The 57,671-nt window shown below is 71.1% G+C and carries 44 protein-coding genes, 1 other RNA gene and 1 riboswitch (2 of these 46 only partly in view); of the genes, 32 read left to right on the top strand and 13 right to left on the bottom strand.

Annotated elements, in window-relative coordinates:
• The 6 genes from mtrA to ACH4XV_RS15570 all read left to right on the top strand — a co-directional run.
• Positions 1 to 313, top strand: the final stretch of a protein-coding gene (gene mtrA / locus ACH4XV_RS15595; RefSeq protein ID WP_026219725.1) for an MtrAB system response regulator MtrA. It extends 365 nt beyond the left edge of the window; 313 of the gene's 678 nt are visible here — the last part of the coding sequence; the start codon falls outside the window, past its left edge; its stop codon occupies positions 311 to 313.
• A gap of 97 nt (positions 314 to 410) precedes the next feature.
• Complete coding sequence (mtrB, locus tag ACH4XV_RS15590) at positions 411 to 2,126, top strand: MtrAB system histidine kinase MtrB (protein WP_395790012.1); 1,716 nt, start codon at positions 411 to 413, stop codon at positions 2,124 to 2,126.
• Positions 2,123 to 3,889: an LpqB family beta-propeller domain-containing protein gene (locus ACH4XV_RS15585; RefSeq protein ID WP_395789936.1), complete on the top strand. Its 1,767-nt coding sequence runs from the start codon at positions 2,123 to 2,125 to the stop codon at positions 3,887 to 3,889. The genes mtrB and ACH4XV_RS15585 overlap by 4 nt, the downstream gene beginning before the upstream one ends.
• Before the next feature lie 101 nt (positions 3,890 to 3,990).
• The gene (locus ACH4XV_RS15580) at positions 3,991 to 4,872 is read left to right on the top strand and encodes a ComF family protein (RefSeq protein ID WP_395789934.1); all 882 of its coding nucleotides are present in this window, start codon (positions 3,991 to 3,993) and stop codon (positions 4,870 to 4,872) included.
• Complete coding sequence (gene hpf, locus ACH4XV_RS15575; protein WP_078977011.1) at positions 4,760 to 5,440, top strand: ribosome hibernation-promoting factor, HPF/YfiA family; 681 nt, start codon at positions 4,760 to 4,762, stop codon at positions 5,438 to 5,440. The genes ACH4XV_RS15580 and hpf overlap by 113 nt, the downstream gene beginning before the upstream one ends.
• Before the next feature lie 219 nt (positions 5,441 to 5,659).
• Positions 5,660 to 6,370: a response regulator gene (locus tag ACH4XV_RS15570; RefSeq protein ID WP_395789932.1), complete on the top strand. Its 711-nt coding sequence runs from the start codon at positions 5,660 to 5,662 to the stop codon at positions 6,368 to 6,370.
• Positions 6,371 to 6,440: 70 nt separating this feature from the next.
• Here ACH4XV_RS15570 and ACH4XV_RS15565 read toward each other — a convergent pair whose 3' ends face one another.
• Both ACH4XV_RS15565 and ACH4XV_RS15560 read right to left on the bottom strand, forming a co-directional pair.
• The gene (locus ACH4XV_RS15565) at positions 6,441 to 7,649 is read right to left on the bottom strand and encodes a winged helix-turn-helix domain-containing protein (RefSeq protein WP_395789930.1); all 1,209 of its coding nucleotides are present in this window, start codon (positions 7,647 to 7,649) and stop codon (positions 6,441 to 6,443) included.
• A 28-nt stretch (positions 7,650 to 7,677) separates the two neighbouring features.
• Positions 7,678 to 8,208 (bottom strand): GNAT family N-acetyltransferase, encoded by a 531-nt coding sequence (locus tag ACH4XV_RS15560; RefSeq protein ID WP_395789928.1) that lies wholly within the window; start codon positions 8,206 to 8,208, stop codon positions 7,678 to 7,680.
• 139 nt (positions 8,209 to 8,347) lie between these two features.
• On the opposite strand from ACH4XV_RS15560, the gene secA reads away from it, so the two are divergent.
• Positions 8,348 to 11,116 (top strand): preprotein translocase subunit SecA, encoded by a 2,769-nt coding sequence (secA, locus tag ACH4XV_RS15555; protein WP_395789926.1) that lies wholly within the window; start codon positions 8,348 to 8,350, stop codon positions 11,114 to 11,116.
• A gap of 461 nt (positions 11,117 to 11,577) precedes the next feature.
• On the opposite strand, the gene ACH4XV_RS15550 is transcribed toward secA, so the two are convergent.
• A complete protein-coding gene (locus ACH4XV_RS15550) occupies positions 11,578 to 12,219 on the bottom strand; it encodes an Rv3235 family protein (protein WP_395789924.1) in 642 nt (213 codons plus the stop codon).
• A 241-nt stretch (positions 12,220 to 12,460) separates the two neighbouring features.
• Between ACH4XV_RS15550 and ACH4XV_RS15545 the strand changes: the two genes are divergently transcribed.
• Genes ACH4XV_RS15545 through pruA form a run of 3 tightly spaced genes read left to right on the top strand, consistent with a single transcriptional unit; the run spans position 12,461 to position 15,279 of the window.
• A complete protein-coding gene (locus ACH4XV_RS15545) occupies positions 12,461 to 12,919 on the top strand; it encodes a DUF6912 family protein (protein WP_395789922.1) in 459 nt (152 codons plus the stop codon).
• A 26-nt stretch (positions 12,920 to 12,945) separates the two neighbouring features.
• Entirely contained in the window at positions 12,946 to 13,605 is a 660-nt protein-coding gene (locus ACH4XV_RS15540) for an HAD family hydrolase (protein ID WP_395789920.1), read from the top strand.
• A gap of 45 nt (positions 13,606 to 13,650) precedes the next feature.
• A complete protein-coding gene (pruA, locus tag ACH4XV_RS15535; protein ID WP_395789918.1) occupies positions 13,651 to 15,279 on the top strand; it encodes an L-glutamate gamma-semialdehyde dehydrogenase in 1,629 nt (542 codons plus the stop codon).
• Positions 15,280 to 15,295: 16 nt separating this feature from the next.
• Here pruA and ACH4XV_RS15530 read toward each other — a convergent pair whose 3' ends face one another.
• A complete protein-coding gene (locus tag ACH4XV_RS15530; RefSeq protein ID WP_126643598.1) occupies positions 15,296 to 15,859 on the bottom strand; it encodes a DJ-1/PfpI family protein in 564 nt (187 codons plus the stop codon).
• 401 nt (positions 15,860 to 16,260) lie between these two features.
• Here ACH4XV_RS15530 and ACH4XV_RS15525 point away from each other — a divergent pair, with 401 nt between their 5' ends.
• On the top strand, positions 16,261 to 21,144 hold the full coding sequence (locus tag ACH4XV_RS15525) for an NAD-glutamate dehydrogenase (protein ID WP_395789916.1): 4,884 nt from the start codon (positions 16,261 to 16,263) through the stop codon (positions 21,142 to 21,144).
• 79 nt (positions 21,145 to 21,223) lie between these two features.
• Here the strand turns inward: ACH4XV_RS15525 and ACH4XV_RS15520 are convergent, their stop codons facing one another.
• From ACH4XV_RS15520 to ACH4XV_RS15500, 5 genes are all read right to left on the bottom strand, one after another.
• Positions 21,224 to 21,649, bottom strand: coding sequence for a hypothetical protein (locus ACH4XV_RS15520; RefSeq protein ID WP_395789914.1), 426 nt, complete (start codon positions 21,647 to 21,649; stop codon positions 21,224 to 21,226).
• A gap of 210 nt (positions 21,650 to 21,859) precedes the next feature.
• Complete coding sequence (locus ACH4XV_RS15515; protein WP_395790010.1) at positions 21,860 to 22,720, bottom strand: carbohydrate ABC transporter permease; 861 nt, start codon at positions 22,718 to 22,720, stop codon at positions 21,860 to 21,862.
• 53 nt (positions 22,721 to 22,773) lie between these two features.
• A complete protein-coding gene (locus ACH4XV_RS15510) occupies positions 22,774 to 24,135 on the bottom strand; it encodes an ABC transporter permease subunit (RefSeq protein ID WP_395789912.1) in 1,362 nt (453 codons plus the stop codon).
• A gap of 9 nt (positions 24,136 to 24,144) precedes the next feature.
• A complete protein-coding gene (locus ACH4XV_RS15505) occupies positions 24,145 to 25,488 on the bottom strand; it encodes an ABC transporter substrate-binding protein (protein WP_395789910.1) in 1,344 nt (447 codons plus the stop codon).
• A complete protein-coding gene (locus ACH4XV_RS15500) occupies positions 25,485 to 26,696 on the bottom strand; it encodes an ABC transporter ATP-binding protein (protein ID WP_395789908.1) in 1,212 nt (403 codons plus the stop codon). The genes ACH4XV_RS15505 and ACH4XV_RS15500 overlap by 4 nt, the downstream gene beginning before the upstream one ends.
• Before the next feature lie 159 nt (positions 26,697 to 26,855).
• A riboswitch (ZMP/ZTP riboswitch) is annotated at positions 26,856 to 26,943 on the top strand.
• Positions 26,944 to 26,973: 30 nt separating this feature from the next.
• On the opposite strand from ACH4XV_RS15500, the gene glyA reads away from it, so the two are divergent.
• Positions 26,974 to 28,224 (top strand): serine hydroxymethyltransferase, encoded by a 1,251-nt coding sequence (glyA, locus tag ACH4XV_RS15495; RefSeq protein ID WP_395789906.1) that lies wholly within the window; start codon positions 26,974 to 26,976, stop codon positions 28,222 to 28,224.
• Positions 28,225 to 28,332: 108 nt separating this feature from the next.
• Here the strand turns inward: glyA and ACH4XV_RS15490 are convergent, their stop codons facing one another.
• The gene (locus ACH4XV_RS15490; protein WP_395789904.1) at positions 28,333 to 30,963 is read right to left on the bottom strand and encodes an FHA domain-containing protein; all 2,631 of its coding nucleotides are present in this window, start codon (positions 30,961 to 30,963) and stop codon (positions 28,333 to 28,335) included.
• 314 nt (positions 30,964 to 31,277) lie between these two features.
• Here ACH4XV_RS15490 and ACH4XV_RS15485 point away from each other — a divergent pair, with 314 nt between their 5' ends.
• From ACH4XV_RS15485 to prfB, 3 genes are all read left to right on the top strand, one after another.
• Positions 31,278 to 32,846, top strand: coding sequence for a serine/threonine-protein kinase (locus ACH4XV_RS15485; protein ID WP_395789902.1), 1,569 nt, complete (start codon positions 31,278 to 31,280; stop codon positions 32,844 to 32,846).
• 149 nt (positions 32,847 to 32,995) lie between these two features.
• Positions 32,996 to 35,053, top strand: a complete 2,058-nt coding sequence (locus ACH4XV_RS15480; protein ID WP_395789900.1) for a protein kinase — start codon at positions 32,996 to 32,998, stop codon at positions 35,051 to 35,053.
• 37 nt (positions 35,054 to 35,090) lie between these two features.
• The gene (prfB, locus tag ACH4XV_RS15475; protein ID WP_395789898.1) at positions 35,091 to 36,203 is read left to right on the top strand and encodes a peptide chain release factor 2; all 1,113 of its coding nucleotides are present in this window, start codon (positions 35,091 to 35,093) and stop codon (positions 36,201 to 36,203) included.
• 329 nt (positions 36,204 to 36,532) lie between these two features.
• On the opposite strand, the gene ACH4XV_RS15470 is transcribed toward prfB, so the two are convergent.
• The gene (locus ACH4XV_RS15470; RefSeq protein WP_395789896.1) at positions 36,533 to 37,471 is read right to left on the bottom strand and encodes a hypothetical protein; all 939 of its coding nucleotides are present in this window, start codon (positions 37,469 to 37,471) and stop codon (positions 36,533 to 36,535) included.
• Between the two features lie 458 nt (positions 37,472 to 37,929).
• Positions 37,930 to 38,112, bottom strand: a complete 183-nt coding sequence (locus ACH4XV_RS15465) for a hypothetical protein (protein ID WP_395789894.1) — start codon at positions 38,110 to 38,112, stop codon at positions 37,930 to 37,932.
• Between the two features lie 236 nt (positions 38,113 to 38,348).
• On the opposite strand from ACH4XV_RS15465, the gene ftsE reads away from it, so the two are divergent.
• The 7 genes from ftsE (at position 38,349) to ACH4XV_RS15430 (ending at position 44,863) form a co-directional block, all read left to right on the top strand.
• The gene (gene ftsE / locus ACH4XV_RS15460; RefSeq protein ID WP_078977036.1) at positions 38,349 to 39,038 is read left to right on the top strand and encodes a cell division ATP-binding protein FtsE; all 690 of its coding nucleotides are present in this window, start codon (positions 38,349 to 38,351) and stop codon (positions 39,036 to 39,038) included.
• A gap of 56 nt (positions 39,039 to 39,094) precedes the next feature.
• The gene (ftsX, locus tag ACH4XV_RS15455) at positions 39,095 to 40,000 is read left to right on the top strand and encodes a permease-like cell division protein FtsX (RefSeq protein ID WP_078977037.1); all 906 of its coding nucleotides are present in this window, start codon (positions 39,095 to 39,097) and stop codon (positions 39,998 to 40,000) included.
• A 171-nt stretch (positions 40,001 to 40,171) separates the two neighbouring features.
• Positions 40,172 to 41,431 (top strand): M23 family metallopeptidase, encoded by a 1,260-nt coding sequence (locus tag ACH4XV_RS15450; RefSeq protein WP_395789892.1) that lies wholly within the window; start codon positions 40,172 to 40,174, stop codon positions 41,429 to 41,431.
• Between the two features lie 57 nt (positions 41,432 to 41,488).
• Entirely contained in the window at positions 41,489 to 41,968 is a 480-nt protein-coding gene (gene smpB / locus ACH4XV_RS15445) for an SsrA-binding protein SmpB (protein ID WP_395790008.1), read from the top strand.
• Between the two features lie 144 nt (positions 41,969 to 42,112).
• Positions 42,113 to 42,482: a transfer-messenger RNA gene (gene ssrA, locus ACH4XV_RS15440) on the top strand.
• 457 nt (positions 42,483 to 42,939) lie between these two features.
• Positions 42,940 to 44,346, top strand: a complete 1,407-nt coding sequence (locus ACH4XV_RS15435) for an NAD-dependent malic enzyme (protein ID WP_078977039.1) — start codon at positions 42,940 to 42,942, stop codon at positions 44,344 to 44,346.
• A gap of 235 nt (positions 44,347 to 44,581) precedes the next feature.
• On the top strand, positions 44,582 to 44,863 hold the full coding sequence (locus ACH4XV_RS15430) for an HU family DNA-binding protein (protein WP_020553331.1): 282 nt from the start codon (positions 44,582 to 44,584) through the stop codon (positions 44,861 to 44,863).
• A 168-nt stretch (positions 44,864 to 45,031) separates the two neighbouring features.
• Here ACH4XV_RS15430 and murA read toward each other — a convergent pair whose 3' ends face one another.
• A complete protein-coding gene (gene murA / locus ACH4XV_RS15425) occupies positions 45,032 to 46,375 on the bottom strand; it encodes a UDP-N-acetylglucosamine 1-carboxyvinyltransferase (protein ID WP_126643613.1) in 1,344 nt (447 codons plus the stop codon).
• Between the two features lie 151 nt (positions 46,376 to 46,526).
• On the opposite strand from murA, the gene ACH4XV_RS15420 reads away from it, so the two are divergent.
• The 10 genes from ACH4XV_RS15420 to ACH4XV_RS15375 all read left to right on the top strand — a co-directional run.
• Positions 46,527 to 46,913, top strand: coding sequence for a hypothetical protein (locus tag ACH4XV_RS15420; RefSeq protein WP_395789889.1), 387 nt, complete (start codon positions 46,527 to 46,529; stop codon positions 46,911 to 46,913).
• A 5-nt stretch (positions 46,914 to 46,918) separates the two neighbouring features.
• Positions 46,919 to 47,476, top strand: coding sequence for a YqgE/AlgH family protein (locus tag ACH4XV_RS15415; protein ID WP_078977041.1), 558 nt, complete (start codon positions 46,919 to 46,921; stop codon positions 47,474 to 47,476).
• 122 nt (positions 47,477 to 47,598) lie between these two features.
• Entirely contained in the window at positions 47,599 to 47,913 is a 315-nt protein-coding gene (locus tag ACH4XV_RS15410) for a DUF3039 domain-containing protein (RefSeq protein WP_126643614.1), read from the top strand.
• Positions 47,914 to 48,190: 277 nt separating this feature from the next.
• The gene (locus ACH4XV_RS15405; protein WP_395790006.1) at positions 48,191 to 49,024 is read left to right on the top strand and encodes an FAD binding domain-containing protein; all 834 of its coding nucleotides are present in this window, start codon (positions 48,191 to 48,193) and stop codon (positions 49,022 to 49,024) included.
• On the top strand, positions 49,021 to 49,602 hold the full coding sequence (locus tag ACH4XV_RS15400) for a (2Fe-2S)-binding protein (protein ID WP_395789886.1): 582 nt from the start codon (positions 49,021 to 49,023) through the stop codon (positions 49,600 to 49,602). The genes ACH4XV_RS15405 and ACH4XV_RS15400 overlap by 4 nt, the downstream gene beginning before the upstream one ends.
• Before the next feature lie 13 nt (positions 49,603 to 49,615).
• Complete coding sequence (locus tag ACH4XV_RS15395) at positions 49,616 to 51,787, top strand: xanthine dehydrogenase family protein molybdopterin-binding subunit (protein WP_395789885.1); 2,172 nt, start codon at positions 49,616 to 49,618, stop codon at positions 51,785 to 51,787.
• A gap of 350 nt (positions 51,788 to 52,137) precedes the next feature.
• Entirely contained in the window at positions 52,138 to 53,550 is a 1,413-nt protein-coding gene (locus tag ACH4XV_RS15390) for an MFS transporter (RefSeq protein WP_395789883.1), read from the top strand.
• A 249-nt stretch (positions 53,551 to 53,799) separates the two neighbouring features.
• Positions 53,800 to 56,175, top strand: a complete 2,376-nt coding sequence (locus tag ACH4XV_RS15385; protein ID WP_395789881.1) for a hypothetical protein — start codon at positions 53,800 to 53,802, stop codon at positions 56,173 to 56,175.
• The gene (locus ACH4XV_RS15380) at positions 56,172 to 57,182 is read left to right on the top strand and encodes a phosphotransferase family protein (RefSeq protein WP_395789879.1); all 1,011 of its coding nucleotides are present in this window, start codon (positions 56,172 to 56,174) and stop codon (positions 57,180 to 57,182) included. Before ACH4XV_RS15385 ends, ACH4XV_RS15380 begins: the two co-directional genes overlap by 4 nt.
• A 235-nt stretch (positions 57,183 to 57,417) precedes the next feature.
• Positions 57,418 to 57,671, top strand: the start of a protein-coding gene (locus ACH4XV_RS15375) for a DEAD/DEAH box helicase (protein ID WP_380035823.1). Its footprint extends 1,528 nt past the window's final position; the window shows 254 of its 1,782 coding nt (coding positions 1-254); its start codon is at positions 57,418 to 57,420; the stop codon falls past the right edge of the window.

The raw sequence follows: 57,671 nt of genomic DNA, 5'->3' as shown, positions 1-57,671 counted from the left end.
ACCCACCCCGGAGCAACTGGTGATCGGCGATCTGGTGATCGACGTGGCCGGCCATGCCGTTAAGCGGGACGGGCAGAACATCGCGCTGACCCCGCTGGAGTTCGACCTCCTTGTCGCACTCGCCCGCAAGCCCTGGCAGGTGTTCACCCGCGAGGTACTGCTCGAACAGGTCTGGGGATACCGACACGCGGCCGACACCCGCCTGGTGAACGTCCACGTCCAGCGGCTGCGCTCGAAGATCGAGCGTGACCCCGAGCGTCCGGAGACGGTGGTCACGGTGCGCGGGGTCGGCTACAAGGCGGGACCGGCCTGACCTTGAGATCGTCCCGGTGAGCACCGCACAGCGGTCGCCCTCCCCGTCGGCCTGGTCCCTCGCCCTGCGTCGTGTGCGCGGCGGCGTGGGCCGGGTCATGGCGCTGTGGAACAGATCGATCCAGTTCCGCGTCGTGGCCACCACCCTCGTGCTGTCCGTCGCCGTCACGGTGCTGCTCGGCGTGGTGGTGGTCGGCCAGGTCCGCAACGGCCTGCTCGACGCGAAGGTGGCCTCCGCCCGGTCCCAGGCCCAGGGCGGCTTCGCCGATGCCCGCGCGCAGGCCGACGAGATCGCCACCAGCCCGGGCCGGCACGTCCAGGTCCCCACCGGCATGCCCGCCGGCATGCCCGCCGGCACGCCGGCCGGCGGCAACCGGGTGAACACCGGGGACTGGCTCAACGCGCTGGTCAAGCAGCTCTCCAGCGGCGGCCAGGGGGTGTACGACGTGGCCGCGACCAGTCAGGACACGGTGGACAGCCCGCCCGGGTCCGGCCGCAGCCCCCGCGCGTCCGGCGACGTGGTCCCCGACGACAGCGTGCCGGCCGAACTGCGCCGCGAGGTCGGGCTCAAACACGGGGTGGCGCTGCTCCAGTACACCCAGATCGTGCGCGAGGCCCAGCACGGCGAGGGCCCGGCGGAGACCACCCGCGAGGCCGGCCTGGTGGTCGGCGCCCAGTTGGAGGACCCCGACGGCGGCTCGTACCAGCTGTACTACTTCTTCTCCTTCGGTCCCGAGGAGAAGACCCTGGGCCTGGTGCGCAGCACGCTGGCCACCGCCGGGGTCTTCCTCGTGCTGCTCCTGGTGGCGATCGCGGCGCTGGTGACCCGGTGGGTGGTCACCCCGGTGCGGATGGCGGCCCGGATCGCCGAGCGGTTGGCGGCGGGGCGGCTGGAGGAGCGGATGCGGGTGGTCGGCGCGGACGATCTGGCCCGGCTGGGCTCGTCGTTCAACAAGATGGCGTCCAACCTGCAGAACCAGATCAGACAGCTGGAGGAGTTGTCCCGGGTGCAGCGCCGGTTCGTCTCCGATGTCTCGCACGAACTGCGTACTCCGCTGACCACCGTGCGGATGGCCGCCGACGTGCTGCACGAGGCGCGCGAGGACTTCGACCCGGCCACCCGGCGCTCGGCCGAGCTGCTGCAGAACCAGCTGGACCGGTTCGAGGCGCTGCTGTCGGACCTGTTGGAGATCAGCCGGTTCGACGCGGGCGCGGCGGTGCTCGACGCCGAGCCGGTGGATCTGCGCGACCTGGTGCGTCGGGTGGTCGAGGGTGCCGAGCCGCTGGCCGAGCGGCGCGGCAGCCGGCTCGTGGTGCGCGTGCCGGACAAGCCGTGCGTGGCCGAGGTCGATCCCCGGCGGATCGACCGGGTGCTGCGCAATCTGGTGGTCAACGCGATCGAGCACGGCGAGGGGCACGACGTGGTGGTCACCGTCGCCGCCGGGGAGGACTCGGTCGCGGTGGCCGTGCGCGACTACGGCGTGGGCCTCAAGCCCGGCGAGTCCTCGCTGGTGTTCGCCCGGTTCTGGCGGGCCGACCCGGCCAGGGCGCGGACCACCGGCGGCACCGGCCTGGGCCTGTCCATCGCGCTCGAGGACGCGCATCTGCACGGCGGCTGGCTCCAGGCCTGGGGCGAGCCGGGCGGCGGCTCGCAGTTCCGGCTGAGCCTGCCCAAGAACGCGGGTGGCGAGCTGGTGCGCTCCCCGCTGCCGTTGGAGCCCGAGGACTCGCGGGCCAATCGGGGCCTGGGGCCGGCGGGCTCGCCGTATCGGCGCGGCGTACGTACCGCCGGTTCCGCGGGAGGCAGTCGATGAGACGGATCACCCCGTTCCTGGCCCTGGTGTGCGTGCTGTGCGCGCTCAGTGCGTGTGCGTCGATGCCGCACAGCGGCAGCGTGCGCGAGGCGGCCAAGGGCGGCACCAAGGACCAGGGCCCGGAGCAGCAGGTGCGGGTGTTCGCCGTGCCGCCCAAGCCCGGCGAGCAGCCGTACGGCATGGTGGCCGGCTTCCTGGAGGCGGTCACCAGCGACGAACCCGACTACACCACCGCGCGCGCCTACCTGACCCCGGAGGCCCGGGCCAAGTGGGTGCCCACGCGCGAGATCGTGGTGCTCAACACGATCGCGAAGATCGAACTCGTGGCCGGCGCCGACGAGCGGACCTATCGGGCCGAGGTCTCCGGCACCCGGGTGGGCACCGTCGACAGCCGCAACGCCTATCAGCCCGAACAGCAGGCGGGCGCGCCCTACCTGGCCACCCTGCAACTGCGCCTGGGCACCGACAACCAGTGGCGGATCGCCGACCTGCCCGACGGGTTGATCCTGTCCAACGCCGAGTTCCACCGGATCTACCGGTCGGTCAACACGTACTGGTTCGCCACCTCGATGCCGCTGGGCCAGGACGTCCTGGTGCCCGATCCGGTGTATCTGCGCAGCAGGGTGGGGCTGACCTCGGCGCTGGTGCGGCAACTTGTGAACGGTCCCACCGACTGGCTGCGGCCGGTGGTGGAGACCGCCATCCCGGCCGGCACCGAGCCCGCCGACCGGGTGGTGTCGATCGAGGACAACCGCACCGCCCGGGTCCAGCTCAACCGGCAGGCCAGACTCGCGCAGGGCAAGAGCTGCGAGCGCATGGCCGCGCAACTGCTGTTCACGCTGCGCCAGGTATCGGGGGTGGACTCGGTCTCGATCACCGGCGGCGGTGCGCCGATGTGCCTGCTCTCCGACGACGACGCGGCGCGCTACGACCCCGCGCGGGCGGCCAAGACGCCCGGCCCCACCGGCTACTTCATCGCCAAGGGCGGCATGGTCAACGTGGTGCCCGGCAACCCGCCGGCGCTGCCGGGGCCCTTCGGCGACGGCACCTACAAGGTGGACCAGATCGCCGTCTCGCGGGACCAGTTCCGGCGCCGGATCGCGGGCATCGACACCGGCGGGCGCAAGTTGTGGGTCGGCGACGTGGACGGTCACGGCGAGGTCCAGGAGTGGCTGAACACCTCGCCCGGGTCGTTGTCGAGCCCGACCTGGGACGGCCGCGGCGTGTTGTGGGCGCTGGATCACACCAAGAACGCCGAGCAGGTGTTGGCGCTGTACGAGGACGAGCGGCGCCAGGTCACCAAGGTCGCGGTCGACGTGGAGGGCATCACCGCGGCCCGGATCACCGACCTGCGGTTGTCCTCGGACGGCGTGCGCGCGGCGCTGGTGCTGAACACCGGGCAGGTGATGGTCGGCCGGGTCGAGCGGCGCGTGAGCAACGGGCTGCCGGCCATCACCATCGCCGCGCCGCGCTCGGTGCTGCCCTCGCTGGTCGAGGTCAAGGCGATCTCGTGGAACGGTCCGGATCGGCTGGTGGTGCTCGGCAAGGAGGGCCAGGGCGCGCTGCAGCCGCAGATCGTGGACATCGACGGCGGTATTTCCATCTCGGTCGCCTCGGTCAACGGCATGCTGCACATCGCCGCGCCGGACGGCGCCGACCAGCCGCTGCTCGCCGACTCCGGCGAGCAGAACATCTACCAGCTGTCCCAGGGCAACAACTGGATCAAGGTGCACAGCGGCACGTACCCGGTCTACCCGGGGTAGCGCCCCCACCCGGGCCCGTGCGCCACGGCGCGCCATGACCGGATCGGGTGGTTGCGCGTGCGGCCGGTCCGTTTCGGGGCCGGGCGTGCGAGCTTGGGAGTATGGAACGGCGTCGGGTGCTCGCGACATGGGCCGACCTGGTGCTGCCCGTGTGCTGCGCGGGCTGCGCCGCGCCCGGCGCGCAGTTGTGCGCAGCCTGTCGGGCGGTGTTCGCCCCGGCGCCGCGGCCGGCCGACCCGGTCCCCGTGCCCGAGGGGATGCCGCCCGTACACGCGGTCACCGCCTACCAGGGGCCCGTGCGCTCGGTGCTCGCCGCCTACAAGGAGCACGGCGCGCGCCGCTTGGCCGGCCCCCTGGGGGATGCGCTGGCCCGGGCGGTGGCGGCCGGTCTCGCCGACGCGGCCGGGCCGTGCCTGCTGGTCCCGGTGCCCTCGACCCGCGCCGCGGTGCGTCGACGCGGTCGGGACGCCACCCGGGAGCTGGCACTGCGCGCGGCCGGCCGATTGCGCGCGACCGGGGTCCCCGCGCGGGTGCTCCCGGCACTGCGACATACCCGTCGAATCCTGGATCAGGCGGGCCTTTCGGCACATGAACGGAGGATGAACGTCCGCCGATCAATGATCGTTTCGGACAGGTTGGCGCCCTTGTTTACGGGCATTAGTGTGGTGATCGTCGTCGATGATGTTTGCACCACCGGCGCAACTCTCGCGGAGGCGACCCGTGCGGTCCGAGCCGTGGGAGGGCGAGTCGAGGCGGCGGCCGTGGTGGCCGCGACCGCTCGGCGGCGCGGGACGGAGCAGGGCCGTCGGCGACCTGGTCGGTCGGATGGGTGCCCACCTCTCCGGCATGGCGCAATGGATGGAGTTCTGCGTGGACATTGTCGTCAAGGGCCGCAAGACCGAGGTACCCGAGCGTTTTCGCAAGCACTGCGTCGAGAAGCTGGACAAGATCCGCAAGCTCGACGACAAGGTGATCAGCGTTGACGTGGAGGTGACCAAGGAGCGGAACCCGCGGCTGGCGGAGCGCTCGGACCGGGTGGAGATCACGCTGAACACGCGTGGCCCCGTCATCCGGGGCGAAGCCGCCGCGTCCGACCCCTACGCCGCACTCGACCTGGCGTGCGCGAGACTCGAGGCACAGTTGCGCAAGGCCGCCGACCGGCGGCGCGTGCACCATGGTCACCGCTCCCCCGTCTCGGTGGGCGCGGCCACTGCGGAGATCAATCACGCCGACCGGCTCAATGGGGCCGTGGTGGCGTCCGCGGAAGACATCGAGGCGGTGAAGAACGGCGAATTGAGGCCCCAGCCGCACATGGCGGGCCCGATCGAGGTGGATGGCGAAGGCCCCCTCGTGGTTCGCGAGAAGGTACACGCCGGGCGTCCGATGGCGCTCGACCAGGCGCTGTACGAGATGGAGTTGGTAGGCCACGACTTCTATCTGTTCATCGATTCGAGCACCAAGTGGCCGAGTGTGGTGTACCGCCGGCACGGCTACGACTACGGTGTGATCCACCTCAAGCCCGAGGACCGCGAGGACGGCGGACCGCAGTAGTCGCGGTCGGGCCGTCGCCGCGCGCCCTCTGGTCGTGATTCGACGCCGAAACCCTTCGGGGTTTCGGCGTCGGTTGCGTCTTCGACCCTGGCGTTCCCTGGCGAATGTTCCGCTTCGCAAGTACGTTCCGTACATAACGCCCATCAGGGCCTGGCGTCGTGGCGATCACGTGGGATCATGTCCTGGACACGGATCGTGCCGACCCAGGGGGGAAACACGGTGGGTGAACAGTCTGTTCCGGCCCGCGTGGAGCACGGCTCAGCGAGCGAACCGATTCGCGTGCTGGTGGTCGACGATCACGATCTGTTTCGCCGCGGTCTGGATATCGTGCTCGCGCCGGAGCCCGACATCACCGTGGTCGGCGAGGCCGGGGACGGCGCCGAGGCGCTGGAGGCCGCGCAGGACCTGCTGCCCGACATCGTCCTGATGGACGTGCGCATGCCCAGACGCGGCGGTATCGAGGCGTGCACCGCGATCAAGGAGGTCGCGCCCAGCACTCAGATCATCATGTTGACGATGAGCGAGGAAGAGGCCGACCTCTACGACGCGATCAAGGCCGGCGCCACCGGATATCTGCTCAAGGAGATCTCGCACGGCGAGGTGGCCTCGGCGATCCGCGCGGTGGCCGACGGACAGTCGCAGATCAGCCCGTCGATGGCGGTCAAGCTGCTGACCGAGTTCAAGTCGATGAGCCGGCGCGACGACGAGCGCCGCCTGGTACCGGCGCCGCGGCTGACCGACCGCGAGATCGAGGTGCTGCGCCTGGTGGCCACCGGGCGCAACAACCGCGACATCGCCAAGCAGTTGTTCATCAGCGAGAACACCGTGAAGAACCACGTGCGCAACATCCTCGAGAAATTGCAGCTGCATTCGCGCATGGAGGCCGTGGTCTACGCGATGCGGGAGAAGATCCTGGAGATCGGCGACTGAACCGGGGCGCGTCCCGGGCGCGGGCGGGCCCGGGTCGGCCGGACGCGGACGCCCGGCCGACTCCGGCCGGTCAGCGCGCGAGCAGCGCGGTCAGCCGCGCGCGGGTGCTCTCGTGGTCCAGCGCCTCGATCCGCACGTCGTCGCACCCCACCCATCCGGCGGCCGCGCGCAGCGCCTCGGCCGCGCCGGCCAGCACCCGCTCGCCGACCGCGGCGCCGGCCTCGAAGGACATGCGCCGGGCCACCAGGGTGCGTCCCTCCCGGGCCGGGTCCACCCGGCCGACCAGCCGCCCGCCCGCCAGTATCGGCATCACGAAGTAGCCGTGCACCCGCTTGGCGGCGGGCACGTACGCCTCCAGGCGGTGTGCGAAGCCGCCGAACACCCGGGCGGTGCGCGGGCGATCCCACACCAGCGAGTCGAACGGCGACAACAGCGTGGCGCGATGACGCCCACGCGGCGGCGCGGCGAGCGCGTCGGGGTCCGCCCACGCACCCTCGCGGGCGGCCCGTTCGCCCCAACCCGCGACCGCGACCGGGACCAGGCCGCTGCCGGGCAGGGCGGCGTCGACCTGGGCCCGGGTCAGCCGGTACTGGTCCATCAGGTCGGCCCGGGTGGCCACGCCGAGCTGCCGGCCGGCCAGGCGCACCAGGCGGCGCAGGCACTCCGCGTCGTCGGGCTCCTCGGCGAGCAGGGCCGCCGGGACCACACGTTCCGGCAGGTCGTACACCCGCTTCCAGCCGTCGCGGCGCACGCAGACCACGTCGCCGAAGGCCAGCGCGCGCTCGACGGCGATCTTGGTCTCGCTCCAGTCCCACCACTCGCCCTTGTTCTTGGCTCCGCCCAGCGCGGTCGCGGTCAGCGGGCCCTCGGCGCGCAGGCGCTCCAGGACGGTGTCGAACGACTCCTTCGACACCTGGTGGCCCCACAGGTGGCCGCGGCCTCGGTAGTGCCGGCGGCGGAAGGCGAAGTCCGGCCAGGTCGACATGGGCAGCACGCAGGCCGCGTGCGACCAGTATTCGAACGCGGTCTCGCCGGACCAGTACGCGCTCTCGACGGTGGCGCGGCCGACGGGGCCGAGCCGGGAGTAGGGCACCAGCTCGTGCGAGCGGGCCAGCGTGGAGATGGTGTCGAGTTGTACCGCGCCCAGCGAGTGCAGCACGCCGAGCACGCCCGCCCGGCGATCGGGGGCACCCAGCAGGCCCTGCGCGGCCAGCACGATGCGGCGGGCCTCGTCGGCGGTCAGCTCGGCGTCCGGCGTGAAGGTCGGCTGTGAGGTCATGGCCGCCACCTTAGAACGTGTGTTCGCATCAGGTGTCCGTGGCGAGCCGGGCGTGCAGATGTACGTCGGTGAACTCCTCGCCGAAGCCGGTGAGGCAGCCGCGCAGTACTCCTTCGAGTGCATATCCCGACGCGTTGGCGACGGCGCACGAGGCGGAGTTGGCCACCGCGTGGCGCAGTTCCAGACGATGCAGCTCCAGCGCGCCGAACGCCCAGCGGGTGAGCGCGCCGACCCCGTGCCGGGCGACCCCCCGACCGCGCGAGGACTTCAGCGTCCAGTAGCCGACCTCGGCCGTGCGCCACTGCGGCGACACCTTCCACAGCGCGACATGCCCGTGGACCTCGCCGCTGACCGCGTCCATCACCGCGAACGAGGGCCCCTCGCCGCTTGCCCATCGTTGCTCGCGCGCGGCCAGCCACGCGTGTGGATCCTCGTCCTCGGGCACCGGCGGGCGGTGCACGATCAGCTCGTCGGCGAGCGCGCCGGCGATCACGTCGACGTCGTGTTCGTTCCAGGGGCGGAGCTGAAAGCGTCCTGCCGCGATCTCCACAGGTTCCATGCCGGTCACTGTGCCGGCCCGCGAGGCTCGATCCGGGCTTGCCTCCTCGCATACGATGGCCGTATCGGCGGGACGGGCCCCGCCGTGCCGTCACGTCCGAAAGGCGGGCGGGCGCCGTCGGGCAAGGAGCTCATCCAGCGTGTCTATCTTCGACAAGGTCCTGCGCGCCGGCGAGGGCAAAATCCTGCGCAAGCTCAACCGCATCGCAGATCAGATCGAGTCGATCGAAGACGACTTCAAGGACCTCTCCGACGCCGAGCTGCGCGCGCTGACGGACGAGTACAAGCAGCGCTACGCCGATGGGGAAACCCTCGACGACCTGCTGCCGGAAGCCTTCGCCACGGTGCGCGAGGCCGCGCGCCGCACGCTCGGTCAGCGGCACTACAAGGTGCAGCTGATGGGCGGCGCCGCGCTGCACCTGGGCAACATCGCCGAGATGCGCACCGGCGAGGGCAAGACCCTCGTGTCCACCCTGCCCGCCTACCTCAACGCCATCGCCGGCGAGGGTGTGCACGTGGTCACGGTCAACGACTACCTCGCCGAGCGCGACTCGGAGTGGATGGGTCGTGTGCACCGCTTCCTCGGTCTGACCGTGGGCTGCATCCTGGCCAACATGCCGCCGCACGAGCGGCGGAAGGCGTACGGCTACGACATCACGTACGGCACCAACAACGAGTTCGGCTTCGACTACCTGCGCGACAACATGGCGTGGTCGGCCGACGAGCTGGTGCAGCGCGGCCACTTCTTCGCCGTGGTCGACGAGGTCGACTCGATCCTCGTCGACGAGGCCCGCACCCCGCTGATCATCTCCGGCCCGGCCGACCAGGCCACGAAGTGGTACGCCGACTTCGCGACCATGGTCAAGCGGCTCAAGCGCGGCGAGGCCGCGAACCCGCTCAAGGGCATCGAGGAGACCGGCGACTACGACGTCGACGAGAAGAAGCGCACCGTCGCCATCCACGAGTCCGGCGTCGCCCGGGTCGAGGACTACCTGGGCATCGACAACCTCTACGAGGCGGTCAACACCCCGCTGGTCGGCTACCTGAACAACGCCATCAAGGCGAAGGAGCTGTACAAGCGGGACAAGGAGTACGTCGTCGTGGACGGCGAGGTGCTGATCGTCGACGAGCACACCGGCCGCATCCTCGCCGGTCGCCGCTACAACGAGGGCATGCACCAGGCGATCGAGGCCAAGGAGGGGGTGGACATCAAGGACGAGAACCAGACCCTGGCCACCGTTACCCTCCAGAACTTCTTCCGCCTGTACAAGAAGCTCGGCGGCATGACCGGTACCGCGATGACCGAGGCCGCCGAGTTCCACCAGATCTACAAGCTCGGCGTGGTGCCCATCCCCACCCACCGTTCGGTGCAGCGCGTGGACCAGTCCGACCTCGTGTACAAGACCGAGGAGGCCAAGTTCAACGCGGTGGTCGAGGACATCACGCAAAAGCACGAGAAGGGCCAGCCGGTCCTGGTCGGTACCACCAGCGTGGAGAAGTCCGAGTACCTGTCCGCCCAGCTGCGCAAGCGCGGCGTGCCGCACGAGGTGCTGAACGCCAAGCACCACGAGCGCGAGGCGCAGATCGTCGCGCAGGCCGGCCGCAAGGGCGCGGTCACGGTGGCCACCAACATGGCCGGCCGAGGCACCGACATCATGCTCGGCGGCAACCCGGACCACCTCGCCGCGGCCGAACTCGCGCAGCGTGGGCTGACCCCGACCGAGACGCCGGAGGAGTACGAGGCGGCCTGGCCGGAGGCGCTGGAGAAGGCCAAGAAGGCGGTCAAGGCGGAGCACGAGGAGGTCTCCGACCTCGGCGGGCTGTACGTGCTCGGCACCGAGCGGCACGAGTCCCGCCGGATCGACAACCAGCTGCGCGGTCGTTCCGGGCGCCAGGGCGACCCGGGCGAGTCGCGGTTCTACCTGTCGCTGGGCGACGACCTGATGCGCCTGTTCAAGGCCAACATCGTCGAGCGGGTGCTGACCCTGGCCAACGTGCCCGAGGACCAGCCGATCGAGTCGAAGATGGTCTCGAACGCGATCAAGTCCGCGCAGACCCAGGTCGAGCAGCAGAACTTCGAGATCCGCAAGAACGTGCTCAAGTACGACGAGGTGCTGAACCGGCAGCGCGAGGTGATCTACGGCGAGCGCCGCCGGGTGCTCGCGGGGGAGAACCTGCAGGAGCAGATCGGGCACTTCATCGACGACACCGTCGAGGCGTACGTGCACGGTGCGACCGAGGGCTTCGCGGAGGAGTGGGACCTCGAGAAGTTGTGGGCCAACCTCAAGCGGCTGTACCCGGTCAGCATCACGATCGAGGAGGTCGAGGAGGAGTTCGGCGACCGCTCGGAGCTGGACACCGAGCAGCTGGTCGAACTGCTCCGGGCCGACGCCCAGGCCGCCTACGCGCTGCGTGAGGAGAAGCTGGGCGAGGAGGTCATGCGCGAGCTGGAGCGGCGGGTCATCCTGTCGGTGCTGGACCGCCGGTGGCGCGAGCACCTGTACGAGATGGACTACCTCCAGGAGGGCATCGGCCTGCGTGCGATGGCGCAGCGCGACCCGCTGGTGGAGTACCAGCGCGAGGGCTTCGACATGTTCAACGCCATGATGGAGGGCATCAAGGAGGAGTCGGTCGGCTACCTCTTCAACGTCGAGGTCGAGATCGAGCAGGTGCCGGAGGCGCCGAGCATCTCGATCGACAAGGCCGCGCCGCTGCCGGAGATCCACGCGAAGGGGCTCGACGCGCCCCAGCGGCCGGCGCACCTGCAGTACAGCGCGCCCACGATCGACGGCGAGGGTGGCGTGATCACCTCCGAGGAGAACTTCGACGAGGACGCGGACGAGGTCGAAGAGGGCGCGACGCGGGCCGAGCGGCGGCGGGCGCAGCGGGCGAAGCGGAAGAAGAAGTAGGCGGGGTCCTCATACGCCGGACGGGCTGAGGGGATGCTGGTTGGCCGGTGGCCGTAGGCGGTGTCGTGGGTCGGTTTGGCCGGCGTGCGGCCCGCCGGTCCTCACGCGCCGGACGGGCTGAGAGGGCGCCGTTGGCGGTGGTCGTGGATGGTGGCCTCGGTCGGGCTTTGGCGGCCTGCGGCCTGCTTGTCCTCAAGCGCCGGACGGGCTGAGAGGGCGCCGTTGGCGGTGGTCGTGGATGGTGGCCTCGGTCGGGCTTCGGCGGCCTGCGGCCTGCTTGTCCTCACGCGCCGGACGGGCTGGAGTTTGGTGGCGTAGGGCTTGAGGGCCCGCGCCCCGCGAGCCTCGCCCCGGGCCTCGCGCCCCGTGCTGTGCGAGGCCCGCCTCGTGGCTGGTGGGTCCGGTGGGATGATGGTGTGTGGGTGAGGGCCCGGACCTGTTGGTTCGGGCCCTCTTTGTTTTCAGGCCAGTTCGTCGTGTTCCAGGGCTGTGCAGAGCCAGGTGTTGGTGGGGTGGCGGGTGGGGGCGTCGCGTTCCAGGCGGAAGGCGACGGTGAGGACCCAGGAGGGGGCGCGTAGGCGGGCGTAGCCCTCGGCGATGCCTTCGGCGGGGGCGTGGCCGCCGCAGGACTCCACTCGCAGGTGTCCGACTCGGCGGGCGGCGAGGCGGCGGATCAGGTGTTGTGTGGTGCCGTAGACGGGCGCGGAGGCGTACGGGCGCAGTTGGGTGAGTGCGCGTCGGCCCGAGGCGATCTCGGCCAGTGCGTGGGCCAGCCGTTGGGAGCGCAGCCGGGCCTCGGTCGGGTCCGGTTCGGCCAGGGCGGGGACCAGGCGCAGCGCGGGCCGCGGGTTGGGTTGCGGCGCGGGGCGGAAACCGGGCCGGGAGTCGGATCCGTGTTCGGGGTGGGGCAGCAGGTGGGGCAGCGGGTGCGGGGCGTGGGCCAGGTTGCCGTGGGTCAGGTTGCCGTGGGTCAGGTTGGTGACGCGGCCCGGTGGGCGCAGCGGGATCACCTCGGCGACGGCCGCGGTGTCGAAGGGGGTTTCGCCGGCGGGGGCTCGGACCACGTACAGGCGTGGTGGCGAGCCGGTGTTCGTGTGGACCATGGGTCCTCCCCGTGAAGCGGATGTGACGGTTGTGGCGCACCCGTCCCGCTCGTTCCCCCGACCGGGACGTGTGCAGGCACTTCCTAGCCGGCCCGCGCCGTGCGGTCAACCATTCGTCTGGACGCCGCTGCGATTACGCTGACGCGCGTCGACTCACGCGTGGTGGCGCCGGGTCGGCCCTGGTTTCGGCGCTCTTCGTCCCCGAAGGAGTGTCCGGATTTCACTCGATTGGAGTCGCCCGATGCGCGTGTTCATCCCTACGACGCCCGCCGGCCTGGCCGCGGTGCACGCCGCCGGCGGGATCGAGTCGGCGCCGCTGCCGGCGTACGCGGTCACCGAGGCGTTTCGCGCGTGGTACGGGAGCGACGACGAGGAGGAGCTGGAGTACGGCGCGCTGACCCGCGCCGCCGAGGGCTCGCTGCGGTTGCTCGCGGCCGAGCGGGGCGCGGTGCGTCGGGTCGTGCTCGCGGCGGATGTGCCCGACACGCTGGTGGCCGAGCGGGAGGACGGCCCGGGCGCGGTCCTGGTCGACGCGCGTGTGCCGCGCAAGCGGATCGCGGCGGTGCACATGGACACCGCCGACGCGGAGGAGGCGGTCGCCGCGGCGCTGGCTGGCGGCCTCACCGACGAGCTGATCGAGGCCGCCGAGGAGCACGAGCTGCTGTGGTTCGCGACACAGGAGCTGGCCGACCTGCTGTGACGGCCGGCACGGCACAATCAAGGTCCATGACGTATCGGAATCCGCACCTGGTTTGGGACTGGAACAGCACCCTGTTCCACGACTTGGACGCGATCATCGAGGCCACCAACGCCTCGTTCGCGCTGATCGGACTGCCGCCGATGACGCTGGAGCGCTATCGGGAGCTCTACTGCGTGCCGGTGCCGAAGTTCTACGAGAAGGTCGTCGGCCGGGTCCCGGACGCGGACGAGTGGATCCGCCTCGACCAGGCCTTCCAGGAGGTCTACACCCTGCACAGCGCGCGCTGCGAACTCGCCGTCGGCGCGGACGAGCTGCTGCACGCCTGGCAGCGCGAGGGCGGTACCCAGTCGCTGCTGTCGCTGACCGCGCACGAGGCGCTGATGCCGTTCGTGCGCCGGTTCGGGATCGAGGAGCGGTTCGTGCGGGTGGACGGGCGGGTGGGTCCGCCGGGCGGCGGCAAGGCCGAGCACCTGGTGCGGCACCTGGCGGCGCTGGAGCGGGACCCGGCCGACGTGGTGCTGATCGGCGACGCCGCCGACGACGCGGCGGCCGCGCTGCACGTGGGCGCGCGGGTGGTGCTGTACGCGGGCGGCTCGCACGCGCGGGCCGGCCTGGAGGGCGTCGGGGTGCCCGTGGTGGACTCGCTCGCCGAGGCGGTCGAGCTCGCGCGTACCTACGTGCGCTGACCACCCTCGCGCATCGATTGTCCGGTTCGTGGGCACTGCGCATCCATGGATGCTGTGACCCGGGTGCCCCCGCCGAGCAACGAACCCGTCCACGGCTACGCGCCGGGCAGCCCCGAGCGGGCCCGCCTGCAGGAGCGGTTGGCCGCGTTGTCCGCCACACCCGTGGATCTGCCGCACACCATCGGCGGTGAACACCGGATGGGCGCGGGCAAGCGTGTGCAGTTGGTCCAGCCGCATCGGCGCGCGGGCGAACTGGGCACCCTCGCCAACGCGACCCACGACGACGCGCGGGCCGCGCTGACCGCGGCGAAGGAGGCCGCGCCCGGGTGGCGCGCGCTCGACTTCGACGACCGGGCGGCGATCATCCTCAAGGCGGCCGACCTGCTCGCCGGGCCGTGGCGCGAGACCGTCGCCGCCGCGACGATGCTCGGTCAGGGCAAGACGGTGCAGCAGGCGGAGATCGACGCGCCGTGCGAGCTGATCGACTTCTGGCGGTTCAACGTCGACTTCGCCCGGCGGATCATGGCCGAGCAGCCGAGCAGTTCCCCCGGGGTGTGGAACCGGCTGGACCACCGGCCGCTGGAAGGCTTCGTGTACGCGGTCACCCCGTTCAACTTCACCGCCATCGCCGGCAACCTGCCGACCGCGCCCGCGCTGATGGGCAACGTGGTGTTGTGGAAGCCCTCGCCCACCCAGGCGCTGGCCGCGCACCACGTGATGCGGCTGTTGGAGGCGGCCGGTCTGCCGCCGGGGGTGATCAACCTGCTGCACGGCGACGGCGTGGCGGTGTCCGATGTGGCGCTGGCCGACCCGGACTTCGCGGGGCTGCACTTCACCGGATCCACCGCGACGTTCAAGCGGCTGTGGCGGGGCATCGCCGACAACCTCGACGCCTACCACGGCTATCCCCGGATCGTCGGCGAGACCGGCGGCAAGGACTTCGTGGTCGCACATCCCAGCGCCGACCACGACGTGTTGCGCACCGCGCTGGTGCGCGGCGCGTTCGAGTACCAGGGCCAGAAGTGTTCGGCCGCCTCGCGCGCCTACATCCCGCGCTCGATCTGGGAGAGCGAGTTCCGCGACGCGTTCCTGGCCGAGGTGGACGGGTTGTCGATGGGCGACGTGACCGACCTCAGCCACTTCATGGGCGCGGTGATCGACGAGCGCGCGTTCGCCAAGCTCAAGGCGGCGATCGACCGGGCGCACGCCGCCGACGGCCTGCGGGTGCTCGCGGGCGGGACCTACGACGACGCGGTGGGCTGGTTCGTGCGGCCCACCGTGGTGCTCGCCGAGGATCCGTGGGACGAGGTGTTCACCACCGAGTACTTCGGGCCGTTCCTGGGCGTGCACGTGTACGAGGACCGCGACTGGGACACGATGCTCCGGCAGATGGAGTCGGCCGCACCGTACGCGCTCACCGGCTCGGTGATCGCCCGCGATCGGCGCGCGTTGGCGCGGGGCACCGACTTCCTGCGCTTCGCGGCGGGCAATTTCTACCTCAACGACAAGCCCACCGGTGCGGTGGTGGGGCAGCAGCCGTTCGGCGGCGCGCGGGCGTCCGGCACCAACGACAAGGCCGGCGCGATGCAGAACCTGATGCGCTGGACCAGCACGCGCACGATCAAGGAGACGTTCGACCCGCCGACCGACTACCGCTATCCGCACATGGGCTGAGCGCACGCCCCAGGGCTCAGGCCGGTGCCTTGGCGCGCAGGACCTGGACGAACTCGCGCATCCATGCCGGGTGGTCGACCCAGCCGCGGGCGGAGACCAGGGTGCCGTCGACCACCGCCTCGCCGTCCACCCAGGTGGCGCCCGCCGCCCGTACGTCCGGCGCGATCGCCGGGTAGGCGGCGGTGCGGCGCCCGTTCAGCACCCCCGCGGCGGCGCTGACCAGCGGCCCGTGGCAGATCTGCGCAACCGGCTTCTCCGCCGCGAAGAAGTGCCGCACGATGCGCTGCACCACCGGGTTGTTGCGCAGGTATTCCGGAGCCCGGCCGCCCGGTAGCACCAGGGCCACGTAGTTCTCCGGTCGCACCTCCACGAAGGCGAAGTCGGCCGGCCACGTGTAGCCGGGCTTCTCGGTGAACGTGTCGTAGCCGTCGACGAAGTCGTGCACGACGAAGTTGAGCTTCTTGCGCGAGGGCCCGGCCACGTGCACGTCGTAGCCCTCCTCGCGCAGCCGCTGGTACGGGTAGAGCACCTCGAGCGATTCCGCCGCGTCGCCCGTGATCAACAGCACCTTCTTGGCCATGACGATCGTCTCCCCACCGAGTTCGTCCGCCCGCGTCGTGTCGTTGCTCCCGCACCCACGGTGCCCCGAGCGTCCGCCCCGGGGCAATGGGCAATCGCCGGCCCTTCGGAACCGGGGGGCTCAGGGCAAGGGCGGTACGGGGTGTCCGGGCATAACCGAAAATTACTTACAGGGTGATCCGAGATCCCCTCTCGGCGGCCGAGGACCACGCGAGTAGCCTGACGATGCGGCGACGCCGTGCGGGTCGCGGGCCGAGACGACGGAGTCCCGGAACCACCACCGACGCGCCGACGTCGCCTGAAACAGGTACTCGCGACAAAGCGGGTACCCGCAGTACACGGCCGGGCACGCCCGGGGACGGCAATGGTCACGCAACGGCGCGCGACAGGAGCGGCAGCATCATGCAGAGCAAGCTGGACGAGGCGAAGGCGGAGCTTCTCGCCCGAGCGGCGGACGCGGCACGGGCGGCATCGTCACAGCACGGAGGCGGCGGGCCCGAGGGCCCGAACCGGGTGGACCTCGATGTCCTCCTGTCCCGCTACTACCGGCACACCGCACCCGACGACCTGATCGACCGCGACCCGGTCGACGTATACGGTGCGGCGATCTCGCACTGTCGACTCGCGGCGCAGCGCCCCCAGGGCACCGCGCGGGTCCGGGCGTACACGCCCACGGTGGAGGAGAACGGCTGGGCATCGGGGCACACCGTGGTCGAGGTGGTCACCGACGACATGCCCTTCCTGGTGGACTCGGTCACCAACGAACTCTCCCGCCAGGAACGCAGCATCCACGTGGTGATCCACCCGCAGCTGATCGTCAGGCGCACCATCGCCGGCGAACTGCTGGAGATCGTGGACACCACCGACGCACACGGGGTGCCCGAGGACGCGCTCGTCGAGTCCTGGATGCACATCGAGATCGACCGGGAATCCGACCGCGAGGACCTGCGCGCGGTGGAGAGCGGGTTGCAGCGGATCATCAGCGACGTGCGCGAGGTGGTCGAGGACTGGGCCAAGATGCGCGACACGTCGCTGCGGCTGGCCGACGAACTCGCCAACGACCCGCCGGCGACGCTGCCGGAGGAGGAGATCGGCGAGGCGTGGGAGCTGCTGCGCTGGCTCTCCGAGGATCACTTCACCTTCCTGGGATACCGCGAGTACGACCTGGTCTGCGAGAACGACGAGGACGTGCTGCGCGCGGTGCCCGGCACCGGGCTCGGCATCCTGCGCGCCGACCAGGACCTGTCGGCGTCCTTCAGCCGACTGTCCACCCAGGCCCGGGCCAAGGCCCGGGAGAAACAGCTGCTGATCCTCACCAAGGCCAACTCGCGGGCCACCGTGCACCGCTCGGCCTACCTCGACTACATCGGCGTGAAGAAGTTCGACGCGGCCGGCAACGTGATCGGCGAGCGGCGCTTCCTGGGGCTGTTCAGCTCCGCCGCCTACACCGACAGCGTGCAGCGCATCCCCGTGGTGCGCCGCAAGGTGCACGCGGTCCTCGACAAGGCCGGCTTCCCGCCGGTCAGCCACGACGGCCGGGACCTGCTGCAGATCCTGGAGACCTACCCGCGCGACGACCTGTTCCAGATCGCCGTCGACGAACTGCACGACATCGTGATCAGCGTGCTCTACCTCCAGGAGCGGCGCCGGTTGCGGCTGTTCCTGCGCAAGGACGAGTACGGCCGGTTCTACTCGGCCCTGGTCTACCTGCCGCGCGACCGGTACACCACCGAGATCCGGCTCAAGATGCAGGACATCCTGCTCGCCGAGCTGGCCGGCTCCGTCGTCGACTACACCGCGCGCAACACCGAGTCCGTGCTCGCCCGCCTGCACTTCACCGTGCGCGTGCCCACCGGCGCCGAACTCGGCGACCCGGACGTGGACTACATCGAGCGCCTGCTCTCCGAGGCCACCCGCTCCTGGATCGACGACTTCGGCGAGGCCCTCGTCGCCGAATGCGGCGAGGAGAGCGCGTCCGAACTGTCCCGCCGCTACGCGCACGCGTTCAGCGAGGGGTACAAGTCGGACTTCCCGCCCCGGACCGCGGTCGCCGACCTCAAGCGGGTCGAGGAACTGACCCCCGAGGCGGACTTCACGCTCCACCTGTACGAGCCGATAGGAGCACTGCCGGGCGAGCGGCGCTTCAAGATCTACCGCATCGGCGACTACGTCTCGCTGTCCGAGGTGTTGCCGATCCTGCAGCGGATGGGTCTGGAGGTCGTCGACGAGCGGCCCTACGAGCTGCACCGCGCCGACGGCACCGTGGCGTGGGTGTACGACTTCGGCCTGCGCTACGACGCCTCGGCGATGTACGGGCAGCCCGAGGACGTCAAGGATCTGTTCCAGGACGCGTTCTCGGCGACCTGGACCGGGCGCGCGGAGAACGACGGGTTCAACGCGCTGGTCTTCCGGGCCGGGCTGACCTGGCGCCAGGCGATGGTGCTGCGCGCCTACGCCAAGTACCAGCGGCAGGCCGGGGTCACCTTCGGGCAGGACTACATCGAGGGTGTCCTCGTCTCCAACCCGCACACCACCCGACTCCTGGTGAACCTGTTCGAGGCCCGCTTCTCGCCCGGCCACCAGCAGGCCGGCACCGAGTTGGTGGACGGCATCGTGGAGGCCATCGAGGGCGCGCTCGACCAGGTCGCCAGCCTGGACGAGGACCGCATCCTGCGCTCCTTCCTGGCGATGATCAAGGCCACCCTGCGGACCAACTTCTTCCAGCACCGCGAGGACGGCGAGGCGCACGACTACCTCTCGCTGAAGTTCGACCCGCACGAGATCCCGGACCTGCCGGCGCCGCGGCCCCGGTTCGAGATCTTCGTCTACTCGCCCCGGGTCGAGGGCGTGCACCTGCGCTTCGGCGCGGTCGCGCGAGGCGGGCTGCGCTGGTCCGACCGGCGTGAGGACTTCCGCACCGAGATCCTGGGCCTGGTCAAGGCGCAGATGGTCAAGAACACGGTGATCGTGCCGGTCGGCGCCAAGGGCGGATTCGTCTGCAAACAACTGCCCGACCCGAGCGACCGCGAGGCCTGGCTGGCCGAGGGCGTCGCCTGCTACCGCACCTTCATCGGCGCCCTGCTCGACATCACCGACAACCTCGTCGACGGCGAGGTCGTGCCGCCGGCCGACGTGGTGCGCCACGACGGCGACGACACCTACCTGGTGGTGGCCGCCGACAAGGGCACCGCGACGTTCTCCGACATCGCCAACGCGGTGGCCGAGTCGTACGGGTTCTGGCTCGGCGACGCGTTCGCCTCAGGCGGCTCGGCCGGCTACGACCACAAGGGCATGGGCATCACCGCCCGCGGCGCGTGGGAGTCGGTCAAGCGGCACTTCCGCGAGCTGGGCCACGACACCCAGACCGAGGACTTCACCGTCGTCGGCATCGGCGACATGTCCGGCGACGTGTTCGGCAACGGCATGCTGCTGTCCGAGCACATCCGGCTGATCGCCGCGTTCGACCACCGGCACATCTTCCTGGACCCGAACCCGGAGGCGGCGGTCTCCTTCGCCGAGCGCCGCCGGTTGTTCGACCTGCCGCGCAGCTCGTGGGCGGACTACGACACGAGCCTGATCTCGGCCGGCGGCGGCGTGTACCCGCGCGCCGCGAAGTCGGTGCCGATCAGCGCGCAGGTGCGCGAGGCCCTCGGGCTGCGCGACGGGCTCGTGCGGCTCACCCCGGCCGAGCTGATGAAGGCGATCCTGCAGGCCCCCGCGGACCTGTTCTGGAACGGCGGCATCGGCACCTACATCAAGTCGAGCGGCGAGTCGCACGCCGACGTCGGCGACAAGGCCAACGACGCCATCCGGGTCAACGGCGCCGACCTGCGGGTCAAGGTCGTCGGCGAGGGCGGCAACCTGGGCTGCACCCAGCTGGGCCGGGTCGAGTTCGCGCTCGCGGGCGGCCGGATCAACACCGACGCGATCGACAACTCGGCGGGCGTGGACACCTCCGACCACGAGGTGAACATCAAGATCCTGCTCAACCAGGTCACCGCGGCCGGCGACATGACCGGCAAGCAGCGCAACGAACTGCTCGCGCAGATGACCGACGAGGTCGGCCACCTGGTCCTGGCCGCCAACTACGGCCAGAACTGGGCGCTGGCCAACGCGGTGGCACAGGCGTCCAGCCTGCTGCACGTGCACATGCGGTACATGCGCCGGATGGTCCGCGACGGGCACCTCGACCGGGAGATCGAGTTCCTGCCGACGGATCGTCAGCTCCGCGAGCGGCAGCAGAACGGGCAGGCGATGACCCAGCCCGAACTGGCCGTGCTCCTGGCCTACACGAAGATCGTGATGGCCCAGGACCTGATCGCCTCCGACCTGCCCGACGACCCGTTCCTGGCCCGGGAGTTGTACCGCTACTTCCCGAGCGCGCTGCGGGCGCGATTCGTCGAGCAGATGGACCGGCACCCGCTGCGCCGGGACATCATCACCACGGTCGTGGTGAACGAGGTGGTCAACCTCGCGGGCATCACGTTCATGTTCCGCATGCGCGAGGAGACCGGCGCGTCGGCGGAGGAGGTCGCCCGGGCGCACATCACCGCGCGCGAGATCTTCGGCGCGGACCGGATCATGGGCGCCATCGCGGCACTGGACAACAAGGTCCCGGCCGAGATGCAGACCACCCTGCGGCTGCACAGCCGGCGACTGATCGAGCGGGCCACCCGCTGGTTCCTGGGCAGCCGGCGCGAGATCGACATCGCCGCGCAGGTGGAGCTGTTCCGCGACGGTGTGGCCGAGGTGGTCGCACACCTGCCCAAGGTGCTGCGCGGCTCGGACCTGGCCTGGATGGACGGGCTGTACGAGCAGTTCACCGCGGCGGGCGTGCCCACCGAACTGGCCACCGCGGTGGCCGGGATGTCCTCGGCGTACGCGGCCCTGGACATCGTCGAGGTGGCGACCGAATCCGATCGCGGCGTGGTCGACGTCGCCCAGGTGTACTTCGACATCGCCGACCGGTTGCCGATCGCGCACCTGCTCGACCGGATCATCGAACTGCCGCGCAGCGACCGGTGGAAGTCGATGGCGCGGGCCTCGCTGCGCGAGGACCTGTACGCGGCGCAGGCCGGGCTCACCGCCGACGTGCTTGCCTCCGGTGAGCCGGAGGACACCCCGGAGCTGCGGTTCAAGGCGTGGGAGCACAAGAACGCGCCGGTGCTGGTGCGGGCGCGGTCCACGCTGGAGGAGTTGCAGGAGGCGGAGAGCTACGACCTGGCGACGTTGTCGGTCGCCATGCGGGTGATCCGCACGCTGCTGCGTACGGGCGCCAAGAGCTGACCGAGGCGAACGACCGCCGGCCCGGAACCCCTCGGGGTTTCGGGCCGGCGGCCTGTGATGCGTGTGTTCCGCGAGCCTTCTACGGTTCGAGCATGAGCAGTTCGTGTCGGCTGCGCTCGCGCACGGCCCACCAACACGGCAGATAGACCACCGCCGGCACACCGGCCACCAGGATCGACCACGTCGGACAGGCCATCAGTATCGCCACCAGCGCGACGAACACGTGGATCAGGCCCACCGCGGCCGCACGCCCCAGCGCGCCGGTGCCGCGCCGCAGCGCGTCGCGCACCCCGACCACGCCGAAACCGCACATCACCGCGATGCCCGCGCACAACACCGACGCGACCAGCAGCAGATCGCCGAGCCCCTCCAGGCTCTTGCGGTCGTCGCGCACCGCGAACGACATCACCGCCAGAGTGCCCGCGCCCACGCTCATCAGCAGTGTCTCGACGACCAGCGCGATCAGCAGCGTGCGGAGAAAACCGATCCGACGACTTCCCCTCATTGTTCCCCCGAAATGACGTTTTGCCCCCCGTTTGATGCGCCCCCGAACAGGTTCCGCAACAGGGGTGGCACCCTACGCCTTCGGACGATGCCATACGGAATCGCGTTCCCGACGGCGGTATCCGTAACGAGTCCGGCACGAAACGCCGAGGCCGCGAGGCGGTTGCCCGGAAGTCACCGGACCGCCCCGCGGCCGTCGCCCACCGGTCGACTACTTCACGGCGCCCGCCATCACGCCCTGCACGAAGTAGCGCTGGAAGCCGAAGAACACGAGCACCGGGACGATCAGCGACAGGAACGCGCCGGGGGCCAGCACGTCGATGTTGGCGCCGAACGCCCGGGACTGCGACTGCAGGGCCACCGTCAGCGGCGCCGATTCGGTGTCCGCGTAGATCAGCGCGATCAGCATGTCGTTCCACACCCACAGGAACTGGAAGATGCCGAGCGAGGCGATCGCGGGCAGCCCCAGCGGCAGGATGACCCGGAAGAAGATGGTCAGATCCGTACCGCCGTCCATCCGCGCGGCTTCCAGCAGATCGCGCGGAATACCCGCGAAGTAGTTGCGGAGCAGGAACACCGCGAACGGCAGGCCGAACGCGACGTGGAAGAGCACCACACCGGTGATCGTGCCGAACAGCCCGGTGTCTCCGTACAACTTCGAGATCGGGATCAGCGCCACCTGCACCGGCACCACGAGCAGCCCGACCACGACCAGGAACAGCCAGTCCCGACCGGGGAATTCCAGCCAGGCGAAGGCGTAGGCGGCGAGCGAGCCGATCAGGATCACCAGGAGCGTGCTGGGCACGGTGATCCAGATCGTGTTGAGGAACGCCCGGGTCATGTCCTTGTTGTCGAGCAGCTTGTCGTAGTTCGAGAAGGTCAGGTCGCTCGGCTTGCCGAGCACCTTCCACCACCCGGACTTGCTCATCTCCTGCGGATCGCGCAGCGAGGACACCAGCAGGCCGAACGTGGGCATCAGCCAGAACAGCGCGACCAGCGCCAGCAGGACCGCCGCCAGGCCGCCGCCGGTGCGGCCGACGATCCGCGAGGCGAGGCCGCGCTTGATCCCCATCTCCGGTCGTGGCGGCGGGGCGGGCTTCGTCAGGTCGGGGGCCGCGGGCGCGCTCACCGGTTCTCCCTTCGGAAGCGACGGATGTTGAACAACATCGCCGGCAGCACCAGCAGGAACAGCAGGATGCCGATGGCACTGCCCAGGCCCTGGTTGTTGCCGCCGCCGAAGGAGGCGATGTACATCTGCAGGGCCAGGACGTTGGCCTCCTTCTGCGACGAGCCCAGCGAGATGATGTACACCAGGTCGAAGATCTTCAGCACGTTGATCACCAGGGTGACCATCACCACCACGAGCACCGGCGCGAGCAGAGGGATGGTGACCCGGCGGAAGACCTGCCACTCGGTCGCGCCGTCCACCCGGGCCGCCTCCAGCGCGTCCCGGGGGATCGCGGCCAGGCCCGCGGCGATCAGCACCATCGCGAAGCCGGCCCACATCCAGATGTAGGCGCCGATGATGGCGGCGGTGATCAGGTTCGGCCCGAGCCAGTCGTAGCCGGCGAACGACTTGGCGAAGTTGGACGCGGCCAGGCGCAGTTGCACCGGGCCGTCCTTGGCGGCGGACGCGGGCAGGGTGAACGAGCCGTCCTTGCCGGTGGTCGCGCTCGCGACGGTGTGTCCGCCCCGGACCGCCTCCACCTTCACGCCCGGCAGACCCTTCTCGCCCGGGTCGACCACGCCGGGTTTGCCGGCGTTGCCCTTGCTGAAGTCGACCCAGACCACGCCGCCCAGGCCGCCGGCGGGCGGCACGCCGGGCCGGGCGTTCTGCGCGTCGCCGGGGATCTTGTCCGCGGGCAGCGCCACCAGCGGCAGCAGCGCGGTGCCGTCGGCCGCGGTGCCGGCCTTGGTCACGAAGCCGCCGCCCTGGGGGGTGAGTACGGCGTCGTTGCGCGGGCGGGCGCCGGGATAGGGCGCGCCCTCGCTGAACACGTCGTGCACGCTGGTCAGCACCGCGTTGGCCACGCCCTGGTCCGGGTCGCGGTCGTACACCAGCCGGAAGGTGATGCCTGCGGCCAGCATGGACACCGCCATCGGCATGAACACGATCAGCTTGAACGCGGTGGCGAAGCGCACCCGTTCGGTGAGCACCGCGAAGACCAGGCCGAGCGCGGTGACCGCGGCGGGCACCACCAGGACCCAGATCAGGTTGTTCTTCAGCGCGGTGAACGTGTTGTCGTCGGTGAACAGTTCCTTGTAGTTGTCGATCCCCACGAAGTCCGACCAGCCGTCCGCGCCGAACAGGCTGCGGATCAGCGACCACACGATCGGATAGGCGACCAGGACGGCGAGCATGAGGACGGCCGGCAGCAGGAACAGCCAGCCGAGCAGGGTGCCCGAACCGAGCCCGCGCGTCTCGCGCGCGGGCGTCGGCTTTGTCTTCTCGGGCACCGCGACCTGTGCGGGTGCCTTGTCACTCATGGCCGTCGATCACCCGGCCGAGTAGGCCTTGGCGGCGTCCGCCTCCAGCTTGGCCTGCGCCCCCGCGACATCGGAGGGATTGCGCAGGAAGTCCTGGAGGTCGCGCCACTCCCCCTCGCCCTTGGTGCCGCCGAACGCCGCCGGCGTCTGGTCGGAGAGGTCGAAGCGGAAGTCCTCGCCCGCCGCGATCAGGTTCTTCGCGATCCCGCGCGTGGTGTCGTCGCGGTAGGCCGCGAAGTCCAGGTTCTTGTTCGGCGAGAGGTAACCGCCCTGCTGCGCCCACACCTTGGCCGCGTCCGGCGAGGCCAGGTACTTCAGCAGCGCCTGGGCGCCGGGGGAGTCCTTCATCGCCACCGCCACGTCGCCGCCGGTGACCACCGGCGCCTTGCCGGTGCCGACCGCGGGGAAGCCGAAGAACTTCGCGTCGGCGCCGATCTTGGCCTTGGTGTCCTTGATGATGTTGGTGCCGATGAAGTCGCCGCCCGCGATCATGCCCGCCTTCGGCGGATCGCCGAACGCCTGCGGTACGGACGCGGGGAACTCGGTCTGGAGCACGCCGCCGGAGCCGCCGGGGAACCAGTCGCTCTTGCCGAAGACCTGGGCCAGCGTCTCCAGCGCGGCCTTCACCGAGGGGTCGGTCCACGGGATCTTGTGCTTGGCCAGTTGGTCGTACTTCTCCGGGCCCGCCTGGCTCAGGTAGATGTTCTCGAACCAGTCGGTGAGCACCCAGCCGTCGGCGCCGCCGATCGCGAACGGCGGTGTGCCCGAGTCGGAGATCAGGCCCGCGTTCTTGAGCAGGTCGTCCCAGGTCTTCGCCTCGGTCGCGCCTGCGTTCTCGTAGACCTTGGCGTTGTACCAGATCAGCGACTTGTTGGCGCCCTTGTAGTACACGCCGTAGAGCTTGTCCTGGTAGGAGCCGAGCTTTTGCCACTGGCCGGAGAAGTTGGCCTGCACGCTCTGCTGGACGTCCGGCGCGAGCGGCTTGATCCAGCCCTTTTGCGCGAACTGCTGGAGTACGCCGGGCTGGGCCAGGAACGCCACGTCCGGCGGCGCGTTGCCCTCGACCCGCTGGCCCAGGAACGTGGAGGCGCTGTCGCCGGTGGGGATGAACTCGGTCTTGGCCCCCGTACGTTTCTCGAAGTCGGCGAGCACCTTCTTGAACGCGGCCTGTTCGTCACCGGTCCACACCGCCGCGACGCTCACCGTGGTGCCGTCGAGCCTGGGTACCGGCGCACCGCCGCCGCTCGGCGTCGAGTCGCTCTTCTTGTCCTTGCCGTCGCCGTCGTCGCTGCAGGCCGCGAGACCCATGGCGAGCATCGAGGCGACCGCCAAGGCGCCCACAAGCCGCTTCACGCATCCTCCGTAATGGACAGACCCGTCTCCGGGTCGAAGAAGTGCAGCCGGTCGGTCGCCACCCGCATCACCACGCCCGCGCCCTCACGGGCACGGGTGCGCGGGCCGAAGCGGGCCACGAGTTCGGAGTGCGCCGCGTCCGGATCGGGCACCTGCTCCTCCGCGCCGACGTCGCGCGCCAGTTCCTGTACGTCCTCGGTCACCGCCGGCGGCGCGTCCACGCTCACGTGGACCAGCACCTCGGAACCCATCGCCTCGACCAGGTCGGCCTCGGCCCGCAACACCGCGCCCGGCGCGGGCTCGGCGCCCTCCAGGGCGGCGTCGTGCAGGTCCTCGGGGCGGATGCCGACGATCAGCGACCGCCCGGCGTATCCGGCCAGCGCCGGCCGGGCGGCGAGCACCTCGGCGGGCACGGACAACCGCTGACTGCCCACACCCACCGCGAAGTCGCCCGCCTTGTCGCGGGTCAACTCGCCGGTGAGCAGGTTCATCGCGGGCGAGCCGATGAAGCCCGCCACGAACAGGTTGACCGGGTGGTCGTACAACTCCTGGGGTGGCGCGACCTGCTGGAGCACCCCCTTCTTCATCACCGCGACCCGGTCGCCGAGGGTCATCGCCTCGGTCTGATCGTGCGTCACATATAGCGTGGTGACGCCGAGTTCGCGGGTCAGCCGGGCGATCTGGGCGCGCATCTGCACGCGTAGCTTCGCGTCGAGATTGGACAGCGGTTCGTCCATCAGGAACGCCTGGGGCTCACGCACGATCGCCCGGCCCATCGCCACCCGTTGCCGCTGTCCGCCGGAGAGTTGGCGCGGTTTGCGGCCCAGGTGCTCGGCCAGTCCCAGCGTCCGCGCCGCCCGGTCGACCCGCTCGCGGATCTCCGCCTTGGGCAATTTCCGCAATCTGAGCCCGAATCCGATGTTGTCTCGCACGTTCAGATGCGGATACAGGGCGTAGCTCTGGAACACCATCGCCACGTCCCTATCCCGCGAGGGGATCCGGTTGACCACCCGATCCCCGATGCTGACCGTGCCCTCGCTGATCTCCTCCAGGCCGGCCACCATGCGTAACGCGGTGGTCTTGCCGCATCCGGACGGACCGACCAATACCAGGAACTCCCCGTCCGAAACGGTCAGATCGAGCGAGGTGACCGCTCTCGTGCCGTCGGTGTAAACCTTTCCGACCCCATCCAGAACCACTTCCGCCACGAATTTCCCCCGAGGGTGGACAGATGTCGCCTTCCGATGTCCTGTCGTACGCCTGGTGTGGCGTTCGCCACAAGCCCTGCCCCACGCAACGAGCCTTATTCGTGACTTTCGATCATCAGTGCGTAATGGGGGGACGGATGCCGGTCGCGCTCCGTATGCTGACCGTGCCGCGACTGGCGTACACGTGGAATGACCACGGGGGAGCGGTGGTTCCGCCGACGAGGTGTCGTCCGCCTGGGCACCCGGCTCACATCCCGTTGTGAACCGAGCCGGAGGAATGATGGACCGTCATGTCGAACTCGGCCGTACCGACCCGGAGATCGCGTCGCTCGTGCGGGCCGAGGAGGCCCTGCAGCAGGACACGCTGCGGCTGATCCCGAGTGAGAACTACGTCTCCGCCGCCGTGTTGGAGGCGACCGGGACGGTGCTCACCAACAAGTATTCCGAGGGGTATCCCGGCCGGCGCTACTACGAGGGCCAGCAAAACGTCGACCCGATCGAGAACATCGCGCGCGAGCGGGCCAAGTCGCTGTTCGGCGTGGAGCACGCCAACGTGCAGCCCTACTCGGGCTCGCCGGCCAACCTCGCGGTCTACCTCGCCTTCGCCCGGCCCGGCGACACGGTGCTGGGCATGGCGCTGCCGAGCGGCGGACACCTCACCCACGGCTGGGGCGTGTCCGCGACCGGGACGTGGTTCCGGGGCGTGCGCTACGGGGTGCGCGCCGACACCGGGCGCACCGACCTCGACGAGGTGCGCGACGTGGCCCTGCGGGAGCGGCCGAGGCTGATCTTCTGCGGCGGTACGGCCGTGCCGCGCACGGTGGACTTCGCCGCGTTCGCGGAGATCGCCCGCGAGGTGGACGCGATCCTGGTCGCGGACGTGGCGCACATCGCCGGGCTGATCGCGGCGGGGGTGCACCCCTCGCCGGTCCCGCACGTGGACGTGGTGTCCACCACCACCCACAAGACGCTGCGGGGTCCGCGCGGGGCGATGCTGATGTGTCGCGCCGAGCATGCCAAGGCGATCGACAAGGCGGTCTTCCCGGGCCTGCAAGGGGGGCCGCACAACCACACCACGGCGGCGATCGCGGTCGCGCTGCGCGAGGCGGCGACGGAGGACTTCCGGGCCTACGCGCGGCAGGTGGTGGCGAACGCGAAGCGGCTGGGGGAGGAACTGGCCGCGCGCGGGTTCGAGTTGGTGTCGGGTGGAACGGACACGCACCTGCTCCTGGTGGACCTGACGCGGCGTGGGGTGCCGGGCAAGGTCGCGGCGCGGGCGCTCGATCGGGCGGGGATCGTGGTGAACTACAACACGGTGCCGTTCGATACCCGGTCGCCGTTCGATCCGTCGGGGATTCGGTTGGGGACGCCGGCGCTCACGTCGCGCGGCGTGGGGGCGGAGGACATGGCGTTGGTCGCCGGGTGGATCGATCGGGTGGTCGGGGGGCCGGAGGGCGAGGAGTCTCGCGTGCGGGGTGAGGTGCGGGAGTTTTTGGGGCGGTTTCCGGCGCCTGGGTTGGCTGTGTAGTTGGTGGGCTCGGGTTGGTTTACCCACCCGCTCCAGCCGTGGCGTTTTGGTGTTCGGGCTGCGGGTTACTGCGTTCGGGGCGGCGATTCGGCCTGTGGGGCTTGGTGGCTACCGGGCTTTTTGGGTCAGGTGCAAAGGGGCTCTGGGCCATAGGCGGGATTGCAACGGGGTGCCCAGTTGTTCGGCGGCGCGGCGGACCGCGCCGGTGAGCAGGGCCAGGTCGGTGGGGCCGTTGCCGCCGCCGACCGGGGTGGGGCGGCGGGCCAGGCGGTTGCCCATCTCCTGCCACTCCTGGCGGACGACGGTGGGGCGCAGGGTCGCCGTGCGCGGCATCCGGCCGGTCACCCGGCCGCCCTGGAAGGGGATCACCGCGCCGTCGCGGCCGCGCACGAAACCCCGACCCGGGTAGTCCTCGTCCACGCCCGCCGCGTCCTCGACGTCGATCAGCACGCGGGAGGACTGCGGATCGTCCACGCGCAGGGCGATCCGCAGTTCGGCGCCCGCAGCGGCCTCGATCTCCAGGCTCCGGGCGGGCCGACCCGTGGTCACCAGCAGATGTACGCCGTGCGCGCCGCCGCGGTGGGCCACGTCGGCGAGGCCCTTGACGCACCCCGGGTACGACTCGGCCAACAGGTCTATGTCGTCCACCGCCACCACCAGCCGGGGCAGCGCCCCGCCCGGACCCGCCCGATACGCCTCGAACGGGGTGCCGCGCAGCAGCCCCTCGCGGCGGTCCAACTCGTCGCGCACGGCGGCGATCGCGTCGCCCGTGGCCGAGACGTCGGCGTCGGCGTCGGCCGGCGAGCCCACCACGTGCGGCAGGTCGGACAGCCCCTCGGGGCCCCGGACCAGCGCGATGGCCAACTCGTCGGGCCGGTTCGCCACCGCGAGCGAGCACAACACGGAGGCCAGCAACTCGGAGCGGCCCGAGCGGGCGGCCCCGCCGATCACCACGTGCGGGCCCTCGGCGGACAGGTCGACGGTGATCGCCCCGCGCGCGTCCGAACCGAGCACCGCGCGCGGCGAGTGGCCCGCCTCGCGCCAGCCCGCGAGCAGCTTGGCGGGGGTGAGCAGGTCCAGGTTGAGCAGGTCGAGCAGGCGGACCGACTCGGGCAGCGGCGAGGTGACCCGGCGGGTGGCCTCGCGCAACGGGGCCAGCGCGCGGGCGAAGCGGTCCGCCCACGCCGAGGACACCGCGTCGGCGACCACGTCGGTCAATCGACGCGTGCCCGGTCCGATCAGGTCGATCCGGGTGCCCACCTCGCCGGTGACGTGGGCCACCGCCGAGCACTGCGCCGGCAGGTCCTCGGCCCGCTCGTCCAGGCACAGCGCGTGGACGCCGGCCGCGGGACCCTCGACCAGGAGCCGGACGATCTCCGGCCGGGCGGCCAGTCGGCCGGCGCCGTCGAGCACGACCACGGTGCGTCGGAGCGGCACCCGCTCGGCCGTGTCGATGCGGTCGAGCAGTTCGCCGGCACGGGCCAGCACCTGCTCCGGGCCCAGGCCGACCAGGAGCCGGCAGTCCTGGCCCTCGCCCGGCCGCAGGTGCGGCAACCAGCGGGCCCAGGACCAGTCGGCGGCGGTGGCGCCGTCGGCGCACAGCACGACCAGTTCGACGTCCTGCGGCCCGTGCAGCCCGGCGAGTTGGGCGACCACCGAGCGGGCCAGACCGAGCAGCCGAAGCCGCGGCCCGGCCAGGCCGAGGACGGTGTCCTTGAGCGAGACGGTGACCGGTACGGAGAACGCGGTCAGCCTGCGCTCCGCGCCGTCGCCGGCCGAGGTCGGCGGCTCCACCAGGGTCACCCGCGACGGCAGGTCGCCGACCCCCAGGCGCACGCTCAGCGCCTCCGGGTGACCGGCCGCACGCTCCCACAACCGGCCCACCGGACCCGGCTCGCCGGTGGCCAGCGCGTCGAGCAGCAGCGTGGCCGGGTCGGGCGACTGGTCGCGGCGCCAGCGCACCTCGTCGAGCAGTGCCGAGCGGGCCGCCGCCTCGATCGTCTCGCGCTCGGTCCCGCGGGCCCGGCGGCGCAGCGCGAACGGGCGGCGCCGGCCCGGTGCCTCCTCGGGCAGTTCGAACCGGGCCCGGGCGGGCACCGGCAACTGCGCGCGGGCGACCCGGCGGACCTCGATGTGGCCGGTGCCGTCGGCCCGCGCCGGGGCGCCGGAGGCGTCGTCGGGCGAGCCGTAGGGCTGGGGCAGGAACGTCTGCAGGGTGGACTCGCCGACCCGCAGCAGCGATCCCGGCGGCAGGTCGACCGGCTCGCGCCCGACCGGCATGCCGTCCACGGTGGTGCCGTTGGTCGAGTCGAGGTCGGCGACCCGGATGCGACCGGGCTCTATCCACAGTTCGGCGTGCAGCCGGGACAGGTCGGGATCGCCCAGCCGCACCTCGGCCTCGGGCGCGCGGCCGATCCGTACCCCGCCCTGGTGCAGCAGGTGCACGCCGCCCGCGTCCGGCCCGCCGACCACCCGCAGTTGCGCGGACCCGGCGGAGGGGGAGGGGGAGCCGAGCGCGTCGACGGTGATCAGGGCGCCGTCCACCAGGGGCGGCCGGCCCACGGGGGTGTCGTCGCGCAGCCGCACGTCGCCCACCCAAAAACGTTGGCCGTCGGTGCCGGAGGCGGTCCGCAGCGCGCCCGCGATCCCCGCGAAGGTCGTTCCGGACGGCGCGGTGACGAGCACGTCGGCGCCCGGTCCGGTCCGCTGCGGTCCGTGCACGGTGAGCCGGATCTGCATGCGCGCCCTCCCTCCTCCGAGCAGAAAACAAGAGGCATCCTCGCACCCACGACCGTCATGTCGCCCACGGCCGGACGGACGAAGGTTCTTGTCCGAATTTCGACCGCAAACGACCGGGTCGCCGGCGAATCGCCCGAACACGGAAGCGATCCCAACCCCCACCGCGCCGACCCCACGACGTCGACCCGTGTCGAGTATCCGCCGAGAACCCGATCGGACAAGGTTCGAACCGGGCGGCCGAACCGTACCTGCGGTCGATGCGTCCGTACCCGAGTACCACCTAGGGTGGGAGGCAACCCGGCACCACCGCCCAGGTGGCGGACAGGACAGTGGGGAGCGGCGTGGACCGGCCGGTCGGCAGCAAATATCTGCTCCAGGAGACCCTGGGGCGCGGAGCCAGTGGCACCGTCTGGCGCGCGAGCGTGCGCGACTCCGGCGAGGTGGTCGCGGTCAAGGTGCTGCGCGAGGAGTTGGGTACCGACCCGGACGTGGTCACCCGCTTCCTGCGCGAGCGCTCACTGCTGCTCAACCTGCGCCATCCCAACCTCGTACATGTGCGCGACCTCGTCGTCGAGGGCGAGACGCTCGCCCTGGTGATGGACCTGATCGACGGTCCCGACCTGCGTACCTACCTGCGCGACAACGGCCCGCTCCCGGCCGCCCCCGCGGCGCTGACGATGGCTCAGATCTGCGACGCGTTGAGCGTGACACACGCCGACGGGGTGATACACCGCGACCTGAAACCGGCGAACATCATGCTGGCCCGCAACGGCGACTCGCTCTACCCGATGCTGACCGACTTCGGCATCGCCCGGCTCGCCGACTCGCCCGCGCTCACCCGCACCCACGAACTCGTCGGCACCCCCAGCTACGTGGCCCCGGAGACCGCCGAGGGCCGCCCCCTCACCCCCGCCGTGGACGTCTACGCGGCGGGCGTGGTGCTCTACGAACTGGTCGCCGGACACCCGCCGTTCCGCGACACCAACCCGATCGCGCTGCTGCACCACCACCTGACCGAGATCCCGGCGCGGCCGGCGGGCATGCCCGACGCCTACTGGCTGATCACCGAGCGCTGTCTGGCCAAGCAGCCCGAGGTGCGGCCCGACGCGGCGGGTCTCGGCCGCGCGTTGCGGATGGCCGCCGACGTGGTCTCCGGCGCGCGACCCGACGACGGCTCGATCGCACAGGTGCTGGCCGCGAGCGCGTTCGGCGCCCGAGCCGGCGGCGGGGCCGCCGACGCCACCCGCGCGCTCCCGCAGACCCGGGCCGGCTACCCGAGCGCGCCGACCACCCCGCCGCCGACGCCGCCCGTACCGCCCGCGTCGCCGAACGCGACCCGGGTGATGAGCACGCAGCCGCCCGGCTACCCGCAACCGCAACAACCGCCGCCCACGCGGCGACAACCGGCGCAGCAGGCCCCGAACCACCCGCCGCCCGCCTACGCCGAGCCGATGCACAGCCGGCCCGGCCCGCCCGCGCAGGCCGATCCCGGCCCGCCGCCGCCCCCACCGCCACCGTCGCGCTACCACCGCGACGAGGCGGCCGAACGTGAGCCCCGGCGCCGACCGCGCGCCGTGCGCGAGCCGGAGGAGCCCAGGGAGCGCGAGCCGCGCGACCGCCGCGAACGCGAGCCGCGCCGACGGCGGTTCCGGCTCACCAGCATCCCCGGCGTGGGCTGCGGCGTCGGCTGCCTGCTGCGGCTGGTGATCATCGGCGCGGTCCTGTTCGCCGTCTACTGGTTCAGCCCGCTGCACGACTGGGTGAACTCCGCCATCGACACCTTCGATACCGTTCGAGGCTGGTACGACGACGTCAAGGACTTCGTCACCGGCAACGACGGCGGCGACAAGGGCGACGGCAGCGGCGGTGGCGGCAAGAACTGACGCGAAGTCATCCCCCGGTCGCCCGCGTCGAGGACGGCCTCGTACACGCCGTCCTGCCCGACGGTCCCCGCATTCGGGGATCGGCCGCGTAGGGTGCGGTCGGGGAAGTCCGCTGTGAGCACCATGCTCGCTGGGTCCACGGAGCTGCTTTGGCACGCAAGATCGGTAGCCGATACGTCGCCCTGAAGGTGCTCGGGCGCGGCGCCAGCGGGACCGTCTGGCAGGGCGAGGGCCCCGAGGGACCCGTCGCGATCAAGCTGCTGCGCGAAGACCTCGCGTCCGACCAGGTGTTGGTCGCCCGCTTCGTGCAGGAGCGCACCGCGCTGACCAGCCTCGACCACCCCAACATCGTGGGCGTGCACGACCTGGTCGTCGACGGCACCGACCTCGCCCTGGTGATGGACCTGGTGATCGGGCCCGACCTGCGGGCCCGGCTGGAGCGCGAACGGGTACTCACCCCGCGCCTGGCCGCCGCGATCGTCGCCGACGTCGCCGACGGCCTCTCCGCCGCACACGCGGAAGGGGTGATCCACCGCGACGTCAAGCCCGAGAACATTCTGATCGACACCTCGGGCGGAGTCTCCCGGGCCCGACTCACCGACTTCGGCATCGCCCGCCTGGTCGACGCGCCGCGCCGCACCCGGGCCACCCGGATCATCGGCACGCCCGACTACCTGGCCCCCGAGATCATCGAGGGCCTGCAACCGACGGCCGCGGTGGACGTGTACGCGCTGGCCACCGTCCTGTACGAACTGCTCACCGGTTGGACGCCGTTCGGCGGCGGACACCCCGGCGCGGTGCTGCGCCGCCACGTCACCGAACCGGTGCCCGGGATCCCCGGCCTGCCCGACCCGCTCGCCGCGGTGCTCGCGTCGTGCCTGTCCAAGGCGCCCGCCGCGCGGCTGACCGCCCGCGAGTTCGGCGAGCGGCTGCGCTCGGCCCTGCCCGCGCTGATCGGCCTGCCCGCGTTCGACGTGCCCGACCCCAACGGCACCGCGGGCCGCCAGGACACCCCCGTGCCGCGCCCGGCCGGCGTGGTCCCGCTGGTCTCCGGCATCTCCGAGGCCGCCGACGGCAGCCGGGACACGCACACCAACCTGACCCGCCCGGTGTTCGAGGACGCGGTCCCGGTGCAGTCGCACCGGCGCGGCAAACCCGCGCGCGGCGGCCGGCGCAGGTGGGTCGCGGTGCTCGGCGGCGTGCTGGCCGTGGTCGTGATCGGCGCGGGCGCGATGTGGCTGGGCAAGGACGACGACAACCCGGCCCGCCCCGCCGGACAAAGCGCCGGATCGCCCACCGACACCGCGCCCGGACCGACCCGCGGCTCCGAGGGACCGGCCCCGCAGCGGGCCCCCGGCAGCTACGCGTGGGCCGCGTTCGCACCGCTGCCCGCCGCGCCCGTGCTGCTCCAGGGCGGCCCCGCCGCGGCCCGGGTCGACGCGGACCGCAGCTACCTCGTGCAGCGCGACGGCGACGGCGGACTCTGGTACGTCATCGGCGACGGCGCGCGCTGGGGCGAATGGCGCAGGCTGCCCACCTTCCGCACCACCGACGACCCGGCGGCGGTGGCCACCGGAGCCGGCCGGATGGACGTGTTCGCGGTCGGCGCGAGCGACAAGCTGCTGTATCGCGCCACGTTCGCCGACGGCCGCTTCGGCGAGTGGACCAGGACGGACGCCAAAACCAAGCTCACCGGCGCGCCCGCGGCGGTGGCCACCGGCGACCGGATCGACATCGTGGCCCGCACCGCGAGCGACGGCCTGGCCGCCGGGTCGCTCACCGGCGGCGGCTGGAGCGGCTTCACCACGGTGCCCAGCGCGGGCCGGATCGAGGCGGCGCCGGCGCTGACCGCGAGCGGCCCCGGCACGCTGGACGCCTTCGTGGTGCGCGCGGGCGACCACGCGGTGCTGCACATCACCAGCGTCGACGGCACCTGGCGCGAGCCGGAGCGGGTCAACCTCGCCGCGTCCGCGCGCCCGGCCGCCGCCTGGAGCCAGGCCCGGGGCCTGGTCGTGCTGGCCCGGGACGGCAACGGGCGACTGCTCGGCGCGGTGCCCGGCGAGGGCGGCTGGCGGCCGGTCGACCCGAACACCGCCAGCGCCGACGCCCCCGCGGCGGCGGCCGTCGGCGCCGACCGGGTCGACGTGTACGTCCGCACCGACAACGGCCGCCTGCAGGGCGCCGCGTCGACCCCCGACGCGGGCTGAGTCCCGAGTCGGGCCGCCGTCCACTTAGGATGGGTGCGTGGCTGCCGTTGATCCTTCCGAAGAGCTCAAGTCCGTCGAGTCGACCATGGGGTCGATCGAGGCCGTCCTCGACCTCGACAAGATGCGGGCCGACGTGGCCGCTCTCAACGAGAAGGCGGCGGCGCCGGATCTGTGGGACGACCCCGAGGCCGCGCAGAAGGTGACCAGCCGGCTGTCGTTCCTCCAGGGCGAACTGCGCCGGGTCGAGGACCTGCGCCGCCGGATCGACGACGTGAACGTCCTGTTCGAGCTGGCCGAGGGCGAGGACGACGCGGACACCCGCGCCGAGGCCGAGAGCGAGCTGGCGGCGGTACACAAGGCGGTCGGCGAACTCGAGGTCCGCACCCTGCTGTCCGGCGAATACGACGCGCGCGAGGCGCTGGTGACCATCCGCTCCGAGGCCGGTGGCGTGGACGCCGCCGACTTCGCCGAGATGTTGCTGCGGATGTACACCCGCTGGGCCGAGCGGCACGGCTACCCGACCGAGGTCTACGACACCTCCTACGCCGAGGAGGCCGGCATCAAGTCGGCCACCTTCGCGGTCAAGGTGCCCTACGCCTACGGCACGCTGTCCGTCGAGCAGGGCACGCACCGCCTGGTGCGCATCTCGCCGTTCGACAACCAGGGCCGCCGACAGACCTCGTTCGCGGGCGTCGAGGTGCTGCCGGTGGTCGAGCAGAGCGACCGGGTCGACATCGACGAGTCCGAACTGCGGGTCGACGTCTACCGCTCCTCCGGTCCCGGCGGCCAGGGCGTCAACACCACCGACTCGGCGGTGCGCATCACGCACATCCCGACCGGCATCGTGGTGTCCTGCCAGAACGAGCGCTCGCAGATCCAGAACCGCGCCTCCGCGATGGCGGTGCTCTCCGCCAAGCTGCTGGAGCGGCAGCGCCAGGAGGAGCAGGCCCGGATGAACGCGCTCAAGGGCGAGGGCTCGTCCTGGGGCAACCAGATGCGCTCCTACGTCCTGCACCCGTACCAGATGGTCAAGGACCTGCGCACCGAATTCGAGGTCGGTAATCCGCAGTCGGTGCTCGACGGCGAGATCGACGGCTTCATCGAGGCTGGTATCCGCTGGCGCAAAACCCAGCAGACCGCCGCCGCGTAGCCGAGGCCGGCCGCCGGAATTCCGGTGAACAAGTCGATATCACGGCCCGGGACACCCACGAATCGGCGGGGGTCCCGGGCCGTGTGGCGTTGCGCTTTCGTGCCGATTTTCGCGGCGAATCGGAATTAACCCCCGCAACCCTCTCCGAACGCCCTTGACGCGGCATCCGCCCGGTTACCAGTCTGAACAGCGGCATTACCGCGACGCATCCGATCAGGGGAGTCCGAAGCGCATCGACAGATGGCACGGACGCGCGTCGGGTGATGCCCAACGGCGTTTGGGACCCCACCCGCGCCGGCGCGGATACGGGGATCTCATCCAACTGGGGGTTAATTGATGTCAACCAAAATGCGCGTGCGGACGGCTCGGATGGCCGCCGCCGCGCTGTTCGCGGCGGGCGCGTCCTTCGCGGTCGCCGGCGTGGCGAGCGCGACGGACGGCGGTCCGGACGACGGGTGTGAGCAGACGCACACGTGCCCGGGTGGTCCGGGCGGTACCTCGACGGGTACTTCGACCGGCACGTCCACGGGCACCTCCACCGGTACGTCCACGGGTACCTCGACCGGTACCTCGGCGGGCACGTCCACCGGTACCTCGACGGGGACCTCCACCGGTACGTCGACGGGTACTTCGACCGGTACTTCGACGGGCACGTCCACGGGTACCTCGACGGGGACCTCCACCGGCACGTCCACGGGCACCTCGACGGGCACGTCGACCGGTACCTCCACGGGTACCTCGACCGGCACGTCGACGGGTACGTCCGCCGGCACCTCGACCGGTACCTCCACCGGTACTTCGGCCGGTACGTCGACGGGCACCTCGACCGGGACCTCGACGGGTACGTCCACCGGTACGTCGACGGGCACCTCGTCGGGTACTTCGACGGGCACGTCCACGGGCACCTCCACGGGTACCTCGACCGGTACGTCCTCGGGCACCTCGGCCGGTACCTCGACGGGCACATCGTCGGGCACCTCGGCCGGGACCAGCAAGGGCAACTCGGGCGGCTCGGGCAACACCAGCAAGGGCAACTCGGGCGGCAGCACCGGCGGCAGCACTGGCGGCAGCACCGGTGGCAACACCTGTGACGCCACGCACGCCTCCGGCGGGCTGGACCTGAACTGCGGCGGCGACGGGAACACCCGGACGAGCAGCGGCAACGACCAGCAGAACGCCCCCGTCCGCGACTTCGGCGGCGGCGACACCGCGCCGGCGCAGCAGGCCACGAAGAAGGAACTGGCCGAGACCGGTTCCGGTGCCAACATGGCGTTCCTGATCGTCGGCGGTGCCGCGATGGCGGCCGGTGGCTTCACCTTCACCGTGCTCCCCGCGCGGCTTCGGCGCCGGCAGCAGGCCCCCGCGGCCTGAGTCGAAGACTTGTGCCCCGGCGCGGCGGTGCCGGGGCACTGAATCCGCCGTCCCGGCGTTCCGAGCCGGGCGCACCGCGGTCATCGCGAGTGCGTCTGTGAAACGGTCGGCCCGGAACCGGGGGCGGTGGGCGGCACCCGCGGTACGCGGTCGGGCCCTGTGCCCGGCCCGAGAACGGGGCGCCCGCTCGGATCGGTCCGCGCCGGACAGCTGCCGGCAAGGGCGGATTCGGGTTCCGGAAGCCGCGGAGCGCCGCTGCACAGCGCGAAGGCCCTGGGGGCACCCAGGGCCTTCGTCGTGTCCGGTCTCGGCTGTTGCCGGGGTCTCTCCCGGCCGCGGGCGCGCTTCGGGCGGCTCAGCCGCCCACGCGGGCCAGCAGCAGCGCACACGCCAGGACGAGCAGGGCGAGTGCCGCCACCATCGCGGGGTTGATCCCGCCGGAGCTCCTGAGGCGTTCGCGACTGGCTCGACACGTCGGGCAACGACCCTCCGTGACCAGTCCGGCGCAGTTCGCACACACCAGGCGGTCCAAGGTCATCTCGACTCCTCCGCCTTGATTGCTCCGCTGACACGCATCCATATACATAACGCTCACGACGCGGCGGGAAGTTCCCGTCCGCCTCCACTGTGCCGCTTACACTCACGGAATGGCCATGCCCGACGACCACTCTGTTCGAGCCTGGGCGCCCGGCTCCCGACAGTGTGGTCCCTTGGCCTCCTCTGTGCCCCCAGCTGCATGCCCTGCCCCCTACACTGGCGCACCGTGATGCAACCGTGATCCGATTCGACAACGTCAGCAAGACCTACCCGAAGCAGCCGCGCCCCGCGTTGCACGACGTCTCCCTCGAAGTGGAGAAGGGTGAGTTCGTCTTCCTCGTCGGGTCCTCGGGCTCGGGTAAGTCCACCTTCCTGCGGCTGGTCCTCAAGGAGGAACGGCCGTCCCTGGGCAACATCTTCGTGGCGGGCAAGGACCTCGGCCGACTGTCCAACTGGAAGGTGCCCGCGCTGCGCCGCCAGGTGGGCACGGTCTTCCAGGACTTCCGCCTGCTGCCGAACAAGACGGTGTACCAGAACGTCGCGTTCGCGCTCGAGGTGATCGGCAAGCCTAGGGGCACGATCCGCAAGGTGGTACCGGAGGTTCTGGACCTGGTGGGGCTGGGCGGCAAGGAGGAGCGCATGCCCGGCGAGCTGTCCGGTGGTGAGCAGCAGCGCGTGGCGATCGCCCGGGCCTTCGTGAACCGGCCGATGATCCTGATCGCCGACGAACCCACCGGCAACCTCGACCCGCAGAACAGCGTCGGCATCATGAAGCTGCTCGACCGGATCAACCGGACGGGCACCACGATCCTGATGGCCACGCACGACCAGGCGATCGTGGACCAGATGCGCAAGCGCGTCATCGAGCTGGAGCAGGGCCGACTCGTTCGCGACCAGTCTCGCGGCGTGTACGGCTACCAGCACTGATCCACCGGACCACCCCGGCGCGGCAGTCCGGCCGCGCCCCTAGCGACTAGGACATCATGCGCGCCCAGTTCGTCCTCTCGGAGATCGGAGTCGGTCTCCGCCGGAACCTGACCATGACGATCGCGGTGATCGTCAGTGTCGCGCTGTCCCTCACGCTGGCCGGAGCGGGTCTGCTGCTGCGGGTTCAGGTGAACGAGATGAAGGACTTCTGGTACGACCGGGTCGAGGTCTCGATCTTCCTGTGCGGCAAGAGCGACCACGGGCCCGGTTGTGAGGGCGGCGAGGTCTCGAACGAGCAGCGTGAGGGTTTCCGCGCGGAACTCAGCCGGATGCCCCTCGTGGAGAAGACCTACTACGAGACCAAGCAGGAAGCGTTCCAGCACTTCAAGGAGCAGAACAAGGAATCGCCGATCTCCGGCAGCGTGACCGCCGATCAGCTGCCGGAGTCCTTCCGGGTCAAGTTGAAGGACCCGACCAAGTACCAGGTGGTGGCGAGCGCGTTCCAGGGGCGTCCGGGCGTGCAGTCCGTCCAGGACCAGCGCAAGATCCTGGAGCCGTTCTTCAAACTGCTGAAGAACGCGCAATGGGCGGCGCTCGGGGTGATGGTCTTCATGCTCCTGGTGGCGATCCTGCTGATCGTCAATACCGCCCGGGTGTCCGCGTTCAGCCGCCGCCGGGAAACCGGGATCATGCGCCTGGTCGGCGCGTCGAACCTGTACATCCAATTGCCGTTCATCATGGAATCCGCGATCGCCGGGTTGCTGGGCGGTCTGATGGCGACCGGGTTGTTGAGCGCCGGGTTCTACTTCGGCGTGAAACAGGGGCTCGGTCAGCAGTTCAGCGCGTTCGATCTGATCGGCTGGGGTCCGGTGCTGATGACCCTGCCGTGGCTGATCGTGTTCGGCGCGGTGATGTCGGCGATCGCGTCGTTCTTCACCCTGCTGAAATACCTCAAGGTCTGAGCACCGGCCGGACACCGGCTACCCGGAGCGGCCCGAGAGCCCCGCAGCGCCACGGCGCGGCGGGGCTCTCGAACGTCTGTATGCGTCCGGATGGGTTCCGTGTGAGTTCGTATTACTTCCATACCGGTGTGTTCAGTGGCAATTCATGTGTGTTCCGCGTTTCTTGTGATCATGCGCAGAATTCGGACCAGGCGACTCGGATTGTCGGTGCTCGTGGTGATCACGGCTGCCGCGGTGGGTTTCGTGCCCGCGTACGCGGACGGCGACGACGACGGTGACGTGCGGGCCCGGAAGCAGCGCGCCGATGTGGCGGCCCGCGACATGCGGGCCGACCTGGACGCGTCGCTGGCCCGGCTGAGCGCGGCGGAGAAGGCGTACGCCGAGGCCGAGGCGGCCGCGCCGGGCGCCCGGGCCGCGGCGGAGGCCGCCCGGGCGAAGGTGGCCGAGGCGCAGGCCCGTACCGCCGATCTGAGCCACGCCGTGGAGGTGGCGGAGGCCGCGGTGACCACCGCGGAGGCCGAGCTGCGCGACGTGGCCGCCTCGACCCAGGCGGTGCGCGACGACGTGGCGCAGCTGGTGGGGCGGGCGTACCGCAGCGGGCAGATGGCGCAGTTGTCGATGATCCTGCGCGCACAGACCCCCGCGGAGCTGCTGAGCAGCCTGGAGAGCTATCGGCGCATGGTGCAGGCGGACCACGAGACCATCGCGCGTCTGGAGCGCACCCGGGACGCGGTGGACGCCCGCCGGGCCGAGCTGGAGCGGCGCCGCGAGGAGGCCCGGCGCAGGCACGCCGAGGCCGGGCGGAACCTGGCCGAGGTGGTCGCGCTGGAGAAGACCGCGACCGAGGCGGCGGCGAGGGTGACCGCGCTCGGCGCGCAGCGTGAGCGCGCGCTGGCCACCGCGCGCGAGGAGAAGGCGGCCGACCAGCAGCGCTACGAGGCGATCCGCACCGAGCAGAAGCGGCTGACCGAGCTGGTCAACCGCAGCAACGCGCCCGCCCGCGGGGCCGGCCCGCAGACGTCCTCCTCGGCCACGGGCGGCGCGCTGTCCTACCCGGTCCGCGGTTCGATCAGCTCGGGCTTCGGGATGCGCTACCACCCGATCCTGGAGTACACGAAGCTGCACACCGGCACCGACTTCGCGGTCCCCGAGGGCACCGCGGTGGCCGCCGCCCGGGAGGGCACGGTGGTGCAGACCGGCTACAACGCTGCGTACGGCTACCGCGTCGTGCTCTCCCATGGGCGGGTCGGCGGCGTCGCGCTGACCACGACGTACAACCACCTGTCCCGAATCGCCGTGCGCGAGGGGCAGCGGGTGGCCCGGGGCGACCAGGTCGGCCGCTCCGGCAACACCGGCTGGTCCACCGGCGCGCACCTGCACTTCGAGGTGCTGGTGGACGGCGACTTCGTCGACCCGGCACTGTGGTTGTGACGGCCGAGCCGGCTCCGGGGTAATGGGCTTGCGGCCATGCGCGAGAATGCAGGGATCATGGCGAAAGAGATCGGGCGCAAACTCATCGCCCAGAACAAGAAGGCGCGGCACGACTACCTGATCGAGGACACCCTCGAAGTCGGGCTCGTGCTGACCGGCACCGAGGTCAAGTCGTTGCGGGCCGGCAAGGCGTCCCTGGTGGACGGTTTCGCGAGCATCGACGGCGGCGAGGTGTGGCTGCACAACGTGCACATCTCGGAATACTCCCAGGGCACGTGGACCAATCACACGGCGCGACGCAAGCGGAAGCTGCTGCTGCACCGGCACGAGATCGACAAGCTGCTCCAGTCGACCCAGGAGACGGGTCACACGCTGGTCCCGCTGAGCCTGTACTTCAAGGACGGCCGGGCGAAGCTCGAACTGGCGCTGGCCAAGGGCAAGAAGAACTACGACAAACGACAGACCCTGCGCGAACAGCAGGACAGGCGGGAGACGGAGCGCGTGATGTCCAAGTACGTGCGCGGCCGTCGGCAGTGAACCGGCGGCGAGGGTGACCGGCGGGGAATGAAGTGGACCGGTCCGACGTTGGACCGTACGATGTGCCTGGTTCGGCTCGAGCATGTGTGGCGAGTCGGGCCGTTCGAGCAGGACACCCTCGGGTGGTTGCTTGAAAATTCAATAGGGGGTGATCGGTTTCGACTGCGGCTGTCGAAGCAGAGGAAGCGAGCCGAGGAAGCGACAATGATCTCGTTAACCATATGTCGCAAACAAATAATCGCCGATACCAAGCGCGATTCCTTCGCCCTCGCTGCCTAAGCGAGTATCCGAAGGTGTCAGACCGGGTGCGTCCCCGCCCCGGACCCTGGCATAATCTAGGGGACTTCACCGCCCGACCCGGTTACGGGGTCGTTCGGGACAAAAAACAGTAACTGGGCCCGTCGGTGTCTTGTCCACGTGAACACCGGGGCCGAGAAAATCGTTGTGGACTGCGCTCGGAGAAGCTCTGGTTCCGCACCGTAGGACGCGGGTTCAATTCCCGCCACCTCCACCCCTGTTGAAACCGCTGAAACGAAAAGCCCGGTGTGTCCGCACACCGGGCTTTTCGCGTGCCCGGGCGGCTGCCCGTGACGCGCGCACGTGCGGACGCGGCACTGCCCGTGCGGGGTTCCGTACGCCGAAACGGCGGCCCCGGAGGACCGCCGTCTCGTTTCGTCGAGGACACCGACCCGCCAATGCTCGCCTCTCGGCAAGTGGTCCCTCGTAGGGACTAATGGTTGGGCCCGGGGGCTTGGATCGAGCCGGTGTCGTCGACCAGCGTAACCGACCCTCCCGCCGACGCCGGGAGATCGGCGAAGGACGAGGATCACAGTTTGCGTGGCCGGGGGGTCCGGGTAAGGCCGGCTCCCGGTCGCCCCGGTCGGCACGCCGATGTCCACGAAGTGAGACCATCGGGAGCGATGCGACGTCGTGGGAAACGGGCGTCGCAGCGATCGGAGGAGAAAGAGTTCATGCCCGCAGCGCCCAGCGCCTCGTACTCGATCACGGCTCGACTGGAGGTCCCCGCAGGGGGTCCGTCGGTCAGTCGGCTCACCAACACGGTGGAATCCGCCGGGGGGTCGATCACCGCGCTCGACGTCACCGCGTCCGGCCACGAGCGCCTGCGGATCGACGTCACGATCGCCGCGACCTCGACCGATCACGCCGACCGGCTCGTGGAGGCGATCCGCGAGATCGAGGGCGTCACCCTCGGCAAGGTCTCGGACCGCACGTTCCTGATGCACCTCGGTGGCAAGATCGAGATGCAGTCCAAGCACCCGATCCGCAACCGCGACGACCTCTCGATGGTCTACACCCCGGGCGTGGCGCGGGTGTGCCTGGCCATCGCGGAGAACCCGGACGACGCGCGCCGGCTGACCATCAAGCGCAACACCGTCGCGGTGGTCACCGACGGCTCCGCGGTGCTCGGCCTGGGCAACATCGGCCCCAAGGCCGCGCTGCCGGTCATGGAGGGCAAGGCGGCCCTGTTCAAGCGCTTCGCGGGGATCGACGCGTGGCCGATCTGCCTGGACACCCAGGACCCGGACGAGATCGTCCGGGCCGTGCAGGTGATGGCGCCGGGCTTCGCCGGGATCAACCTGGAGGACATCTCCGCGCCGCGCTGCTTCGAGATCGAGCGCCGGCTGCGCGAGACGCTGGACATCCCGGTCTTCCACGACGACCAGCACGGCACCGCGATCGTGGTGCTCGCGGCGCTCACCAACGCGCTGCGGGTGGTCGGCAAGAAGATCCAGGACGTGCGCATCGTCATGTCGGGCGCGGGCGCGGCCGGCACCGCCATCCTCAAGCTGCTCCTCTCCGCGGGCGCGGGCCACGTGGTGGTCGCGGACGTGCGCGGCGTGGTGCACACCGGGCGCGAGGACCTGGGTACGGACCTGCGCTGGATCGCCGAGCACACCAACGAGCAGGGCCTGACCGGCACGCTCAAGGAGGCCGTGGTCGGCGCGGACGTCTTCGTGGGCGTGTCGGCGCCGAACGTACTCGACGGCTCCGACATCGCCGCGATGGCCGCCGACTCGATCGTGTTCGCGCTGGCCAACCCGGATCCCGAGGTGGACCCGGCGGCGGCCCTGGAGCACGCCGCGGTGGTCGCCACCGGGCGCAGCGACTTCCCCAACCAGATCAACAACGTGCTGGTCTTCCCGGGCGTCTTCCGCGGTCTGGTGGACGCGCAGAGCCGGCACATCAGCGACGACATGCTGCTCGCGGCCGCGCGGGCGCTGGCGTCGGTGGTCTCCGACGACGAAGTGAACCCGAACTACATCATCCCGAGCGTTTTCCACCCGGAGGTCTCCTCGGTGGTCGCGGCGGCGGTGCGGGACGCGGTGTTGGCGGAGCGTCAGAACCCTGCGGGATGATCGTCGTACTGTCGGTCCGTATCCCGGTTGCGGGGCCCCCCGAACGGCCCCGTAATCTGCCGGAACCGCGAAATCACGGGGCTTTCCCAGTGATTTGGCGTGTCCTTGATTAGCTTCCGGGCATGGATGAGTGCAGGATTCGTCCCCGGGGCAAGAACAGCGAGTTGGACTGAACCACGTTTGCGACCACGTTCCGTGGTCGTCGGCGGAGGTCAGCAAGACACGGGAGTGACACATGAACCGCAGTGAGCTGGTGGCCGCCCTCGCGGAGCGCGCCGACGTGACCCGCAAGGACGCGGACGCCGTACTGAGCGCGCTCGCCGACGTGGTCGGCGAGATCGTCGCCAAGGGCGACGAGAAGGTCTCGATCCCGGGCTTCCTCACCTTCGAGCGCACCCACCGTGCCGCCCGCACCGCGCGGAACCCGCAGACCGGCGACCCGATCGACATCCCCGCCGGCTACGGCGTCAAGGTTTCGGCGGGCTCGAAGCTCAAGGCCGCGGCCTCGGGCAAGTAAGTCCGTAGCAGCCCCGGTGGAAACCGGAAGGGCGGCTTCCCTCGCTGGGGAAGCCGCCCTTCCGGCGTTGTGGGGCCCGGGCGCCCCGCGCGGCCCTCCTCGGGCCCCTGAGGCCCCGGGAAGGGGCCATCGTGATCCGAGGGGTCGCGGGAAACGGCCGACGAACGGCTAGGCGACGCTCTCGGCGACCCGCATCGGCAGCTCCACGCGGGCGCCCAGGGCCTCCAGCTTGGCCTGGAAGTCCTCGTAGCCGCGTTCGATCAGGTCGATGCCCGTGACCCTCGAGGTGCCCTCCGCGGCGAGCGCGGCGATCAGGTACGAGAAACCGGCCCGCAGGTCCGGGATGTCCAGGTCGGTGGCGTGCAGCTTGGCCGGCCCGGAGATGACCGCGGAGTGCTGGAAGTTGCGCTGGCCGAACCGGCAGGGCGTACCGCCCAGGCACTCGCTGTAGAGCTGGATCGTGGCGCCCATCTGGTTCAGCGCCGAGGTGAAGCCGAGCCGCCGCTCGTACACCGTCTCGTGCACGATGGACAGGCCCGTGGCCTGGGTCAGCGCGACCACCAGCGGCTGCTGCCAGTCGGTCTGGAAGCCGGGGTGTACGTCGGTCTCCAGGGCGATCGCGTTCAGCGGCCCGCCCGGGTGCCAGAAGCGGATGCCCTCGTCGTCGATCGAAAACGCGCCGCCGACCTGCCGGAAGACGTTCAGGAACGTCATCATGTCCAGCTGGCGGGCGCCGCGGACGTAGATGTCACCGTGCGTGGCCAGCGCCGCGCAGGCCCAGGACGCGGCCTCCAGCCGGTCCGGCAGGGCGCGGTGGTCGTAGCCGCCGAGCTTGGCGACGCCCGTGATGCGGATCACCCGGTCGGTGGTGACCGAGATGATCGCGCCCATCTTCTGGAGTACGCAGATCAGATCTATGATCTCCGGCTCCACCGCCGCGTTGGACAGCTCGGTGGTGCCCTCCGCGCGCACCGCCGCGAGCAGCACCTGCTCGGTGGCGCCCACGCTGGGGAACGGCAGCCGCACCTTCGCACCCTCGAGGCCGTTGGGCGCCTCGATGTAGAGCCCCTCGGGGCGCTTGGTGATCACCGCGCCGAACTCGCGCAGCACGCTCAGGTGGAAGTCGATCGGCCGGTCGCCGATCATGCAGCCGCCCAGGTCCGGGATGAACGCGCGGCCGAGGCGGTGCAGCAGCGGGCCGCAGAGCAGGATCGGGATGCGGCTGGAGCCGGCGTGCGCGTCGATGTCCGCGACGTTGGCCTGTTCCACCTGGGTGGGGTCCATCAGCAGTTCGCCGGGCTCGTCGCCGTCGCGCACCGCGACGCCGTGCAGTTGCAGCAGGCCCTTGACGATGCGTACGTCGCTGATCTCCGGGACGTTGCGCAGTCGGCTCGGCGCCTCGCCCAGGAGCGCGGCCACCATCGCCTTGGGCACCAGGTTCTTGGCGCCCTTGACCCGAACCTCGCCTTCCAGCGGGGAACCGCCGTGAACCAAGAGCACGTCGTCTTGCATGAATCCTCGCACTTCTGTGGGTGCCGGAACCGACAGGGAAGATGGGCCGACAGCGCTACACGGTAGTCGGATCCGCGTCGGTCCCGTGGCGGGTTGGGGTGCCGAAGGGCCCGGGGAAAAGGGTCTTTGGGCCCGTGGACGAGGAGTGGGGATGGCCGGGGGAACGAGGGGCGGCAGGCTCGCGTACTGCGCGTTCGCGGTGGCGGTGCTGGTGAATCTCTACCTCCTGTTCAATCCCGGCAGTCCGGGTGACCCGGCGCCGTTCGTTCCACATCGTGACAAGATCGTGCATTTTCTCTCCTTCGCCGCCATTGCCTGGACGGGTCGGCGTGTCGGAATCGGTGCGCTGCCGCTCGGCGCGCTGCTTGTGGGGCACGCGGTGGAGAGCGAGCTGGTCCAGCACTTCCTGCTGCCGCACCGCAGCGGTGACCCGTTCGACGTGCTCGCGGACGTGTGCGGGATCGGCGCCGGACTCGCCCTCGCCGGCCGACTTCCTCGCCGGGAGGCGCACTCTGACGCGGCGGTTGCGGGATCATGAGCCCTATGACCGAGGTATCGCTCACCGGACGCCTGCTCGTGGCCACGCCCGCGCTGGCCGATCCGAACTTCGACCGGTGTGTGGTCTTCCTCCTGGAGCACGACGAGGACGGCACTCTCGGCGTGGTGATCAACCGACCCAGCCCGGTGGACGTCGACGACGTGCTCGTGCCGTGGTCCAAGATCGTCAGCGAGCCGTCCGTGGTGTTCCAGGGCGGGCCGGTCGCGATGGACTCGGCGCTGGCCATCGCCTCTGTGCCGGGCGGCGCGGAGCCGCTGGGGTGGCGTCGGGTGCACGGCGGTCTCGGGCTGGTGGACCTGGACGTGCCGCCGGAGCTGGTGGCCGCCGACTTCGGGTCGATGCGGGTCTTCGCGGGCTACGCGGGGTGGGGTCCCGGGCAGTTGGAGACCGAGCTGCGGTCGGGCGCGTGGTACGTGGTCGACTCCGAGCCGGGCGACGCCTTCACGCCGACGCCGGATCGGTTGTGGCGGGCGGTACTGCGGCGGCAGGTGGGCGAGTTGGCGATGGTCGCCACGTACCCGGAGGATCCGACGCTGAATTAGCGCGGTTGTGGGGGCGGCCGGAGGGGTGGTCGGGGGCGTGGCCGACGGTGGGTCGCGGGCGTGCTCGGCGCTCGCGCGCACGCGCCGATCGATGCGGTCGGCGTCTGGCTATCCTGGTGGGTATGACCACTCCCCAGAGCTTCCCGGAGCCGGAGCACGGGACGGGCACCGGCACGCTGATCGAGGAGACGCCGAAGCTCTCCCACGGCGACGGTGACCACGAACGCTTCGCGCACTACGTCCAGCGCGACAAGATCATGGAAAGTGCGATGTCCGGGAGCCCGGTCATCGCTCTTTGCGGGAAGGTCTGGGTACCGGGTCGCGACCCGAAGAAGTACCCGGTCTGCCCGATGTGCAAGGAGATCTACGAGACCATGCCTGCGGGCGGGTCGGGTGACAAGGACAAGAGCGGTGGCAAGAGCGGCGGCAAGCAGTAGCGGTCGCGGTAGCGGCAGCAGCAGTCGCTGAGGTGTGCGTGGGGCGTCGGCCGATTCGGTCGGCGCCTCTTGCGTTGCTTTGCATTGCGTTGTGGTGCGGGTGGTGCGGGTGGTGCCGGCCGGGGTGGGATTCGACGCGCTTTTCACCCGTTGTGTTTTGGTTCCGGGGCCCGGTTCGCCGGGTGGGGTTTCGGGTTGGCTCAAATCTCGGCCGGGTCCGCTCGTTTGGTGGCCGCGTGGCAATAGGGTGGGCGGCGCTGTGGACGCGACGATCTTGATGCCGTTGTCGCTCGACGAGGCCGTGGACGCCCTCGCGCGCGATCCCCGGGCACTGCCGGTGGCCGGGGGGACCGACCTCATGCCCCGTGTCAACGCCGAACTGGTGCGACCGTCGGCCCTGGTGGGCCTGGCGAAGGTCGCCGACCTGCGGCGATGGGGTTACGAGGACGGTTTCGCCATGCTCGGCGCCGGGCTCACCTGGACCCGGCTGGCGGACGCGGACCTGGCGGCGCTCGTCCCGGCGCTGGCCGCCGCCGCCAACGAGGTGGGCACCGCGCAGGTCCGCGCGATGGGCACGCTCGGCGGCAACATCCTCGCGAGCGGCCGACCCGCCGACTCGCTGCCCGTACTCGCGGCCCTGGAGGCCACCGTGTCGTGCCGTTCGCCCGGCGGGGTGCGCGAGGTCGCACCGCACCTGCTCGAACCCCGGTCCGGTCCAATCGCCGAACAGCTGTTGCGACCGGGGGAGTTGATCACCGGCGTGCGGGTGCCGCTGCTGCGCGGGGTACAGGAGTTCGTCAAGGCGCCGGTGGGCGCGGGCCGGTATCTGACCCTGGCCCTGGTGGCCGGGCCCGTGGTCGGCGACGTGCGCTGCGCGGTCGGCGGGGCGCACCCCGGGCCGGTGCGCGCGTTCGAGGCCGAGCGGTGGTTGGCGGGGCGGATGGACGCGCGTACCGGGCGGCTTTCGGACGTGCGCGACGCGGCCGACTTCGGCCGGCTCGTCGCCGACGAGGTGCGCCCCGAGGCCGAGCAGCGGGCCGCCCGGGCGCACCTGCGGCACGTGGTCGCGGTGTGCGCGCGGCGCGCGGTACAACGGGCGTTCGGCGGATGAGCGGGCCCGGACTTGGGGACGTCCTCGGGGGCGACACGACCCCGACGACGTCGTACGTGCTGCGGGTCAACGGCGAGGCCCGGCTGATCGAGAACGCCTGGATCGGCGAGAACCTGCTGTACGTGCTGCGCGAGCGGCTCGGCCTGCCCGGCGCCAAGGACGGCTGCGGTCAGGGCGTGTGCGGCACCTGCACCGTGCAGTTGGACGGGGTCGCGGTGGCCGCGTGCCTGATCGCCGCGGCCACGCTGGGCGATCGTGAGGTCCGCACCATCGAGGACCTGGACAACGACCCGGAGACCGCCGACGTACAGCGCGCGCTGATCGAGGCCGGCGCGGTGCAGTGCGGGTTCTGCGTACCGGGCGTGGTCGCGTCGGTGTGCGCGCTGCTGGCCCGGGTGGCCGAGCCGAGCGACGTGGAGATCCGACGGGCGCTCGACGGGCACCCGTGTCGGTGTGCGGGGCCGCATCCGATGGTGGACGCGGTGCGGATCGCGGCGCGCCGGCGGGTACCGCGGGAGACCCACTCGACGATGATGTTCAACGTGATCGCGCCGCCGACGTCCGGCGGCGCACAGTGAGCGGGCGGACCCGGTGATCGGCGAATCCGCGCCGCGCCCCGACGGCGACGCGAAGGCCCGGGGGCGGTTCTCGTACACCGGCGACCTGTGGGCGCCGGGCCTGCTGTGGTGCGTACTGGTGCGCTCGCCGCATCGGCACGCGCGGATCCTGGGCATCGACGCCGGGGCGGCCTACGCGGTGCCGGGGGTGCGCGGTGTGGTCACCGCCGCCGACCTGCCCGCCGGGGCGTGGCACGGGGCGATCGTGGCGGATCGGCCGGTCCTGGCCGACGGTGTGGTGCGCTTCGCCGGGGAGGCGGTCGCGGCGGTGGCGGCGGAGACGTTGCAGGCGGCGCAGGCCGGCGCCGCGGCGGTGCTGGTGTCCTACCAGCCGCTGGAGCCGGCCGTCGACCCCGAACACGCTTTCGCCGGGCCGCCGTTGCATCCGGACGGGAACGTGCTGCGGCACATCGCGTTGCGGCACGGGCGGCCGGTCAGGGTGCGTCGGGACGGTACGCCCGTGGAGGAGGTGGTGGTCGAGGGGCTGTACGAGGTGCCGGCGCAGTATCAGGCCAATCCGGCCACGGACGCCGCGCTTGCGCTGCCCTCGCCCGACGGCGGGGTCGAGTTGCACGTGGCCACGCCGTATCCGCACGCGGACCGCGATCAGGTGGCCGAGTGTCTGGGGCTGCCGGCCGGGATGGTCAGGTTGATGCCCACCGGCGCGGGCGGCTCCGGCGGCAGTCGCGAGGACGTCGGACTGACCGCCGTGGTGGGGCTGTTGGCGCTGCGCACGGGGCGGCCGGTCAAGGCGGTGCTCGATCGGGACGAGTCGCTGCGCGCGGGCGGGCATCGGCACGCGGCGCGGATGAAGTACACGCATCGGGCGGACCGGGACGGCCGGCTGCTCGCGGTGGAGGCGCAGATCATCCTGGACGGCGGTGCGTACGCCGGGGTGTCGGCTGAGGTCGTCGGGCGGTTGATCGGGTGTGCGGCGGGGCCGTACATGGTGCCGTACGCGGCGGTGGACGCGTGGGCGGTGCGGACCAACAACGCGCCGGCCGGGGCGATGCGGGGGCCGGGCGCGGTGCAGGTGTGCTTCGCGCACGAGGCGCAGATGGACAAGCTGGCGGACGCGCTGGGGATGGACCCGGTGGAGCTGCGGCTGCGCAACGCGCTGAGCACCGGGACGATGTTGACGACGGGTCAGGTGCTGGACGGGCCGGTGCCGGTGGGGGCGGCGCTGCGGGCGGTGGCCGAGGCCGCGCCGCCGGCGGTGGCGCCCGCGCCGGGGACGTTGCGCGGGACGGGGTACGCGGTCGGGCTGATGCCGCTGCTCGGGATCGAGGGGGCCGACGAGTCGTCGACGGCGACGGTGCGGCTCGACGGCGGGGTGGTGACGGTGACGTGCGCGGCGGTGGAGGTCGGGCAGGGCTTCGTAACCCTGGTGCGGCAGATCGTCGACGAGGTGCTGGGGGTGCGGGACGCGATCGTGCTCCAGGCCGGGACCGCGCTGCCGACGGCGGGGGCGCCGGGGGTGGGGCGGCACACCTGGCTGACCGCGGGGGCGGTGGAGCAGGCGGCGCGGGAGATCCGGGAGCGGCTGTTGGCGCCGGTGGCGGCGCGGTACGGGATGACGGCGCGGTTGCTGGACGTGCGCGACGGGCGGATCCGGTCCTACGACGGGCTGATCGACCTGCCGGTGGATGTGATGTACGAGGACACGGCGACGGTGACCACGGCGGGCGCGTGTCGGGCGCCGAGCACGGAGCCGTTGGACGACGCGGGGCAGGGCAACGCGTACCCGGCGGTCGCGTTTTCGGCGTGCCGGGTGGTGGTGGACCTGGATCCGGAGCTGGGCACGATCCGGGTGGTGGACGTGACCGGGGCCTACGACGCGGGGCGGGTGCTGGATCCGGCGCAGGCCCGGGTGCGGGTGGAGAGTTCGGTGGCGATGGGGGTGGGGCTGGCGCTGACGGAGGACGCCGACGCGGTGTGGGCGCCGCCCGGGCCGTGGGACGTACCGCCGGTGCGGGTCGCCGCGTGGATCGAGGAGCCCCAACCGGGCGCCCCCTTCGGCGCGAAGGGCCTCGGCGACGCCGCGATCGTCCCGGTCCCGGCCGCCCTGGCCGCAGCCGTCCGCAACGCCACCGGCCTGGAACTCCCCCGCCTCCCCATGCGCCCAAGAGACGTAGTGGTGGACTGACGCCGCCCGCCGGCGCCGCCAAGGGCAGACGCAGACCGCGCCCCCGGTACGTCACGCGCGCCCATCCGGGCGCCACATGACGGAACGCACCCGGGTGCCGCCCACCCGGCGCTTCCAGGCGCGAAGACGCCCGGACCCGTGAGCCGCCTCACCCGGTGGCCCTGCCCCGCCGCGTCCGCCCCGGCTCGGGTCCGACGTCCCGCGCCGTCGTGAGGATGTGGCCCCCGCCGTCTGGCCGGTCGCCGTTCCCGTGTGCGAAGGGACGTGGCCCGCCTTGGGTGTGGTTCGTTGAGAAGGTGGGGTGATTGCATTGATAAGTCGGTTGATATGACAGGGCCTAGGCTGTCTCGGTGACAGCCGTAGGGGAGTCGAAGTCCGCCGCACGACGTGGCGCCGCAGGATCCGAGGGGCGGGAGCCGGGGGTGCTGACCCGGCCCTATCGACATTTGACGCTCGGGATCGTGTCGGTCGTCCTGTTGATCGCCTTCGAGGCGATGGCCGTGGGTACCGCGATGCCGGTGGCGGTTCGGGAACTGGACGGCGTGCAGCTGTACGCGCTGGCGTTCTCGGGCTTCTTCACCACCAGCCTGCTCGCCATGGTCGTCTCCGGCGAGTGGTGTGACGCGCGTGGACCGCGGCTGCCGCTGTTCGGCGGGATCGGGGCGTTCGCCGCGGGCCTCGTACTCTCCGGCACCGCGCAGTCGATGTGGCCCTTCATCGTCGGCCGGGCCGTCCAGGGCCTCGGCGGCGGCCTGGTGATCGTGTCCCTGTACGTGGTGGTCGGCAAGGCGTACCCGTCCACGCTGCGCCCACGCGTGTTCTCGGCCTTCTCGGCGGCGTGGGTGCTGCCCTCGATCGTCGGGCCGCCGGTGTCCGGCCTGGTCACCGATCACCTCGGCTGGCGCTGGGTGTTCCTGGCGATCCCGGTGCTCGTGGTGTTGCCGATCGTGATGATGCTGCCGCAACTGGAGCGGATGGCGGGCGAGTCGGCCCCGGACGTACGGATGAACCGACGCCGCATCGGCGCGGCGGCCGGAGCCGCGCTGGGCGCGGGCATGCTGGAGTACGGCGGCCAGGACCTCGACGTGGTCGGCATACCGCTCCTGGTCGCGGGGACCGTGCTGATGGCCGTGACGGTGCCCCGGCTGCTGCCGACGGGCACGATGCGCGCGGTACGCGGCTTGCCGACGGTGATCCTGTCCCGGGGCGTGCTCGCGGGCGCGTTCTTCACGGTCGAGTCGTTCGTCCCGCTGATGCTGATCAGCGAACACGGGCTGTCCCCGACCGAGGCGGGCCTGACCCTGACGGTGGGGGCGCTGTCCTGGGCGATCGGATCCTGGTACCAGGGCCGTTCGTCCCACGAGCGCCGCCCCGTGCTGGTCCGTGTCGGCTTCCTGTTCGTGGCGCTCGCGATCGCCGGAGCGCTGCTGGCGTTGCTGCCGGGCATGACCCCCTACACCGTCACCGCGGGGTGGTTCTTCGGCGGCATCGGCATGGGCCTGGCCGTCTCCTCGCTGAGCGTCCTGACCCTCGACCTGTCCACTCCGGAGGAATCCGGCACCAACTCCTCCTCCCTCCAGGTCGCCGACTCCCTCGGCACGATCGTCATGATCGGCATCTCCAACGCCGTCTTCGCCGCCCTCCACGAGGGTTCCGGCAAGGACGGCGGCGTCTTCGCCCTGATCTTCGCCATCATGCTCATCCTCGCCCTGGCGGGCACATTCCTGCCCCCGCGAATCCGCCCCCGCCCCACCCGAAGCTGACCGAGAGCCCTCGGCCCGGTCACGGGCTCGTCGATCGACGGTGAGATTCCGGATACGGACAGCGACTCCTGCGACTACCCTGAGTCCCGAGCGCGTGCGGTACCGCGCGCCATCGGGGATGGGGGCCTCATGCCGTTGCAACCGCGATTTCGGAGATCCGCTGGCTCGCAGCGGCGATTCGTCGACCGGGAAGAGGCCACGGCGGCCTTCGAGGCGGTGTGGACCGACGCCGGGAACGGCCTGCGAGTCGTGAACGTGACCGGTGTCGGCGGCATCGGGAAGTCGCGATTCCTGCGGGAGTGCCAGGCACGATCGACGGCCCACGCCCGCACCGTGCTGCTCGACCTGCAGATTCCCGCGCTGCGCGAACAGGACGCCGCGCTCGCGGTGTTACGGTCGGGCTTCGGCGCCCAGGGGGCCGCCTTCCCCCGCTACGACCTCGCCTACCTCGCGCTGTGGCAACGCCTCCACCCGCACCTGCAGATCTCACTTGCCGACGTCGCGGCCCGCCAGCAGAGCGACGTCCTGGCCGATCTCGCGGACGCGGTGGGCGGGTTGCCGGTGTTTCGGACCGTCGGTGGGCTGCTGAGTCTGGCCGGTCGTTCGTCCGAGAGATTCAAGCGCTGGCGCTGGCTCAGAAACGACGAAACCCTCCGGCGGCTCGACGACCTCGATCCCGCCGAACTCGCCGACGCCGCGACCTTCCTGTTCGCCGAGGATCTGCGGCTGGCGAGTGCCGAGCAGCGCTACCTCGTCTGCGTCGACGCCTACGAGGCGCTGGTCGGGGGCAGTACCCGGGCGGGTCGGACGGCCGGGCTGGACGCGTGGTTGCGCGATCTCGTGTCGCAACTTGACCGAGGTGTGGTGGCGATCGCCAGTCGCGAACCACTGGGTTGGGAGACGTACGACCGCCAGTGGGCGGCGCACACGGTGCACATTCCGCTCGACGGCCTGCCGATGACCGCGCGGGTCGAACTCCTCGAAGTACACGGGGTGTCGGACGCGCGGCAGCGCGCCGCGCTGGCCCGGGCCAGCGCCGGCGTGCCCTTCTACCTGAATCTGGCCCTCGACGCGGACACCGGCGCCGATCGCGGCGACGGAGCGCTCGCTCCCGTCGTGTCGGGCGAGGAGATCCTGGAACGCTTCCTGCACCACGTGGACCCGCAGGAGGTCCGGCTGCTCGAAGTGCTGGCCGTGGCCCGCACCGTCGACTACGAGATCTTCCGCGCGGTCGCGGCGGCGTTCGGCCTCGCGGCGGATCGTCGGACCTGGGAAACGTTGACCGCGTACTCCTTCGTCCAGCCGGCCGGCCTCGAGCGGTTTCAGCTGCACCAGTTGATGGCCGGCGAGTTGCGGGCCCGCCAGACGACGGAGCTGCGCCGAGCCGTGCACCGGGTGCTCCGGGCCGAGTGGCGCGCCCGTGCCGACGTCTCGGGGGCAGCGGTGGCGAGCATTCGCAGAACCACCGGGGCACAACTGCGCGAGGTCGTCTACCACAGCATGCACGCGGGGGACTTCACCCCGGCCGAACTGCTCGCCCTCACCGGGGAGATCGCCGCGAGCGGCGGCATCCGTTCGCTGGGCGGGGTGGTCGAGGATGTACGGCGGTTCTGCGCCGCAGCCGAGCAGCCGCGCCCGGATCTGGAGACCGCCGCGCGCTGCGTCGAGGCCGAGACCGCGATCCTGGTCGGGGACGTCGAGCACGCCGAGGCGCTGACCGGCGGTCTGCGCGACATCGACGGCGGCGACTCGGCCCAGGTGCGGTTGGGGCTCGCAGGGGCGGATGCGTTGCGGGTGCTCGGGCGCACCTCGGAGGCCCTGGCCCGCTACTCGTCGTTGTGGCAGCGGGCCACCGTTCCCGAGGGCCGCAGCGCAGCGTTGTGGGCGGCCGACCTGTACATGGCCGGTGGGCGCTTTCGCGACGCGGAAACCGTGGTGAACGGGCTCACCGCTACCCTGCATCGCGACGAACATCTGCTGCGCGGAGACACCGCGCGGCTGATCCACCTGGGTCGACGGTTCGCGTTCGACTTCCCGGCCGCCCGCAGCAGCCTGGACCAGGCGCAACTGCACTACCTGGAGGCCGGATCCGCGGTCCATCTTGCGAACCTGGTGGTCAACCGGGCCGAGTTCCTCGCCTGGACGGAACCCGAACACGCCGGCGACGTGGCGGACGAGGCGATCACGGCGCAACGCGAGATCGGCGCCCTGCACGAACTCGGCAAGGCGTACACGGCCAAGGCACTGGCTCTGCTTCGCTGCGGGCGCACCGCGGAGGCCGAATCGTCGCTGGACACCGCGCTGGAGGTGCTCGGCCGGGCCCGATACCGGTCGGGCACGGCACGCGCCCAGCTGGTCCGATCGCTCGCGCTGTTGCGCCGCGGCGAACCGGAGAACGCGCGCAGCACCGCAGAGTGGGCGATTCGGGAGTTCGAGGCGGCGGAGGTGTATCCCACGCTCGTCCTGGCCTCGCTGTGCACCCTGCGCAGGTCGGGGTTGGATCGACCGGAGCACGCGGCATCCCTGGCCCGGGCCCGGGCCGCGATCCGTCCCATCGACAGCCTCGGCGCGCTCGAGGCGAGAGTGGACGCCTGGATCGCCGGTGTCCTGGGGGAGGGGGCATGACGCCGGATCCGATCACGCTCTATCGCGAGGCCCGCGCGTCGGGTACGAGCGCGTCCGGGTTCTACAACGACAACGTGCGATCCGAGACGGACGACGGAGCGGTGATCGTCCGCATCCCGATCCACGGCGCGGACGGTATGGACCTGCGCGTATGGCCGGAGCAGGAGGTGATCCGGGCGGTCGCGCCGTGGGTCGCCGCGATCCCCGAGGTCCTGCACGTCTCGGCGGATCCGGTGTTCCAGATCCACCGCTTCATCGCGGGTGACGTGGTGGACACGATCGCTCCGCGCGGCATCGCGGTGCCCGCGCACCTGCCGGGGGACGTGGTGCGCTTCTTCCACGCGATGTCCGCGGTGCCGCACGACGTCCTCCCCGACCTGCCCGCCGACTGGCCGAAGGAGGGGGACACGGCCGGGTTCGGGGCACGGCTGTCGGCGGTCACGGCAGACGTCTGGCGGCGCTTTCGCGAGCCGTACGCGGCGCTGTACGCGGCCCTGGGGGTGCCGGCGGATCCGCTCGACCGGGTGGAGGCGGATTGGCCCGCGCTGACGGGGCGGGTGTTTCGCGCGCTGCACTGTGACGTGCATCGTAAGAATCTGATCGTGGCGGCGGGCCGGACGTACTTCCTCGACTGGGAACTGGCCCTGTGGGGGGATCCGCTCTACGACCTGGCCGTACACCTGCACAAGATGGACTACCTCCCGGACGAGGCCGAGGTGGTGCGCGGCGGCTGGCTCGCGGCGATGCCGGCCGACGCGCGGACGGCGGCCGCGGTGGATCTGCCCGTGTACATCCGGCACGAGCGGGTCAAGTCGGCCCTCGTGGACACCGTCAGGTACGCCAAGTTGATCGCGGCGGCGGTCGACCCGAGGACCGAGGCCCGCCTCGTTGCCTCGTTGACCACGAAGCTGAACCGGGCCAGGGCGGTCTGGGGTCTGGATGTTCGGTTGGCCGGCGAGGAGACGCGCCGGATCGTGGGCGCACACGCCCCCGCCGTCGTGGAGTGACGTCGAAGCCGACACGTCGATCCGCCGAGGGCGGGGGGTTTGTCGGGACGCGCCTGGGACGTCGAGGTGGATGGGATTTGGGTGGGCGCAGGGCTTGGGGTTTTGGGTGGAATCAGGGGTGAGCGGAGAGGTTTTGCCTGGGCGTGGGGTCGTGTTCGGAGGGCTCCGATGGGGCGCTCGGGTAGCCTGAGCGCTTGTCTTTGGTTGTCTTTCGGTCTGGAGCAGAGCCGTCGCAGTGAGTACCGCAGCCGCGTCCCATCTGTCCCCGGCCTTTCCGAACCGTGCCTCTTGGGGTACGGCGAACAAGTTGCGTGCTTGGCAGCAGGGGGCCCTTGATCGTTATTTGGAGCGGCAGCCTCGGGACTTTCTCGCGGTGGCCACGCCCGGTGCCGGGAAGACCACGTTCGCGTTGCGGATCGCGTCCGAGTTGTTGGACGCGCATGTGGTGCACCAGATCACCATCGTGGCGCCGACGGAGCATCTGAAGAA

Origin of the sequence: Embleya sp. NPDC020630 (assembly GCF_044334985.1) — a bacterium.
GTDB lineage: Bacteria > Actinomycetota > Actinomycetes > Streptomycetales > Streptomycetaceae > Embleya.
This window is presented reverse-complemented; position numbering and strand designations above follow the sequence as displayed.

Coding starts and splice junctions, on each gene's coding strand:
- glyA (WP_395789906.1), top strand. CDS start 26,974: ATGATGGACCGTCATGTCGAACTCGGCCGTACCGACCCGGAGATCGCG.
- smpB (WP_395790008.1), top strand. CDS start 41,489: ATGGCGAAAGAGATCGGGCGCAAACTCATCGCCCAGAACAAGAAGGCG.
- ACH4XV_RS15380 (WP_395789879.1), top strand. CDS start 56,172: ATGACGCCGGATCCGATCACGCTCTATCGCGAGGCCCGCGCGTCGGGT.
- ACH4XV_RS15405 (WP_395790006.1), top strand. CDS start 48,191: ATGCCGTTGTCGCTCGACGAGGCCGTGGACGCCCTCGCGCGCGATCCC.
- pruA (WP_395789918.1), top strand. CDS start 13,651: ATGGATGCTGTGACCCGGGTGCCCCCGCCGAGCAACGAACCCGTCCAC.
- ACH4XV_RS15410 (WP_126643614.1), top strand. CDS start 47,599: ATGACCACTCCCCAGAGCTTCCCGGAGCCGGAGCACGGGACGGGCACC.
- ACH4XV_RS15420 (WP_395789889.1), top strand. CDS start 46,527: ATGGCCGGGGGAACGAGGGGCGGCAGGCTCGCGTACTGCGCGTTCGCG.
- ACH4XV_RS15430 (WP_020553331.1), top strand. CDS start 44,582: ATGAACCGCAGTGAGCTGGTGGCCGCCCTCGCGGAGCGCGCCGACGTG.
- ACH4XV_RS15530 (WP_126643598.1), bottom strand. CDS start 15,859: ATGGCCAAGAAGGTGCTGTTGATCACGGGCGACGCGGCGGAATCGCTC.
- ACH4XV_RS15510 (WP_395789912.1), bottom strand. CDS start 24,135: ATGAGTGACAAGGCACCCGCACAGGTCGCGGTGCCCGAGAAGACAAAG.
- ACH4XV_RS15470 (WP_395789896.1), bottom strand. CDS start 37,471: ATGTTGGCACCGGAACCGGTCTCGGCCAGTTCCTTCTTCGTGGCCTGC.
- ACH4XV_RS15580 (WP_395789934.1), top strand. CDS start 3,991: ATGGAACGGCGTCGGGTGCTCGCGACATGGGCCGACCTGGTGCTGCCC.
- ACH4XV_RS15515 (WP_395790010.1), bottom strand. CDS start 22,720: ATGGGGATCAAGCGCGGCCTCGCCTCGCGGATCGTCGGCCGCACCGGC.
- ACH4XV_RS15415 (WP_078977041.1), top strand. CDS start 46,919: ATGACCGAGGTATCGCTCACCGGACGCCTGCTCGTGGCCACGCCCGCG.
- ACH4XV_RS15450 (WP_395789892.1), top strand. CDS start 40,172: ATGCGCAGAATTCGGACCAGGCGACTCGGATTGTCGGTGCTCGTGGTG.
- ACH4XV_RS15560 (WP_395789928.1), bottom strand. CDS start 8,208: ATGGAACCTGTGGAGATCGCGGCAGGACGCTTTCAGCTCCGCCCCTGG.
- ACH4XV_RS15465 (WP_395789894.1), bottom strand. CDS start 38,112: ATGACCTTGGACCGCCTGGTGTGTGCGAACTGCGCCGGACTGGTCACG.
- mtrB (WP_395790012.1), top strand. CDS start 411: ATGGCGCTGTGGAACAGATCGATCCAGTTCCGCGTCGTGGCCACCACC.
- ACH4XV_RS15490 (WP_395789904.1), bottom strand. CDS start 30,963: ATGCAGATCCGGCTCACCGTGCACGGACCGCAGCGGACCGGACCGGGC.
- ACH4XV_RS15520 (WP_395789914.1), bottom strand. CDS start 21,649: ATGAGGGGAAGTCGTCGGATCGGTTTTCTCCGCACGCTGCTGATCGCG.
- ACH4XV_RS15525 (WP_395789916.1), top strand. CDS start 16,261: ATGCAGAGCAAGCTGGACGAGGCGAAGGCGGAGCTTCTCGCCCGAGCG.
- ftsX (WP_078977037.1), top strand. CDS start 39,095: ATGCGCGCCCAGTTCGTCCTCTCGGAGATCGGAGTCGGTCTCCGCCGG.
- ACH4XV_RS15400 (WP_395789886.1), top strand. CDS start 49,021: ATGAGCGGGCCCGGACTTGGGGACGTCCTCGGGGGCGACACGACCCCG.
- ACH4XV_RS15545 (WP_395789922.1), top strand. CDS start 12,461: ATGCGCGTGTTCATCCCTACGACGCCCGCCGGCCTGGCCGCGGTGCAC.
- ACH4XV_RS15435 (WP_078977039.1), top strand. CDS start 42,940: ATGCCCGCAGCGCCCAGCGCCTCGTACTCGATCACGGCTCGACTGGAG.
- ACH4XV_RS15550 (WP_395789924.1), bottom strand. CDS start 12,219: ATGGTCCACACGAACACCGGCTCGCCACCACGCCTGTACGTGGTCCGA.
- ACH4XV_RS15540 (WP_395789920.1), top strand. CDS start 12,946: ATGACGTATCGGAATCCGCACCTGGTTTGGGACTGGAACAGCACCCTG.
- murA (WP_126643613.1), bottom strand. CDS start 46,375: ATGCAAGACGACGTGCTCTTGGTTCACGGCGGTTCCCCGCTGGAAGGC.
- ACH4XV_RS15585 (WP_395789936.1), top strand. CDS start 2,123: ATGAGACGGATCACCCCGTTCCTGGCCCTGGTGTGCGTGCTGTGCGCG.
- ACH4XV_RS15565 (WP_395789930.1), bottom strand. CDS start 7,649: ATGACCTCACAGCCGACCTTCACGCCGGACGCCGAGCTGACCGCCGAC.